This is a genomic window from Brevundimonas intermedia (assembly GCF_027922165.1).
Classification (GTDB): Bacteria; Pseudomonadota; Alphaproteobacteria; order Caulobacterales; family Caulobacteraceae; genus Brevundimonas; species Brevundimonas intermedia.
Genome location: NZ_BSFD01000001.1, coordinates 440780 through 495841 on the forward strand (window position 1 = coordinate 440780; position 55062 = coordinate 495841).

A 55062-nucleotide genomic window follows, 5' to 3' on the forward strand; every position below is an offset into this window, starting at 1 on the left:
GCCCTTGCCGTCCAGGGCGATGACGCCGCCGTTGACGCCTTGAGCGACCAGGGCGTCCGCGACGGTGCGCGAACGACGGTTCGACAGGCCGAGGTTATAGGCGGCCGAGCCGGAGGTGTCGGTGTAGCCGACGATCACGACGCGGGTCGGACGACCCGACTTGGCGTAGTTGGCGGCTTGCGTCACGACCGAGCGGGCTTCGGCCGTCAGGTCCGAACGATCCCAGTCGAAGTAAACCACGAACTGACGTGCGACCGGGGCCTGAGCGACCGGCGGGGGCGGCGGCGGGGGCGGAGGAGGCGGCGGGGGCGGAGGCGGGGGCGGCGGGGGAGGAGGCGGAGCCGCTTCGTCAGCGCCGAAGCTGTAGCGCAGACCCAGGGTCACGGTGTGCGACTGATCATAGTCGCCGTCCCATTCGCCGAAGGCGGTGCCGCCGACGGTGGCCGAATCGAACGAGACGTCGCCGGTCAGGTAGCGATAGGTCAGGTCGATGTTGGTGCGGTCGCCGATGGCCCAGGCCAGACCGGCGATCGCCTGAGCGGCGAACTCGGTCGAGTCTTCGTCAGTGGTGAACGTGGCGCCGCGGTTGTCGCGCAGATTCCCCGTGACCTTGGTGTCGACCCGGTTCACGCCGGCGCCGAGGCCGACGAAGGGACGCACGCCCCAGGCTTCATAGCCGAAGTCATAGATGACGTTCGCCATCAGGGTGGCGGAGTCCATGCTGCCTTCCGGAGAGAAGCAGCCGCCGGTCGCCGGGGTGACGTTGCAGACGCCGCCGGGGCCCGACACGGCGCGCACGGTGCCGATGTCGCCCGAGCGGTAGCCGCCTTCCAGTTCAACGCGCCAGTTGGGGTTGAAGCGATAGCCGAGACGGGCGAAAGCCGCCCAGCCGTCGTTCACTTCATAGTTCCAGTTCACGCCGGTCGTCGAAGACTCGGCGTTGACTTCGTCGATGATCTGATAACCGCCGTCGATCGCGCCGTACCAGCCGTTGGGTTCCGCCGAGGCCGCGCCGGCTGCGAACAGCCCTGCGACGGCGACGGAGGCGAGAAGTTTGAGCTTCATAGCTTCCTCAATCTGTAAAATGCCCGAAGCCGAGCTGTTGCCCGACGTTCCCGAGCCAAACGACATCACTTGGCCCTAGTTCCGCCCGGCTTCGACGAATGTGGCGACTGTGGCGCCATTTCAACACAATGAGCGAACGCGGATCCACAAGCTCGACCATTCCTTGTGACACGCGCCCTTGCGTTGCCCCCACGTGAGGCGCCTAACTTCGAGACCGAGGAAACGTCTCAAGCCACGCTTCAAGTGGCCCAACCAGTCAGAGGGAACGGGGCTCAAGCAGCCCCTAAAGGCGAAAGCCCCAGGAAAGAGAGTCTTATGCGTGAAGCCGTCATCGTCTCCACTGCCCGCACCCCCATCGGTCGGGCCTATCGCGGGGCTTTCAACGACACCCAGGCCCAGCAACTGGGCGCTCATGCGGTGAGACACGCGGTCCAGCGCGCCGGGGTCGATCCGGCCGAGATCGAGGACGTGATCATGGGGGCGGCCCTGCAGCAGGGCTCTACCGGCACGAATGTCGCCCGCCAGATCGCCCTGGCCGCCGGCCTGCCCTCGACGGTTCCGGGCATGAGCCTGGATCGTCAGTGCGCCTCTGGCCTGATGGGCATCGCCACAGCGGCCAAACAGGTCGTGTTCGACCAGCAGAAGATGGCGGTCGGCGGCGGGCTGGAGAGCATCTCCCTGGTCCAGAACCAGCACATGAACCTGTATCGGGGCAAGGACGAGGCCCTGCTGAAGCTGGCGCCCCACATCTATATGTCGATGCTGGAGACGGCCGAAGTCGTGGCCCGCCGCTATGGCATCAGCCGCGACCGCCAGGACGAATACGCGCTTCAGTCCCAGCAGCGTACGGCCCAGGCCCAGGCCGAGGGGCGGCTGGACGCCGAGATCGTGCCGATGACCACCACCATGCTGGTTACGGACAAGGCGACCGGCGAGACCGCCTCGAAGGCAGTGACCCTGTCGAAGGACGAGGGCAACCGGCCCGACACCACGCTTGAGGGCTTGAAGGCGTTGAAGCCGGTCTTCGGCAGCGGCGAAGAGATCCAGCAGGGCGAATATATCACCGCCGGCAATGCGTCCCAGCTGTCCGACGGCGCCTCGGCCTGCGTGATCATGGAGGCCGGCGAGGCGGTGAAGCGCAATCTCCAGCCGCTGGGCGCCTATCGCGGCATGGCGGTGGCGGGAGTGGAGCCGGACGAGATGGGCATCGGCCCGGTCTACGCCGTGCCCAAACTGCTGAAACGCCATGGCCTGACGATCGACGACATCGGCATCTGGGAGCTGAACGAGGCCTTCGCCGTCCAGGTCCTCCACTGCCGCGACACCCTGGGCATTCCGGACGAGCTGTTGAACGTTTCGGGCGGCGCCATCTCCATCGGCCATCCCTACGGCATGTCCGGCGCCCGCATGACCGGCCACGTCCTGATCGAGGGCAAGCGGCGCGGCGCCAAATACGGCGTCGTCACCATGTGCATCGGCGGCGGCATGGGCGCGGCGGGATTGTTCGAGATCTATTGAGGCTCTCGTCTCCTCCCCGTCGTGAAGCGATGGGGAGGTGGCGCGGCGCGCCTTCGCGCCGTGACGGAGGGGTTCTTCACCGCATCACAGGCGCCCGTGGGACTTCAAGAGCCCCTCCACCACGCTTCGCGCGGTCCCCCTCCCCGCTTCGCAGGGAGGAGACGGTCTAGACCTTCTCGCTGACCTTGATCGCCACCCGGCACCCGGCCTTGATCACCCCGCTCAGCAGCCGATAGGCCGGCGCCTCGCGGCTGCCGTGGTCGATGGCGTGGTCATGGTGGGCCAGTTCCTCGTCGCGGAACTGTTTCAGCTCGGCGGCCAGGGCCGGGTCGCGGTCGCCGATCTCGGCGATCTGGTCGGCATAGTGTTTCTCGATCACGCTCTCCACCGCCTCGGTGCAGGCGTGCGCCGCCTTTTCGCCCATCAGGGCGGTGCCGGCCCCCAGGGCCGAGGCCGCGATCCGCCACAGCGGCGTCATCGCCGTCGGCCGCACCCGGCGCTCGTTCAGCAGCCGTTCGAACCGCGCCAGATGCACCGCCTCCTGGTCCTGCATCTCGCCGAGGTCGCGCGCCATGTCTCCATGGGCCTTGCGCCCTTCGAACACCGCCTTCTGGGCGCGATAGATCAGCACCGCCGCATATTCGCCGGCGTGATCGACCCGCAGGATTTCGTCCATCCGCGCCTTGCTCGCGCCCATTCCGGGGCGCGGCAGAGGAATATGGGATGCGGCGTCGGTCATGGCGTCAGGCCTTTTCGAACCGGGGGGCGCGGGCGTCCTTGGGGCGTTTGGCCGCCAGCAGACTGAAGCCAGCCAACGCCAGGGATATCAGAGCGTTCCAGCCGGCCATCGACACGCCCAGCCAGCTCCAGGCCACGGAATCGCACATGGCCACCCGCTGGGACGGCCCCGTCCCCAGCGCCAGGGCGGTCAGGCTTTCCAGGTCGATAGCCCCCCCGCTGACGCAGGTCGCCGGCAGGCTCCACCACTTGTATTCGCCGCCCATGTGGAAGATCGCGGTCACCGCGCCGGTGGCGAAGACCGCCGCCAGCAGGAAGGAGGCGATCCGCGGCGTGCCGCGCCGGCTGCCGCTCAGTATGGTCCAGGACGTCGCCACCACCGCCACGGCCACCGCGCCCCAATAGACCTCGCGCTGCTTCAGACACAGGTTGCAGGGCGCCAGGCCCGCGAACCGCTCAAACGCATGGGCTGCACCCAGCATGGCCAAGGACGCGGCCAGGGCGAAGGCGGTCCACCAACGGGTGAGCAGGCGATAGAGTTTTCTCATCGTGAAACGGTCTTACTCCGGTCCAGTCCCGCCGTCGACTTACAGAAGCTTCAGCACGACGATCAGAGCAATCAGCAGCGCAAGCCCGATCCCGGACCACAAAGCCAGCCGCTTCTCGACCTCGGCCAGCATGACCGGCCCCCAGGTCTTCAGGATCCAGGCCTCCAGGAAGAACCGCCCGCCGCGCGTCGCCACCGACGCCGCCATGAAGATCGGGAAGCTGAAGGCCGCCAGGCCCGAGGCGATCGTCACCAGCTTATAGGGGATGGGGGTGAAGCCCTTGATCAATATGACCCACAGCCCCCACTGGGAGAACCATTCGCGAAAATGGTCCAGCCCGTCCGCATGGCCCAGCAGTCGCAGGATCGCCAGACCGACGTCGGTCAGGAAATAACCGATGGCGTACCCCAGCATCCCGCCCAGAACCGAGGCCAGGGTGCAGACCCCGGCGTAGAAATAGGCCTTCTCCGGCTTGGCCAGGATCATCGGCGCCAGCATCACGTCGGGCGGTATGGGGAAGAACGAACTCTCGGCGAAGGACACCACCGCCAGGGCGGGCGTGGCATGGCGATGGCGCGCCAGATTGAAGACGCCGTCATAAAGCTTGCGAAGCATGGATAGTCCCCCGGGAGACTTGAAGCCGTAGCAAGACCCGGCCGCCTCGTCACTCGCTGCGACACAGCAACGCTCGCGACCGCGGCCGCCGCCGTCTAAAAGGAGCGTCAAATGACCGCTCCCCGCCCGATCCGCCAGGCTGACGACGTCAGCCACAACATCACCCGCCTGCTGCGACGCCTGTCTGACGAGGGGGGCGAGGCGGGCCTGACCCTGGACGAAATCCGCGACCGCCTCGACGAGCGGGCCTACGGCCTGCTGATCCTGCTGTTGTCCATCCCCTGCCTGGTCCCCGGCCTGTACGGCGTGCCCCAGGTCGTGGGCTTCATCGTCATTCTATTGGCCGCACAGATGCTGGTCGGGCGCGAGGAGCCTTGGCTGCCCCGTTGGTTCCTGAACCTGCGCGCCAAGGGCGCGTGGCTGAAGGCCATGGCCGATTTCGCCGAGTCGAAACTGGGCTGGATCGACCGGCTGTCGCGCCCTCGCCTGCGTCGCTTCGCCGACGGACCGGGCGAGAAGCTGGCGGCGGTCTTCATGATCCTGGCCACCCTGACCATCGTCCTGCCGATGACCAACACCATCCCCTCCATCGCCCTGGCCCTGTTGTCGGTCGGCCTGATCCAGCGCGACGGCCTGTTCGTTCTCGCCGGAGCGGCGGTGACGACCGGCTGGCTGACCCTGCTGGGCGTGGTGGCGACCGGCCTGCTGCTGGGCGCCGAATGGGCGACGCGGCTGCTGCCGGGCTGACGGCTAGTCCGACCGATCCGACGCCAGTCCCCGCTCGATCCGGATCAGGTCCAGCACGCCGATGATCTGACGCGACCGCCACTGGCTCATCATATAGATAATCGGCCCGAAGCCCACGGCGACGAGGAGACTGATCACCTCCCACATATGGGCGCGCGTGAAGCTCAACAGACTGTCTCCCGCCAGCTCGGCCACCAGGGCCAGGATCGACAGGGGGACCGTCAGATAACCGACAATGACGAATCGTAAAATCTGATCCTGCCGACGCGCGTTCAGGTTCGCCAGGGCGTACAGGGCCTCGAAACTCGCCTCGTCTATCCCGTCCAACAGATCGAAGGTCTTCAGCGTCGAGGGATTCTGTCGGAACCCACTGACGAAATCCACCCCCGCATAGCCCCAGGCGCCGGGCGTATAAAAGCTCGACGGGATCAGGCTCCAGACCGGAAACAGCGCCTTCAACCGCCGCCACAGCGCCCACAGCCGGACGGGCCCATCCTCCACACCGTCACCGGCCTCCACCTTGGTCATCACGAATCCCCCGCCGCATCCACCGGTGCGTTGATCCACAAAACACGATTCCCGCAGCGGGCTGAACCACGCCCCGAATGTCCAAAGTTTAACGGGCATCGAACGTCGTTTCATCGGATGAAGCATCAAGCGTCGCCATGAAGGCGATGTCCTTCTTCCAGCCTAGAGGCGCCGCGATGATCCGTTCTTTCCGATTCCTGTCACCGGCCCTGTCGTCCGTGCTCCTGGCCCTGACCACAGGATCGCCGGCCCTGGCCCAGGAGGCCGCGCCGCCCGCCTATCGCGCCACCTTCCATCCCTCCGAACTGAAAGGCCCGCCTGCCGGAGCGCCGAACGAGGTGCTGGTTCTGGGGACATTGCACCTTTCGAATCTGGACGAAGGCTTCCAGCCGGCCCTGCTGTCCCCCCTGCTGGATCGACTGGCGGCTTGGCGACCGACCGCCATCGCGACAGAGGATCTGTCCGGCCTGCAGTGCGACAGCCTGCGCCGCTATCCGTCGCGCTACGCCGACACCATCAAGACCTACTGCTGGGACCCCGCGCCGGCGAACCAGGCGACGGGGTTGGACGTGCCCGCCGCGAACACGGAAGCCGAGCGGCTGCTGGCGGACTGGCCCGCCCAGCCGACGGCGGCGCAGCGCCGACATCTCGCGGCTGTCTTCATGGCGGCGGGCGAGCGGGGTTCCGCCCTGGTGCAGTGGCTGCGCCTGGCGACCGAGGACCGGGTGGCGGACGCGACCCTGAACACTGATCTCGTCGCCATGCTCGAGCGGATGAAGACCCGCCGCAACGAGACCTACCTCATCTCAGCGCCCCTGGCGGCCCGCCTCGGCCTCGAGCGCCTGTGGAGCGTGGACGACCATTCTGCCGACACCCCCGACCCGGTCGATCCGGCGGAAAAAAAGGCGTACGAAACCGCCATCATGACAGCCTGGGACAATCCCGCGAGCCACGCTCGCCGGGCCGACAGCGTCCGCCTGGGCGGCCTCCTGTCCCAACCGGACGGGATTCTCGACGTCTATCGCGCCTACAACTCCGCCGAGGCTCAACAGGCGGCCTACCGCTCCGACTTCGGCGCAGCCCTAATCGAACCCTCGTCCCAGGCGTTCGGTCGCAACTACGTCGGCTACTGGGAAACCCGCAACCTGCGCATGGTCGCCAATATGCGCGACGTCCTGGGTCGCTATCCGGGAGCCCGGATGCTGACCATCGTCGGCGCGTCGCACAAGGGCTACTACGAGGCCTATCTGGACCAGATGCATGACGTCCGGCTGGTCGACGTGGAGACGGTGCTGCGCTGAAGCGGCGGGGGCGGCGGCATCACGACCCCGTGGGACCGCCTTGGCTCTGTCGTCATCCGCGACTAGGTTCCGCGCCAATCGGCGGCGAGACCGCCACAGGACTATGCGGGAGACGCGCATGAACGACATGACCCAATCGGAGGTCCAGGCCCTGGACCTGGAAAATCCCCTCGGCGTCGATGGATTCGAATTCGTCGAATTCACCGGCCCGGAACCCAAGGCGATGATTGCGCGCCTTGAACTGATGGGTTTCACCCAGACCCACGTGAACCCCAAGACCGACGTTGTGCGCCTCAAACAGGGCGATATCTCCTTCCTGGTTCACCGCACGCCGAACGGTCAGGCCCAGGCCTTCGCCGCCGACCACGGCCCCTCGGCCAACGGCATGGCCTTCCGCACCACCGACGCCAAGGCCGCCTATGAAGGCGCGCTTGAACGCGGCGCTGTGGCCGCAACCGATGCGAACGGCGGGGCCCTGGGCGACTATCCCTATATCCTGCAAGGGATCGGCGGTTCGCTGCTGTACGTCATCGACCAGTACGGCGACGCCGGCTCGCTGTACGACGCCTGGGACGAGATCGAGGGCTGGGAAGAGGCCGAGCGCAAGAACTCCATGGGTCTCGAGATCCTCGACCACCTGACCCACAATGTCCGTCGCGGCCAGATGCGCACCTGGTCGGGCTTCTACGGCTCGGTGTTCAACTTCGAAGAGCAGAAATATTTCGACATCAAGGGCAAGGCGACCGGCCTGTTCTCGCAAGCCATGATCGCGCCCGACCGCGCCATCCGCATCCCGCTGAACGAAAGCCAGGACGACAATTCCCAGATCGAGGAATTCCTGCGCCGCTACAACGGCGAAGGCATCCAGCACATCGCCCTGACCACCGAGAACATCTTCGAGACGGTCGAGGCCATGCGCGCGCGCGGCGTCGAGTTCCAGGACACGATCGAGACCTATTTCGAACTGATCGACAAACGCCTGCCCAACCATGGCGAGGACGTGGAGCGGATGCGCAAGAACCGCATCCTGATCGACGGTTCGGACGAGGACGGCCTGCTATTGCAGATCTTCACCCAGGACACCTTCGGCCCGATCTTCTTCGAGATCATTCAGCGCAAGGGCAACGAAGGCTTCGGCAACGGCAATTTCCAGGCCCTGTTCGACTCCATCGAACTGGACCAGATCCGTCGCGGCGTCATCAAGGTCGACGCCTGAATGCGGATGCGGCCGCCGACCTGGCTGCCCTATCTGGGGCCGCCTCTGGCCGGGGTGGGCGCCGGGGTCGTCGGGGCGTGGCTGGGCGGCGGGTTCTGGGTCTCCCTGATCGCCGCCCTCGTCGTCGGTTTCGCCCCCATCGTCGCCTACCGCCTCTGGAAGCGGCTGCACCATCGGGGGTGATTCCCCCCCTTTGCCGTCACCCTCGGGCTTGTCCCGAGGGCCCACCTGTCCGCCGCACGGGAGAGGACCGGTAGCCCCCCTACCCCTCTCCCGTCATCCTCGGGCTTGACCCGAGGACCGGACGTTCCGCCGCATTGCGCCTGAGGCGACGCACAGTCCGCCCAACGCCTGATCCTCGGGTCAAGCCCGAGGATGACGAAGAAAAGGCGTGAACCTTCACAATCTCGTCCGCCTCGACACTGAAAACCCGCCGTTTTTCAGATTCTCACGCCGATCGACCTGACACGCCGCGACACGCGGTTAGAATGACGGTCTCAACGCGGGGAGCCGGCCATGCTGCGAACGACACGGACTGAACCACAGGCGCCCCGTCGCCCTGCGCCCGGGCGCAGCGCAGTCCAGGAATGGACGAAAATAGACTCAAAAAATTCGGAGTCGATTCGTCTATTTCCCCCGCGAGCCATCCTCGCCGCCCTCGCGGCCCTGACCGCCCTGGCGGCCGCCCCCGCAACCGCCCAAACCCCGACCGACGCCCCCCGCTGGTCCCTGGCCATCCACGGCGGCGCGGGCGTGATCGAGCGCGCCGGCCTGACGCCGGAGCAGGACGCGGCCTATCGCGCCGCCCTGCAACGGGCGCTGGACGCCGGATCGGCGGTCCTGGCGCGCGACGGCTCGGCCCTGGACGCGGTCCAGGCCGCCGTCCAGGTCATGGAGGACGACCCCCTGTTCAACGCCGGGCGCGGCGCCGTCTTCACCGCCGCCGGCCGCAACGAGCTGGACGCCGCCGTCATGAACGGCGTGGACCTGACCGCCGGCGCCGTCGCCGGCCTGACCACCACCCGCCACCCGGTCGCCGCCGCCCGCGCCGTGATGGAACAGTCGCCGCACGTCATGCTGATCGGTCCCGGCGCCGACGCCTTCGCCGCCCAGGCCGGTCTGGAACAGGTCGATCCGTCCTTCTTCTTCACCGAACGCCGCTGGCAGGGCCTGATCAAGGCCCTGACGGAGGCCGGCCTGCCCCTGCCCGCCCGCCCCGCCGGCGTCGCCGCGCCCGGAGCGCAAGCCGCCCCCCACGCCGCCGTCGCGCCACCCCTGAACGAGAAGAAGTTCGGCACCGTCGGCGCCGTGGCCCTGGACAGCCAGGGCCGCCTCGCCGCCGCCACCTCGACCGGCGGCATGACCGCCAAACGCTGGGGCCGGGTCGGCGACGTGCCGATCATCGGCGCCGGCACCTACGCCTCCAACGCCGACGGCTGCGCCGTCTCGGCCACCGGCTCGGGCGAGTATTTCATCCGCTCCACTGTCGCCCGCGACATCTGCCGCCGCACCGCCGACGGCGCGACCGTCCAGGCGGCGGCCGAGGCCGAGATCGCCGACGTCGGCTCCATCGGCGGCGACGGCGGCGTCATCGTCATGGGCCTGACCGGAACCCCGGCCTTCGCCATGAACACCTCGGGCATGTATCGGGGGGCGGCGTCCTCCCGAACGCCCTCCCGCATCGCCATCTACGCCGACGAGGACATCGCGCCCTGAGGCCCCGGCTCAGGCTCGACATCGGCTGGCGCGATCTCGCCAGCGCCCTGGCTCCGACTCGGGGCGACCCGCTGGAGAATATCCGTCGGTGCTCCCCCGGAGACGCTGTGGTCGTGGTCGGTCTGTCGGTCCGGACGCTGTTCGACGCCCTGCTTGAAGAGACCCGCCCCCGCGTCGTCGCCATGAGCGCCGTGACCATCGAGGACATGGCGTCCTTGGCGGGATCGCACGCAGCGGTCACGCCAATCGACCTGGACCTTGAGACCCTCGTTCCCTCCGAGACGCCTCCGCCTTCAGACATGCTGGTGGCCGCATGGCTGTTCGGCCGCAGGCCCACGGACGTCAGCCGACTGGCGAGTTCGACCCGGCTGCTGGTCGAGGACTGCGCCCAGGCGTTCGACGGGCGTTTGAGCCTTTCGCCCGGCGCAGACGTCGCCCTCTACAGTTTCGGTCCCATCAAGACGGCCACCGCCCTGGGCGGGGCCGTGGCCCTGTTCCGTGATCGCGATCTCGCGCGCCGCGTCCAGGCGAGGCTTCTGGCGCTGCGGCCGCTGTCCGACGGTTGGTTCATTAGGCGCGTGGCCAAATACGCCCTGCTCAAGCTGTTCAGCGGACGCACGCAGTACGGCGCGATGTTCGCCTTGATCATGGCGGCGGGCCGCGATCCAGACGCGCTGGTCGGGGGACTGGCGCGCGGATTCGCCGGGCGCGAGGACCTGCGGGCGCGGATACGGCGCGCGCCGCCGCCGCGCCTGCTCGCCCTGCTGGAGCGGCGCCTGCGGTGCTGGACGCCGTCGCCGACGGCCGAGGCAGCCGTCGCCTGGGCCGCGAGATGCTTGAACGCGCCCGGCGGAGACGCGCCCGGACGATGGTGGGTTCTTCCTGTCTTGCACGACGACCCGGACCAATTGATCGCCGGCCTGCGGCGCCGGGGCTATGACGCTACGCGGGGCGCCACCTCCCTGAGAGTGATCGGGGCGGCGGATACGAGCCAACTGGCCCACCGGCTTTTGTCTTCGATCGTCTACCTGCCCAAGCCGGGAAGCCCGGCCGATGCGCGCCAGCTTGTCAAAGTCGTCAGTAGGCTTATGTCGCACCGATGACCGACGACGAACTGACCAAGATGGCCGAGGAAGAACTGGACGCCGCCTGCGCCATGCCCTTCGTTGAGCTGAAGAAGATCACCCCCTGGGGCGACACCTTCGAGGGCTTCGCCCCCTCCGGCCGCACGGTCGAGGTCGAACGTCGCTATCTTTGGGCGGTCGAGCCCGAGGGCGGCGTCATCGTCGAGGTCGAGGTGCGCGACCCCGCCGCCCGCGCCGGCGCCGAGGCCAAGGCCCTACTCACGGAACATCGTTAACCTTTCACTTGGCCCAGCTTCGCCGCTGCGGCATCATGGGTCGGCGAACAACGGGTCAGGCAGGGTGCGGCATGTCGGTGAATGTCTCCAACTATCCGCAGGACTTCCAGGCGGCCGATCCGGCCGTCCTCGAGCCCGTTGATTCCACTCTGTTTCTGGGCGTTCACCCGCTGCTGCTCCTGCTGCTGGCCGCGCTCGTCCTCGGCCTGATGGTCCTGGCCTGGCGGGCCGGCAAGGGGGCTACGACCACCCAGCCCGACGCCGCCGAATCGATCTGGCGCGCCATCGACCGCGCCTGCCAGGCGGCCATGACCGCTAACAGCGACGCCCTGGTCGGCGCCGCCAAAGCCCTGCGCGTCACCTACGACGACTGCCTGGGCGCCGTCGTGATCCTGGCCGAAGGGCCGTCCAAGCCCCTGAAGGCTGTCGATCACGCCCTCAAGGGCCGGATCAAGGAGCCGGTCAAGGCCAAGGAAGAGACGCCGTCGCAAGACCCGACGGCCAAGCCCGACCGTCCAGGCCCTCATCACGCCGCCGTCCCGGCCAGTGTGACCGTGGTCTCCAACAGCCATGTGGTCATCAAGGGCGACCGGGTGGAGCACGCCCCCGATGGATCCGGCACCGCCCACGCCCCCGGCGCCGCCGTGCTGGACAAGCCCCCCTACGCCCCGCACCCGCCCAAGCCCGTCCCGCCGCCCGCTCCCGCCAACCCGGTCGAGAAGGAGGTCGAGCGCGAAATGACCAAGGCCGAGCAGCTGTCCGCCCTGCGCGAAGCCGTGGCCCAGTTCAACGACCACTGGTGCCGTCGCAAGGAGCGGATCGACGAACTGCGCGCCGCCCACCGCCAGCTGTCGACCCCGCGCGGCGGCCACGCGTCCGGACACAGTGTCGGGCCCCGTCACTGACCGCGCGTCTGTTCCCCCCGCCGCGAATTCGGGCTAGGCCTTGGGCATGAAACTCGCCTCGCTCAAGCACGGCCGCGACGGCCGCCTCGTGGTCGTCTCGCAGGACCTGCACTGGTTCACCGACGCCTTCCTGATCGCCCCGACCCTCCAGGCCGCCCTGGACGACTGGGACCGCTGCGGTCCCCGGCTTCTGGCCCTGGCCGAAAGCCTCGAGCACGAAGCCGTGCCGCGCGGCCGTTTCCACGAACGCGACGCCGCCTCCCCCCTGCCCCGCGCCTATCAGTGGGCCGACGGCTCGGCCTATGTGAACCATGTCGAGCTGGTGCGCCGCGCGCGCGGCGCCGAGATGCCCGCCAGCTTCTGGACCGATCCCCTGATGTACCAGGGCGGCTCCGACAGCTTCCTGGCGCCCCGCGATCCCATCCCCCTCGCCGACCCCGCCTGGGGCTGCGACCTTGAGGCCGAGATCGTCGTGGTCGTCGGCGACGTGCCCCAGGGCGCGACGCGTGACGAGGCCCTGGCCGCCGTCCGCCTGGTCGGCTTGGTCAACGACGTCTCTCTGCGCAACCTGATCCCGGCCGAACTGGCCAAGGGCTTCGGCTTCGTCCAGTCCAAGCCCGCCAGCGCCCTGTCCCCCGTCTTCGTCACGCCCGAGGCGCTGGGCGACCGCTGGAAGGACGGCAAGCTGCACGGCGAACTGACCGTCCAGTTGAACGGCGCCGACTTCGGCAAGGCCGACGCCGGCGTGGACATGACCTTCGACTTCGGAACCCTGATCGCCCACCTGGCCAAGACCCGGTCCCTGTCGGCCGGGACGATCATCGGTTCGGGCACCGTGTCGAACCGCGACGCCGACGGCGGCCCCGGCAAGCCGGTCTCCGAAGGCGGCCTGGGCTATTCCTGCATCGCCGAGGTCCGCACGGTCGAGACGATCCTGCGCGGCGCGCCCGAGACACCCTTCCTGGCCCATGGCGACACGGTCCGGATCGAGATGCTGGACGACCACCACCACTCGATCTTCGGCGCTATCGAACAGACGGTCGCCCCGCTTCCAAGCCGCACATAACGGCGCTAGGCTGACGGCGATCAGTCTCCGGGGGGAGGCGCCGGAGGATCGCCATGCCGCCCGAGAAGCTCATACCGCTGCTGGTTTTCCCAGCCGTGCTGATCCTGGTGCTGCTGAAGAACCGGCGCAAGCGGGTGCTGAAACCGCAGTTCCTATGGATCACGCCGGCCATCGTCGTGCCCCTGATCGGCCTTGGGATCTGGGGTTCGAGCTACAGTCCCCGCGCCGTCCATGCCCCCTTCGGCCCCGACGCCTGGGCCGTTCTGGCCCTGGGCGCCGTCCTGGGCGGTCTCGCGGGCTGGTATCGCGGCAAGACCGTCACCATCGAAAAGGAGCCGGACGGCTCCCTGATGGCCCAGGCCTCGCCGTTGGGCCTGATCCTGCTGGTCGTGCTGTTCGCGGGCCGCGCCGGCCTGCGGGACCTGATCGAAGCCCATGCCGCCGACTGGCATCTGAACGCCATGGCCGTCACCGACGCCTTCCTGGTCTTCGCCATGGGACTGATCGTCCTTCAGCGCGTGGAGATGTACATCCGCGCCAAGCGGGTACAGGCCGGCGGCGTTGATCCACATGTGGAGGTCGTGGCTTAAGGTTCACGCTTTACGCCGCCGTCGCCTCTGTGGCATGAGACCGGCTCCGCTGCGGGCGTGGTGGAATTGGTAGACGCGCTGGACTCAAAATCCAGTTCCGAAAGGAGTGCCGGTTCGACCCCGGCCGCCCGCACCACCTTCAAAATTTATGGAAATTCGCGCTCGCAGGCGGTCTTCATATGGAGACGGCCCGTCCCGGAGCCAGCAGGTTCGGCGCGCATGCGCGCACCGGAGCCAGATCAGGTTCGGAACGGGCCGTAAAAGATCGGTACGAATACTTAAATCCGACCCGCATCCACATTGGCATTAAGTCGCATTGTTGGAAAGGTGCTTCGCTAACGAAAATGCGCTTCACCCGCAAAAAGTCGGTCATTGACTCAGCGCCCTGTGGAAGAAGCCTGTCACATCCGCCAGCACGGTCGCCTTTTTGCGGAACAGGGGAGAGAAGGTGGCCACCAGGTCGGCATGATCCAGGCCGGGATAGAGTTTCGCCTCGGACCGCCCGCCCGCCGCCCTCATCCGCTGGTCGAGGATGGTCGTGTCTTCGGCATGGACCACGACATCCTCAGTGCCGTGGCCCAGCCAGATCGGCGGGGCGTCCGGCCGAACGAAGGTGACGGGCTGGGTCAGGGTGGGGTCGGGCGCGCGGCCGAAGGCGTTCTGCGCCGCACCCGCATCGAGCGGCAGAAAGTCGTAGGGCCCCGCCAGACCCGCCGCCGCCTTGATCAGACCCGGACGCCCTACGGCCTCCATATAGCGGCGGTCCAGCGCGATCATCATGGCGAGGTGCGCCCCCGCCGAATGGCCCAGGACACCCAGTCTCTCGGAATTTCCGCCATGAGCGGCGGCGATATCCGCCGCCCCGGCCGTGGCGGCGGCGGCGTCTTCGATGAAGGCGGGGAAGACGGCCTGGGGCGCTAGCCTGTAATCAGGGAGGGCCACGACGAACCCTTGCGCCGCCAGGGCCTGCGCCGCCCAGCCGTACAGGTCGCGCGACCCCGAATCCCAGCCCCCGCCATAGAAGAAGACCAGCGTCGGATAGGATCCCGGCGCGCTGGGGGCGTACAGATCCATCCGTTGCCGGGCGTCGTCGCCATAGGCGATGTCGCGCGCGACGCGGCGCGCGCCGGCGTCTCGAGGCCCCAGGCTGTTGAGCAGGCTCAAGGGCGAACAGGCGCCGGCGATAAGGCCCAGGACGGGTGCGAACAGCCCCCGGCGTGTCATGCAAAACGATCCATGGCTTCCAATACGTCGTCGCGCCGGGTTCGGCTCAGCCCCTTGAAGATTATCGCGCGCCGGCGATCAACCGGCCGCAGTTGGCGTCCTCGGCCAGGCCCGGATCGACGAAGGCGAACAGGGCGGTGACGGGCGCGACCACCGCGCCCAGCAGGCCGGCGAACCCGCCCTGCCCCGCAAGGGCGCGCACATCAACCCCGACCTGGGGCGCCGTCAGCGCACCCTTGACCGTAATGGGCGCCCAGACCCGCAACAGGCGCGGCTTCTTGGACTCGCCGTCCACGCGCAGGTTCAACGTCTCGGCCCCAAGATTGATCGTCCCCGTGCCCTGGGCGAGGACCACATCCGTGTCGATGACCAGGGTCTTGGCCGTCGCCGTGCCGCCCCGCACGTCGAAATCAGCGACCGCGCACCGGATCTGGGCCGTCGACTGATCGCCGCGCAACAGTTTCAGCAGACCGGCGCTGGCGTTGATGCCCAGCAGCTCGGCAAAGGCGGACCGCATCTGACCGTCGGGCACCACCAGGCTGAGCGAGCCCTTGGACGCCGCTGCGAAATCATGGATCGACGCCCCTGGTCCTTCCAGCCTGGCGCGCCCCAAGGCGCGTCCCGTCAGAGGGGCGGAACCTCCGCGCGCCGGGATGATGGATTCCAGGGGATAGCCGGCCAGGCGGAAGTCAACGACGCTGTAGGGCGTATCGCGCGTCGCGTTGATCCGCGCCGTGCCGTTCAGTTCGCCGCGATTGAAGTTGAAACTGACGGGGTCGAGATTGAGGATCCCGTCTTTCAACTCCGCCCCCAGATTCACCGCCCGCACGTCCAGGTCATTGGCCTTAACCGCGACAGCGCGGTAGGTCAGGGTGCCATCCATGGCGCGCAGGCGCTCAGTCTGCAGCGGGGCGTCGGGCAGAAGCTTGCCGCCCACGGCCACGGGCGCCTCGGTATTGGACCCCGCCTCGTTCGTTACGGTCCGCGCGCCCAAGACGGCGGCCAGATCGTCGATGTCGAGGCGTCGCGACATCAGTTTCGCATCGACCCGCAGCCGCTCTGCCGCATCCACCCTTACGTCGCCCGACAGGTCTGAGGCGCCGACCCGGCCGTCGAAACCATTGAAGGTCCAGACGTTCTCGTCCCGCTTCAACGCACCGGACAGGCGATAGGGCGGGGTGTTGGGCAAGGCGACCCCTGTCAGCAGATAGAGGTCCGACAGGTCTCGGCCTTGCAGGGTCAGGGTGGCGTCGAACCGGCCCAGGTCAAACGGCCGGGTGACGGCGCCCTTGGCGATCAGGCTGGAGCCCGCGCCGCTGACGGTGGCCTCGAACTGATAGGGTCGGTCGCGACGAATATCGATGAACGCCCCGCCTTGGATCCGTAGCTTCAAGGGCGAACCATTGACCGCGCCCGCGCCGTCCAGCACGAAGCCGGCGTCGCCGCCCTTGCCCTCGCGCGCATCGACAGCCGCCTCCAGTCTCAGGTCTCGACGCTGCTCATCAAACACCAAGCGGCCGTCGGTTATGACCAGCTGCTGAATGACCGGCAGTTTCATCCCTTCGCCCGTATCCGGCTTGTCAGGATTCAGGTCCCAGCTGTTCCGGCCGCTCTTGTCCGTGATCAGCACGACCTGGGGGCGCGTAAAACTAAGCAGCGGCATCTCGATCCGGCCCGCGAACAGTTTACGCAGCCGCACTGAGGCGCGAATCTCCTCGACATCGGCGGTGTTGCGATCCCTCGCCCAATCCGGGCCGCCGATCTTGAGGCCGCGCACCACCACCGACGGGGTCCAGCTGAACAGATTGACGTCGAGGTCGCCCTGAAGCGCGATGTCGCGATCATACTCGGCCGACGCCCAGCGCCCGATCGGCCCTCGCAGCATGTTCCAATCGAACAGGATCACCGCCAGCAGCACCAGTCCGATCAACGCCAGACCCAGCCCCCCCGCCCAGGCCTCGGCCCGGCCGGGCCGGCGAACCGCCGCATAGACCGGATCGTTCGCGCGAACCCAATCGCGCAATTCCCGCGCGCGGCCGACCGCCGGCGCCACGCCGTGAAGGCGCAGTTTCGACCAAAGTTCGTTCCATTTCAGCATTTTGGCCCAGACGTCGGCTTTAACAACCTGACTCAACGCACCAGTTGATGATTTGGCGCCGCCTGGCGGCTCTCACGTCGATCTGACGAAAATTATAGTCCGACTTCACCCTAGTTGTCGTGAAAGCTTTACAAGACGAAAAATCGGCGCATATTTCATCAGAGCCCTGATCTTAATTCAGGCCACAGGAGGATGCCCGATGACCCGTTTCGTATCACCCGCCCTGATCGCCGCCGCCCTGGCCGCGATCGCCACGCCCAGCCTGGCCCAGGCTTCGCGCGCCGAAACCGCCCGCGCCGCCACGCTTCAGTCCGTTATGGTCTGCGCCACCGACACGGCGACCCGCCGCGCCTATCAGCGCGAGTTCGGCGCCGCGCCGGTCTTCGTCACCGCCCAGGAGGCTGTCGCCGCCCGTCAGGCCGGTCAGCGCTGGGCCGTCCCGCGCTGCATGACGGCGCGGCAATACGACCGCCTGGTCTCCACGACCCAGACGCGCGCCTCGCTCTGACCTCTGAAGCGACGCAATGAAAAAAGGGGCGCAGCCTTGCGGCTGCGCCCCTCTTTCGTTTCGGCGGCGACCCGTCCCTATTGAGCCGGCGTCAGATATTTGTTGAGCCAGCCGAACACCTCGTCGTGCCATTGCAGGCTGTTGGCGGGCTTCAGCACCCAGTGGTTCTCGTTCGGGAAGACGATCAGGCGGCTGTCGATGCCCCGGCGTTGCAGCGCCGTATAGGTGGACAGGCCCTGGGCCGTGGGGATGCGGAAATCCAGGTCGCCCTGCACCACCAGCATCGGCGTCTTCCAGTTTTCGACATGGTTGGCCGGGTTGAACTTCTGATAGCCCTCCGGCTTGTCCCACGGCGTGCCGCCGTATTCCCACTCGGTGAACCACAGCTCCTCGGTCGAATAGCCCATGCCGAAGGTGTCGAAGACGCCGTCGTGGTTGACCAGGCATTTGAACGCGTCGGACCAGTTGCCGGCGATCCAGTTGATCATATAGCCGCCGTAAGACGCACCCAGCGCGCAGGCGTTGGAGCCGTCCAGGAAGTCATACTTCTGCTGGGCGGCGGCCCAGCCCTTCTGCAGATCCTCCAACGGCCTATCGCCCCAGTGCTGGCTGATGGCGTCGGTGAAGGCCTGGCCATAGCCGGTCGAGCCGTGGAAATCGATCATCACCACCGCATAGCCGGCGCCGGCGTAGGTCTCGGGGTTCCAACGATAGGACCAGCCGTCGCCGAACGACCCTTGCGGCCCGCCGTGGATCAGGAAGGCGACCGGGTATTTCTTCCCTTCCTCATAGCCGACCGGCTTGATCACATAGCCGTGCACCGTCTCGTTGTTCCAACCGGGGAAGTTGAACTGTTCGTATTCGCCAAAGGTCTTGGTCTCCAGGGCCGGGTTGGCCACGGTGAGCCGACGGGGCATTTCACGGCCCAGATAGGTCTTGAAATACAGATCGCTGGGCGACTTCAGACTGTCCTGGGCGAAGACGAAGCCTGCCGGCGTCTGCTGGAAAGCCGAGACATGGCCGGGACCAGTGACCGGAGTCACCACGCCGTTGCGCGTATCCACCGCGAACAGTTTGGTCGAGCCGACGTCGCCGGCGGTCGTATACAGGGTCTGTCCGTCGCGCGACCATTGCAGGGTGTCGGCCGAACGGTCCCAGTTCGACGCGATCTCGCGCTTCTGGCCCGACTGCACATCCATCAGCACGATCTGATAGCGGTCGGCCTCGAAGCCCGGACGCGCCATGGCGCGATAGGCCAAGGTCCGACCATCCGGCGAAAACACCGGACCCGCATCCCACGCCGGATTGTCCGGCGTCAGGTTCGAGAAGGTTCCGTCGCCGGTCAGGCCGTTGGTCTTCCACAGGTCGAAATTGGTGCTCCACGGCTCGGTCTTGCCGGCCAGTCGCGCCGAGAAGACGATGGAATCCCCCGCCGGAGTGAAGACGAAGTCGCTTTCGTCGCCGAACGGTTTGGACGGGGTGTCGCCATCGAAGCCTTTGGTCACCCAAACCGGGTTCCCGGTCGTCTGGCCGTTGCGGCCGATGGACTGGACGAACAGGTGGTTCTGGGTGTGGTCGTTCCACGTATCCCAGTGGCGCACGAACATGCGGTCATACACCTGGCCGGTCGTTTTCCGCTCGGCCACGGCCTTGCCCATCTCAACCGAGGCGTTCAGGTCGGCCGCGTCCGGATAGACGGCCAGCGACACAGCCACCTTGTCGCCGCTCGGGCTGATCCGATAGGCGTTCACGTCCAGCGGCAGATTGGTCACCTGCACCGGCGTCGCCGTGGGAGACGCCACCCGCCAGACCTGGCTGGCGCCCGACTTGCCCGACAGGAAATACAGATTTCCGTCCCCGCCCCAGCGGGCGGTGTTGGCGCCCTGATCCGAAATGGTCAAGCGGCGCGGCGCCACGTCCGGCGTCTCCAGATCCAGCATCCAAAGGCTGCCGGCGCGGCGATTCGCCTCCACATCCGTCGTCGTCACCGAATAGACCACATAACGGCCGTCCGGCGACACCTGCGGATCGCCCAGGCGGTTGGCGGTGATCATGTCGCGATAGGTGAAGGCGTCGGGCGTGGCGGGCGCAGCCGGAATCGGCGCGGGCGGAATCTGGGCCAGGGCCGGAGCGGCGCTCATCAGGGCGACCGCTGCACAAGCGGCGGACAGGAGGGAACGGTGGCGCATGGAGCATTCCTCGCAAAACTTGCAGCGGCGAGGCGTAGCACCACCGTTCGCCCTGTGGAAGTTGGCCTATCCCCATCACCGCCTCTGGTAGGCTTGCTCCCTCTCCCCGAACCGGCGACAAGCGGACGTCCATGAATTCCGCCGCCCTTCCCGTTCGCCGTTCGCCCCATATCGTCGATGTCCTCATCGCCGAGCGCGCGCCGCGTCTGACCGCCTCGCCGCTGTGGCCGGTGGCGCGGCCGGCCCTGTATTCTGTGCTGAACTACAAGGCCGCAGTGCGGATGGCCGACGCCATCCGGGACCGGTCGGGCGCTGAAACGCTCGACTATGTCTCTGACCTGCTGCGGCTCAAGGTCTCCACCACCCATCTGGACCGCCTGCCCGCGACCGGCCGCTGCGTCGTGGTCGCCAATCATCCCACCGGCATCGCCGATGGGGTCGCGGTCTATGACGCCGTCCGCCAGCGTCGCCCCGACGCCATCTTCTTCGCCAACGCCGACGCCCTGCGCGTCTCGCCGCGACTGGCCGAGACGATCATCCCGGTCGAATGGGTCCACGACAAGCGCACCCGCGAAAAGACCCGCGCCACCCTGAACGCCGCGAAAGACGCCTTCGAGGCCGAACGCTGCGTCGTCATGTTCCCCGCCGGCCGTCTGGCCCGCGAGAAGAACGGCGTCCTGACCGATCCCGAATGGGCGTCCACCGCCGCCTCCCTGGCGCGCAAATACGGCGCTCCAGTCATTCCCATGCACGTGACCGGCCCCTACAGCCGGCTGTTCCACCTGTTCGACAAGGTCTCGCAGGAGCTGCGCGATGTGACCCTGTTCCACGAACTGCTGAACAAGACGGGCAAGCCCTTCGACGTCGTGGTCGGCCGGCCCATCCCGCCCGACCGACTGGACGTTGACGCCGTCAAGGCCACAGTGGCCCTGAAACATTTCACCGAACGCACCCTGGCCGCCGATCCCGACGCGGTGTTCCCATGAAGATCGACCTTCCCGACGCCGAGGCCACCACCCGTCTGGGCCAGGTTATCGCCCCTCTGCTTGAGCCCGGCGACAGCCTGCTGCTGTACGGGCCGCTGGGCATGGGCAAATCCACCCTGGCGCGCGGCCTGATCCGCGCCCTGACCACGCCAGACGAGGACGTGCCCAGCCCGACCTTCACCCTGGTTCAGTTCTATGAGTCCGACCCGCCCGTCGCCCATTTCGACCTCTATCGCCTGACCCGGCCGGAAGAGGCCTTCGAGATCGGCCTGGACGAGGCGCTGGACGAGGGCTGCGCCGTCATCGAATGGCCCGAGCGGTTAGGCGAGGAGCCGGGCCGGTTCCTGGGGCCCGACCGCCTGGTCATCGAAATCTCCGAACACGGCGACGGCCGTGTTGCGACCGTTTCCGGCGTAGGCCGGTGGGAAGACCTGATCGACCATGTCCGTCTCTGATCGCGAACAGCTTCGCCTCGACTTCCTGAAGGGCGCCGGCCTGGCCCAGGCCGCGCGCGCGCCCCTGCCCGGCGACGCCTCGACGCGGCGCTACGAGCGGCTGATCCCGGCCGACGGCCCCACCCTGATGCTGATGGACCAAGCCCCAGCCGCCGAAAGCCCCCCCGCCGACCCGGCCTGGACCCCGCAGCAGCGTCTGGCCGCCGGCTGGAACGCCGTCGCCCGCCTGTCCGCCGGCCGGATCGAAGCCTTCGCCGCCGTCGCCGCCCATCTGAAGTCGCTGGGCCTGTCCGCCCCCGAAATCCCGGCCCTGGACGCCCCGAACGGCCTGGCGGTGCTGGAGGATTTCGGCGACGCCCTGTTCGCCCGGGTGATCGAAGACGGCGCCGACGAGACGCCCCTGTATCTGACCGCCATCGAGGCCCTGGCCGCCCTGCACGAGGCCGGGAACCCGCCGCAAACCCTGCACGGCCCCGGCGGCGACTGGCCCCTGCTGACCTATGACGAGACGGCGCTTCAGGGCGGGGCCGACCTGTTCGTCGACTGGCTGCCCCGTCTGGACGACCGCGTCGCCTTCGACGCCGCCGCCGTCGCGGAGTGGCGCGAGGCCTGGGCGCCCCTGGTCGCCTCGGGCGCAGCCGGCGCCTCGGTCATGGCCCACCGCGACTATCACGCCGAGAACCTGATCTGGCTGCCCGAGCGCCACGGCCCCGCCCGCGTCGGCATGATCGACTTCCAGGACGCGGTTCGCGCCCACCCCTCCTGGGACCTGCACTCCCTGCTTCAGGACGCCCGCCGCGACGTCTCGCCGGCGCTGGAGGCCGAGGCCCTGGACCGCTACTTCACCCTGCGGCCCCAGGTCGACCGCGCCGCCTTCATGGCCGACTACGCCGGGCTGGCCGCCCTGAACGAGGCGCGGATCATCGGCATTTTCGCCCGGCTGATCGCCCGCGACGGCAAGCCTCGCTATCGTCAGTTCCTGCCGCGCATGTGGCGGCATCTGAACGCCAATCTGGAACAGCCGGCCCTGGCGCTCGTCGCCCGCTGGTTCGACCGCCATGTCCCCGCCGAGGTGCGCGCATGACCGCTCCCAAAAATGCGCTCAAGACGGCCCGCAAGACGGCCATGGTGCTCGCCGCCGGCCTGGGCACCCGGATGCGCCCCCTGACCGACGACCGGCCCAAGGCCCTGGTCGAGGTCGGCGGCCGCGCCCTGATCGACCATGTACTGGACCGGCTGGCGGACGCGGGAGTCGAGCAAGCGGTCGTCAATGTCCACTGGTTCGCCGACCGGCTGGAGGCTCATCTGGCCGCGCGTGGACGCGGCCCACGGATCATCATCTCCGACGAACGCGCAGAGCTGCTGGAGACCGGCGGCGGCTTGAAGAAGGCCCATCCCCTGCTGGGCGAGGATCCCGTCTTCGTCGCCAATATCGACAGCGTCTGGATCGACCGGGGCGAAGCGTTGGCGGACCTCGTCCGCCTGTGGAACCCGGACACGATGGACGCCGCCCTGCTGCTGGCCCGCCGCGAGGGCTCCATCGGCTTCGAGGGCGACGGCGACTTCTTCCTGGCAGAGGATGGGAAGCTGACCTTCCGCGGCGACGCCCCATCCGCCCCCTTCGCCTATATGGGCGTCCACATCACCCACCCCGGCTATGCCGATCACGGCCCCGACGGCCCCTTCTCCCTCAGCCCCCTGTGGCGCAAATCCGCCGCCGAGGGTCGCCTCTACGGCTGCGTCCTGAACGGCGACTGGATGCACGTCGGCGATCCCCAGGCGCGGGATCAGGCCGAGGCGAAGCTGGCGGGAGACGCGTGAGCGGCTTCGACCCCTTCGCGGCGTCCAGCCCCCGTTGGTACGCCATCCCCGCCCACCGGCCCTTCCTTGAAGATCTGGCCGCCGGCGTCCTCGCCTGGCTTGGCGATCTGCCGCCCGAAACCCTGTCCGACGCCACCATCCTTCTACCCAACCGCCGCGCCGCCCGCGCCTTCACCGGCGCCCTGTCGAAACTCTCTCAGGGCCGCCCCATCCTGTTGCCCCAGGTCCGGCCTCTGGGCGATCTGGAAGAGGACGAGCCGCCCTTCACCCCCGGCGCCCTCGGCCTCGACCTGCCGCCCGCCATCCCCGCTCTGACCCGCCGGTTCGAAATGGCGCGGATGATCGTCGAACAGTTCGACAGCGGCCTGACGCCGATGCGGGCCCTGGACCTGGCCGATGCGCTCGGCGGCTTCCTCGATTCCTGCCAGCTGGAAGAAATCCAGAACCCCGAGCGGATCGCCACACTGGTGGACGGCGAAATGGCCGAACACTGGGAACGATCAGCCGAGTTCCTGGGACTCGCCGTCACCGCCTGGCCCAAACGCCTGGCCGAACTGGGCCTGGTTGATCCCGCCTGGCGCCGCGCGACCCTGCTGCGCCGCCTTGCCGAACTCTGGGACCACACGCCCCCGACCCAAGCCGTCATCGCCGCCGGTTCGACCGGCACCGTCCCCGCCGCCGGCGACGTGCTGAAGGCCGTGGCCAGGGCGCCGCTGGGCTGCGTCGTCCTGCCCGGACTGGACCTCGATCTGGATGAGGCGGTCTGGGACCGGCTGGACGAACAGCATCCGCAGAGCGCGATGAAACGGCTGCTGGACCGCTGCGAAATCCCCCGCGAAGCCGTCCGCCCCTGGTTCCGCCCTCCGGTCGCCCCCGCCGCCTCGGCGCAAGGCCTGGCGCGCCAGCGGCTGGTCAACGAAGCCCTGCGCCCCGCCGAGGCCACCGACGACTGGCGCCGCGCCATCCGCGACATCCGTTCGGCCGCCGCCGCGCGGGGCGAGGCCCGCGACCCCATCGCCGAAGGTCTGCAAGGCCTGTCCCTGCTCACCGTCCGCGCCGAGGAAGAGGCCGCCGCCGCCATCGCCCTGATGATGCGCGAGACGCTGGAGACGCCCAATCCTGATGGAACAGGAAGGACCTGCGCGCTCGTCACGCCCGACCAGGCCCTGGGCCGCCGCGTCGCCGCCCGGCTGGAACGCTGGGGCGTCATCCCGGATTCGTCGGCCGGCGCGCCCCTGTCGCGTCTGCCCGCCGGCGCCCTGGTCGATCTGTGCGCCCGCTGGATCGCCGATCCGGTACAGCCCCATCTGCTGCTGGCCGTCGTCAAACACCCGTTGGCCCGGTTCGACCTGGGCGACTCCTCTCAGGCCGCCGCCGTCGCCGCGCTGGAGGAGCACGCCCTGCGCGGCCCCCGCCCGCGCGACTTCGCCGCCATCCGCCATCGCCTGCTGGAGGCGGTCCAGCCCGACCGGCGCGGCAAGGCGCCCCCCGAATGGAAACAGGCCCGACTGTCGGCCGCGACCCGACTGGTCGATCATCTGCAAACCGCCGTCGAAGCCGCGACCGCTGTCTTCATGCCCGAGGCGGATCTAAACACGGCCGCCTCGGCTTTGACCCGGCTGATCGAAACGCTTGCCGGTCAGGACGCCTGGGCCGGCCCCGACGGCGAGGCCGCCGCCGCCCTTCTGTCCGGCCTGATCGAGGGCGGGGCCTCCCTGGGTCGCATCCGCCGCGCAGAACTGGCGGAACTGGTCGCGTCCCTGGTGCAGGAGACCGTGGTCCGCACCGGCGGCGCCACCCATCCGTCGCTACGGATCCTGGGGGCCATAGAGGCGCGGCTGGTGCGCGCCGACCGGATGATCCTGGCGGGCCTGGAGGAAGGCGTCTGGCCCCAGGCCGCCCCGACCGATCCCTTCCTGTCGCGCCCGATGCGCAAGGCCCTGGGCCTGCCCCCGCCCGAACGCCGCCTGGGTCAGACGGCCCAGGACTTCGTCCAGGCCGCCTGCGCCGACGAGGTGATCCTGGTCCATAGCGAACGGCGCGGCGGCCAGCCGGCCGTGCGTTCGCGCTGGCTGTGGCGGCTGGAGATGCTGACGCGCGGCGCCGATGCGGCGGAGACGCCCGTCTCCATCGCCCGCCCAACCACCGTCCTCGACTGGGCCCGCGCCCTGGACGCACCCCCGCCCGGACCGCCGCGCTTCGCCAAACGGCCCGAGCCGCGCCCACCGGTGCATCGCCGCCCCCGCAGCCTCTATGTCACCCGCATCGAGCGCTGGGTGCGCGATCCCTACGCCATCTACGCCCTGTGGGTGCTGGGGCTGGAGGCGATGGAGCGTCCCGGCGCCTCGGCCGAGGCCCTGGCGCGCGGCAACGCCGTCCATGCGGCCATCGAACGGCTGACCCTGGACTGGCCCTACGACCTGCCCGACGACTGCGAAACCATCCTACACGACCATCTGCTGCGCGAACTGGGCGCGCGCGGCTTCGAGGATGCGGCCATGGCCCGCGAGGCGCCCCTGGCCCGCAACTGCGCCCGATGGCTGACCGATTTCGAGCGTCGCCGCCGCGCGCGCGGCGTCGACATCCTGGTCGAGCAACAGGGGACCATGACCTTCGACGCCCCCGCCGGCCCCTTCACCGTCAAGGCCTTCGCCGACCGGATCGAGCTGGCCTCCGACGGCGCGGCGGTGATGGACTTCAAGACCGGCGCGGCCCCCAGCGCCAAACAGGTCAAGTCCGGCTTCGCCCCCCAACTGACCCTCACCGCCGCCATTCTGGCCGACGGCGGGTTCGAACGCACCAACGGCCCGGTCACGCCCGACGAACTGACCTATGTCCGCGTGGTCGGGCGCAAGACGGCGGGCGAGGTCATCACCCGCGCCTCAGGCGCAGAGGCCGCCGACTTGGCCCAGGCGGCGCTGGAGGGGCTGAAGCGCCGCGTCGCTCGTTTTGACGACCCGAATACCCCTTATGTCTCATGGGCCGCGCCCCAGTTCATGGGCAATCAGGGCGGCAACTACGACCATCTGGCCCGCGTCTGGGAATGGTCGGTGATCGGCGACGGGGACGACAGCGAATGAGCCTCTCTCCTCAGATCGTCGCCGCCGATCCCCGCCTGACCGTCTTCGTCACCGCCAACGCCGGCTCGGGCAAGACCACCACCCTGGTCAACCGAGTGGCGCGGCTGCTGCTGGACCAGGTCGATCCCGGCGCCATCCTGTGCGTCACCTACACCAAGGCCGCCGCCGCCGAGATGCAGGCCCGGCTGTTCGACCAGCTGGGCGGCTGGGCCGTGCTGGACGACGCCGCCCTGTCGCGCGAACTGGCCCGGCTGGACGACGGCGATCCGCAGGCGATGGATCACGCGGCCCTGTCGCGCGCCCGCAAACTGTTCGCCCGCGCGCTGGAGACGCCGGGCGGGTTGAAGATCCAGACCATCCACGCCTTCTGCGAAAAACTGCTGCGTCGCTTCCCGCTCGAGGCCGGGGTCTCGCCCCGCTTCACCGTGCTGGAAGACCAGGCCGCCACCGCCCTCAGCCATTCCGCGCGCGAGGATCTGGCCCGCGCCGCCGTCGCCGATCCGGACGGTCCCATCGGCCAGGCCTACAGCCATTTCGCCGTCGAACTGGACTGGCAGAGGTTCCAGGCCCTGCTGTCGATGATCGAGGCCAAGCGCGCGGACCTGCTTGACTATATCGACCGCGCCGAGGCCGGAACCGCGCCCGATCCCTACGCCCTCACCGGCGCCGAGGCGGGTCGCAGTCCAGAGGATCTGGAACAGGACTTCGTCGCCTGGATCGACCCCGCCGAATGGAACCGCATGGCCGAGGCCATGGAGACCGGCTCGACCAACGACCGCAAGATCGCCGACGCCATGAGCGTGGCCGCGCCCCCCTACGCCGGGTTCGCGGCCCTGGCCGGAGTCTTCTGCACCCAGGCGGGCGAGCCGCGAAAGAGCATGGGCACCAAGTCGGCGCCGCAAGGGGCGGTCGGCTGGCTGGTCGATCTGCAAACTCAGTTCCTCGCCACCCGCGAGGCCCTGCGCAAGGCGCGGATCGCCGACGACACGATCAAGGTCCTGACCCTGGCCCGCGCCCACGCCGCCTTCTACGAGGCCGCAAAGGCCCAGCGCGGGGCCCTCGACTTCCCCGACCTGGTCGCCCGCGCCGCCGCCCTGCTGACCCGCAGCGGGGCCGCCGCCTGGGTGCTGTACAAGCTGGACGGCGGGGTCGATCACGTCCTGATCGACGAGGCCCAGGACACCGCCCCCGAACAATGGGCCATCGTCCGCGCCCTGACCGGAGAATTCTATTCCGGCCAAGGTTCACCCAATCGGGCCTCGGGCCGCACCGTCTTCGCCGTCGGCGACGAGAAACAGTCGATCTACTCCTTCCAGGGCGCCCGGCCGGAGCGTCTGCGCCAGGAACGGGCCGACTTCCTGGCCTTGGCCGAGGGCGCCGGCGAGCCCTTCGCCGGGCCCGAGCTCAACACCTCCTACCGTTCGACCGAGGAGGTGCTCGCCTTCGTCGACGCCGTCTTCGCCGACCCCGACCGCACCCGCGCCCTGACCGGCCCCCAGGGCGACATCGCCCGTCACATCCCCGCCCGTATCGGCCAGCACGGCGCCATCGACCTGTGGCCCTTGTTCGTGGACGAGCCCGCGCCCGAGACCGACGCCTGGGATGATCCGGTCGATCAGGAGAGCGTCGGTAGCGCCCGCAAACGCCTGGCCCGCGACCTGGCCCGCGAGATCCGCCGCCAGGTCGAAAGCGGCCTGGCTGTCTTCGACAGCCGCACCCGCGCGCTCCGCCCCGCCGGCTACGGCGACTACATCGTCCTGGTCCGCCGCCGCGACGCCACCTTCGAAGAGATCATTCGCGCGCTGAAGACCGAGGGCGTCCCCGTCGCCGGCGCCGACCGGCTGAAACTGTCCAGCCATATCGTCTTCGACGACCTGATCGCCCTGGCTCGGTTCGCCCTCTTCCCCGACGACGACCTGTCCCTGGCCGAGGTGCTGCGCAGCCCCCTGTGCGACGTGGACGAGGACGGCCTCTACGCCCTGGCCGGGCGCGAGAACCGCAAGTCCGGCCAGCTGTGGCGCGACCTGCGCGACCGGGCGCACGAACGCCCCGAATGGACCCGCGCCCGCGACGCGCTTCAGGCCGCCGTCGATGCACGCGGCGGCGATCCCTTCGCCTTCTTCTCCCAGGCCCTGAACCGAGTGGACGACACGGGCCGTTCGGGCCGAGCCCGCATCCTGGCCCGGCTGGGCCGCGAGGCGGAAGAAGCCGTCGACGAAACCCTGAACCAGGTCCTGGCGGCCGAGAACCGCGGCGCGATCGACCTTGAATCCTGCCTGGCCCAGCTCGAGGCCGCCGATGTCGAGGTGAAGCGCGAACTGGAAGGCGCGCGCGGCGAGGTCCGCGTCATGACCGTCCACGGCGCCAAGGGGCTGGAGGCGCCCATCGTCATCCTGCCCGACACCACCATGAAGGCGAAGGCCCAGGGCCCGTCCCTGATGCCCGCCGTCACGGCGGAAGACGAAGGCGAAGCCTGGCTGATGGCGCCCGGCTCGGCCAAGGACGACTGCCCTGCCTCGGCCGACGCTCGCGCGGCGCGCCAGGCCCGCACCGACGACGAGACCCTGCGTCTGCTCTATGTCGCCCTGACCCGCGCGCGGGACCGCGTCATCGTCATGGGCCGCGCCTCCAGCCGGGGCGCCGAACCCGGCAGCTGGTGGTCGGTGATCGAAGAGACCTTCGACCGCCTGGGCGATCAGGTGCGCGAGGTCGAGAACGGCGTCCGCCGCTTCGGCGTCGACCCCGAACGCCGCCCGACGCAGGCCGCCCAAGACCGCACGACCTCAGCCCTGCCCACCTGGGCCGCCACGCCGCCCCCCGCCGACGCCGCCGCCCGCTTCGCCGCGCCGTCACGGATGGAGGGCTCGATCCGCATCCCCGCCCCCTCGCCCCTGGCCCGCAGCGCGGCCGGCGGCGCGGCCCTGGGCCGGTTCCGGCGCGGCGACCTGATCCACCGTCTGCTGGAGCGCCTGCCCGAGATCGGACCCGCCGACCGTCCCAACGCCGCACGGCGCCTGCTGGCGCGCGAGACCGATCTGGACGAGGCCCAGCGCGCCGAAATGATCGCCGCCGCCTTCTCGGTGCTGGACGACGCCCGCTTCGCCCCGGTCTTCGGTCCTGGATCCCGCGCCGAAGTGGCCCTGACCGGCGCCCTGCCTGGCCCGTCCAGCGTGGCGATCAACGGCCGCATCGACCGGCTGGTGGTCACGCCCGACCGGGTGCTGGTGATCGACTACAAGACCAACCGCCCCGCCCCCGACGCCCTCGACCGGGTCGATCCCGCCTATGTGCTTCAGGCCGCCGTCTATGTCGCCGTGCTGAAACGCCTCTATCCCGACCGCCCGGTCGAGGCCGCCCTGGTCTGGACCGACGGCCCCAAACTGATGCCGATCCCGCAGGCGATGCTGGACGCGGCGCTCACGCCTTAGCCCCCGTCATTCTCGGGCTTGACCCGAGGACCGGGCGTAGAGCGGGCTGTGCGTCACCGTCTTTGCAGGAGCGGCGGAACATCCGATCCTCGGGTCAAGCCCGAGGATGACGGAGAAGGAGCGCCACCCCCGCGATGGCAGGAGTTGAATTGCCCGCGATTCGCTCCCACATCTCCGACCGAACCCGGACGCTCCGGCCAACATCAACACGCGCTCAAGCAGCGAGGCCCAGCGGGCCGAGCGCCGGCGCCCCAAGGAGCCATTCATGGCGACTGTAAAAGTCACGGACGAAAGCTTCGACGCCGACGTTCTGAAATCCTCCACCCCCGTGCTGGTGGACTTCTGGGCCGAATGGTGCGGCCCCTGCAAACAGATCGGCCCGGCGCTGGAACAGATCGCCGACGAACTGGGCGGTCAGGTCACCGTGGCCAAGATCAATATCGATGACAGCCCCATGACCCCGTCCAAGCTGGGCGTGAAGGGCATCCCGACCCTGATGCTGTTCAAGGACGGCCAGATGACCTCGATGAAGGTCGGCGCCATGCCCAAGGGCAAGATCGTCGAATGGCTCGCCGAGGCGGGCGTCAAGGCCGACGCCTGATCCTTTCGCCCTGCTGAAGATCAAACGCCCGCCGGTTCCGACCGGCGGGCGTTTTCGTTTTACGGCCGGGCCGGGTCGATCTCCACCAGCACCACGTCATAGGTCTTCATCGGCACGCTCAGCCGCCCCCTCCCATCGGCGCCCACGGTGACGGACTGCACCTCGGGCGTATCGCGCGTCAGGTCGTTCAGCCGCTGCAACTGGGCGGCGTCCAGTGCGGCCGGCGCGCCCATTTCCAGATAGGCCGTATAGGCGTCATTGGACTGGAACCCGACCCGCCGCACCGTCGCGCGGTGGACGCCGGGCGTGAGATTCTGAACGACGATATCCAGCGGCGCCGCCGCCGAGGGCTCGCGCACCTGGCGGAAGAAGGGCCGGTTGCTGATCGGCTGGTCCGGCAGTTCATAGCGCCAGGCCAGCACCTGCACCGTCTCGCCCTTCAGCGCCGCGAGGCTCTGGGCGTCGCCGGTGGCCAGTTCGCGGTCGCCCAGGCTGTTCAGATATTTGTAGGCGAAGAAGGTCGGCTTGCGCACGCCCTGCGGGTTCATCAGGCCGAACCCCCCGTCGAACGGCTTGGTCTGCGGCCCCGGCTCCTCGAACAGGTCGCTGAAGGCCCAGTAGCTCATCCCCTGCACCAGGCCCTCGCTCTCGTGCAGCTTGGTCAGGACGTATGAGGCGCCGAAATAGTCGTCGTGGATCGGATCGCGCGGATTATAGCTGGTGCTCCATTCGGTGAAGAACAGCGGCAGACCGGGCCGGGTCGAGGCCTCGATCTCGCCCCTCACCTTGCGCACGTCCGAGACCACGGCGTCGGGCGCGCGCGACAGCTTGTTGTCGCCCTCGCCCTTCTCGTCCAGGAAGCCGCCCTCGACCCCATAGGTATGGGTGGTCACGAAATCGACCGGCAGCTGATGCTGGTCGGCATAGGCCAGGAATTCGGGCACCCAGGCCGCGCCGGCGGTCGAAGGCCCGCCCACCCGCAGCGCCGGATCCACCGCCTTGATGGCCCGAACCGTACGCCCGTAATAGTCGAAATAGGCCGCCTGATCGGCCCGCTCCCAGAAGCCGTCCAGGTTCGGCTCGTTCCAGAACTCGAAATACCAGGACCGCACCTCTTCGGCGCCGTAGCGGTCGATCAGATGGCGCACGAAGGCGTCGATCAGCCCGCTCCACTTCTCCGGCTGCGGGTGGGAGGTGTTGCCCTTCCAGTAGAAGATGGTCTGGTCCGAGGTCTTCATCGCATCCGGCGTAAAGCCCAGTTCGATGAAGGGCTTGATCCCCATGCCCAGCATACGATCGTAAAGCTGATCGACGCGGGTCCAGTCATAAACCGGCTGGCCGTCCACCTCGCGATACACGCCCATGTCGTCGTGGAAGATGTCGTGGAAGCGGATGTAGCGAAAGCCCAGCTCGTCACACACCGTCTTCAACTGGCCCAGGGCGTCCTCGCGGATCGTCGTCCCCGGATAGTCGGCGCCGACCGAAAACTCCGCCATCCGGTCGCGCGCGCTCGTCGCCCCCCGAGCGTCCACCACGATGGGGCGAGCGCCCGATGCGCTCTGAGCGGCCGCCGGTCCCGCCAGCACCGCCAAGGCCCCGATCAGGGCCAACCCCGCTCGGCCTGACATCTTCATCCGATCCATGGTTTCCATCCGTCGTTGTTTTCATTTTGGTAGCGCTAACAAACACGCGAGGCAACTCGTCGTTTGGCCGCAGCTTCACGTCTTCGGGACGAAGCCCCTCACGGTGTGATAGGTCAGTCGCATGAGCCAAGACGATCAAACCCCGGACGCCGACGCTCCCGCAGACGAAACCCCCGTCCAGCGCGCCCTGCGTCTGAAGAAGGCGGCGCTCGACGCACGTCCCCAGGCCCCGCGCGGCGGCCGTTTCCAACGCGAACAGAACGCCCGCATCGCCGCCGGCAAGTCCCGCCCCTGGATGAGCAAGTAAGACAGCACACCGGACTCTCCCTCCCCCTGCGGGGGAGGGGGCGGAGGCGTAGCCGGAGCCGGGTGGGAACGGCAGGGCGACACATCTCAAGTCAGATCAGTGCGCTTTTGCCTTGCCGCCCCCACCCCGTCGCTGCGCGACGCCCCTCCCCCGTAGGGGGAGTGAGACGACGTCACTCCGGCCAGGTCTCTCGGCTCGCCCCCAGCACCTCGCCCGCCAGATACAGCGACCCGCAGATCGCCACCCGCCCCGCGCCGAGCCGCAGCGCCAGATCCACCGCCTCGCCAACCGATCCCGCCGGCGTCGCCGCCAGCCCGTGCCCGCGCGCCACGGCCGCCAGGGCCGCCGGCTCGGCCGCCGCCCCGTCGAAGCCGACGGTGAAGACCGTCGCCTGGCTGTCCTTCAGCGCCGCAAAGAACCCGCCCGCATCCTTGTTCGACAATATCCCGCAGATCAGGGCCAGCGGACGCGGCGCCCGCGCCTGTCGCTCGGCCAGAAACGCCGCCAGCGCCCTCGCCGCATGGGGATTGTGCCCCCCGTCCAGCCACAGTTCGGCGTCCGCCGCCTTCGCGGCCTCGCCATACGGACCCGCCGAAATCCGTTGCAGCCGCGCGGGCCAGCGCACGGCCTTCAGCCCCTGCGCGATCGCCGCCTCGGGCAGGTCCAGTTCGACCGCCGCCGCCACGGCCAAGGCCGCATTGTCGATCTGATGCGCTCCCGCCAGAGCCGGCGCCGGCAGGTCCATGAACAGTTCGGCCGTCTGGAACGCCAGCCCGCCCCGCTCGGGCCAGGCGTCGAAATCCACCCCCAACACGGTCAGCCGCGCATGCACATCGACGGCCCGCCGCTCGATGGCCTTCATCGCCTCTTCCTGCTGACGCGCGATCACCGCCGGCGCGCCCGCCTTCAACACACCCGCCTTCTCCGAGGCGATGACAGCCAGGTCCGTGCCCAGGAACTCCGCATGATCGTAATCGACCGGAGCGATCACGCTCAGCAGCGGCCGCTCGATCACATTGGTGGCGTCCAGCACCCCGCCCAGCCCGACCTCGATAATGGCCAGGTCGGCCGGCGTCTCGGCCATGGCCAGGAAGGCGGCGGCGGTGGTGCTCTCGAACACCGTCGCCTCGCTGCCGGTTTCGGCCATGGCGGCTTCGATCCGGTCAAGGATGACGTTCAGATGATCATCCTCGATCAGCCGACCTGCCAGCCGGATCCGCTCGTTGAACCGCACCAGATGGGGCGAGGTATAGGCATGAACCTTCAGCCCCGCCGCCTCGGCGATGGCCCGGATCATGGCCACGGTGGACCCCTTGCCGTTCGTGCCCGCCACATGCACCACCGGCGGCAGCCTATGCTGCGGATCGCCCAGGGCGGCGCACAGGGCCTTCATTCGATCCAGCGACAAGTCGATCCGCTGCGGATGTCGGGCGCGCAGCCGCTCGGAGATCGGGTCCACAGCCGTCAGGCCGCCTGACGGTTTCCGCCCATCAGCATGGACAGGATCTGGCCCAGAACGCGCGGCAGGTCGGCGCGGACAACCACCCGGTCGACCATGCCCTTTTCCTGCAGATATTCGGCGCGCTGGAAGCCCGGCGGCAGTTTCTCGCGGATGGTGGCCTCGATCACGCGCGGACCGGCGAAGCCGATCAGGGCGCCCGGCTCGGCCAGATGCACGTCGCCCAGCATGGCGTAGGAGGCGGTTACGCCACCCGTCGTCGGGTCGGTCAGAACCACGGCATAAGGGAGTTTCGCGGTCTTCAGCTCTTCGATGGCCAGGGTGGTCCGCGCCATCTGCATCAGCGACAGGGCCCCTTCCTGCATCCGCGCGCCGCCGGCGGCGGTGAAGCAAATCATCGGGACCTTGCGGGCCACAGCCTCGCGCGCGGCCTTGATGAAGGCCTCGCCGGCCGCCATGCCCAGCGACCCGCCCATGAAGGTGAAGTCCTGGACGATCACCACGGCCTCCTGGCCGCCGACGACGCCATAGCCGATGGCCATGGTGTCCTTGCGACCCGCCGCCTTGCGCGCTGCGCTCAGGCGATCCTTGTAGGACTTGCCGTCCGAGAATTTCAGCGGGTCTTCCGGCACGTCCGGCGTATCGATAGACTCATACTGGCCGCCGTCGAAGGTGGCCTTCAGCCGCGTCGGCGCGTCGATCCGCATATGGCGGCCCGACGGCGTGACCCACAGCGAGGCCTCCAGATCCGAGCGATACAGCATCTCGCCCGTGTCGGGGTCCTTGACCCACAGATTGTCGGGCGTGTCGCGGCGCGACACGATCTTGCGGACGCCGGGCGCGAAACGGCTCAGCCAGCCGCCGCGCTTTTCCTGGGGTTTGTTCTTGTCGACCATGGGCGGGCTCTTAGACGGTTTCCGCCAGGGATGCACCAGTGCGCACGGACCGAACCGCGTCGCCCAGCGCCTTGACCCGGGCCAGCACGCGCGGCGCAACGGCTTCCCCGGCCTCCAGCGCGGCCGCGACCTCGTCCACCAGGGCCGAACCGACCACCACGGCGTCGGCCACCCGCGCGATCTCGGCCGCCCGTTCCGGCGTCTTGACCCCGAAGCCAACCGCGACCGGCAGACCCGACGCCTTGCGCACCCGCTCCACCGCCGGGGCCACGACCTCCGCGTTCGCCTCCTTGACGCCCGTCACGCCCGCAACGGCGACATAATAGACGAAGCCCGACGTCCCCTGGACCACGATCTTCAGCCGTTCGTCATCCGAGGTCGGCGTCGCCAGACGGATCAGCGAGATCGACACCTTGTCCAGCGCCGCGATCAGAGGCCCGGCCTCTTCCGGCGGGCAGTCCACCACGATCAGCCCATCGATGCCGCAGTCGGCGGCATAGGCGGCGAAGGCGTCATAGCCCAGGCTCTCGATCGGGTTCAGATAGCCCATCAGGATGATCGGCGTGACCTCGTCACCCTTACGGAACTCACGCGCCAGATCCATGGTCGAGCGCAGGCCGAAACCCGCCTTCATCCCGCGGATGGCGGCCCGCTGGATCGGCGGCCCCTCGGCCATAGGATCGCTGAACGGAAAGCCGAGCTCGATGATGTCGGCCCCGGCGGCGGGCAGGCCGGTCAGGATCGCCAGCGCCTCCTCGCGCGACGGATCCCCCCCCATCACATAGGGAATAAAGGCCGCGCGGCCCTCGGCCTTCAGCGCGGCGAAACAGGCGTCGATACGGGCGGTAGTCATTGCGGCGTGGTTTCCGAAGCAGGCTTCTCAGCCGCGGCCTGGGCGCACACGTCGCCAGGCACGACGGCGAACCCCAGATAGCCGGGCAGTTCGGCCACAGCGGTCTTGGTCGTGTCGTAGAAGGCGACCATCTGCATGCCCTCGCAACCGCCGCCCTCGCGACGCTTGATCAGGACGACGCGGTTCTCGTCGCCGCCCGCCGCCAGCCAGCCCTTGGTCGCCAGGTCGGCGATATAGGCGTCGGCGAGGGCGCCGATCTGGCCCAGGGGCGCGGTGACGCACCAGGCCCGGCTGGCCAGATTGTTCAGCCCGCCGCAATCCGGCGAAAGCTGCGCGGGCAGCAGCAGGGCGACATCGGCCGGCTGAACCTGTGTAGGCGCGACAGGCGTCTGGACAGGCGCCTGGGCCTGAACGGCGGTCGAAAGGCTCAGCACGGCGGTCGCCGCCAGCAGGCTACGGATCACAGTTCCACTCCCAGATGTTTGGCGACCTGGAAGATGTCCTTGTCGCCCCGGCCCGACATCAGCAGGACGACATCGCCGCCCTTGCCGACTTCGCGCGCCACTTCGCCCGTCCGCGCCAGGGCGTGGGCCGGTTCCAGCGCCGGAATGATGCCTTCCAGTTTCGAGCAAAGCTGGAAGGCCTCCAGCGCCTCATTGTCCGTCGCCGACCGATACTCGGCCCGGCCGATGTCGTGCAGCCAGGCGTGCTCCGGCCCAATGCCGGGATAGTCCAGCCCGGCCGAAATCGAATGCCCCTCGACGATATTGCCGTCGTCGTCTTGCAGCAGATAGGTCCGGTTGCCGTGCAGCACGCCCGACCGCCCGCCCTTCAGCGACGCCGCGTGGTCCGGCGTATCCAGCCCATGGCCCGCCGCCTCCACGCCGATCAGGCGCACGGCCTCATCCTCGATGAAGGGGTGGAAGGCGCCGATGGCGTTCGATCCGCCGCCGATACAGGCCACGACGGCCTCGGGCAGCTTGCCCATCCGGGCCATCGACTGGGTCTTGATCTCCTTGCCGATCACCGACTGGAAGTCGCGAACCATGGCCGGATAGGGGTGCGGACCCGCCGCCGTGCCGATGATGTAATAGGTGTCCGAGACGTTGGTCACCCAGTCGCGCATCGCCTCGTTCATCGCGTCCTTCAGGGTCGCAGCGCCGGCCGTGACCGAGAAGACTTCCGAGCCCAGCAGACGCATGCGGAACACGTTCGGCTGCTGCCGCTCCACGTCCACCGCGCCCATATAGACGGTGCAGGGCAGGCCAAAGCGCGCCGACACCGTCGCGGACGCCACGCCGTGCTGACCGGCGCCCGTCTCGGCGATGATCCGCGTCTTGCCCATGCGCCGCGCCAGCAGGATCTGGCCCATGCAATTATTGATCTTGTGCGCGCCCGTGTGGTTCAGGTCCTCGCGCTTCAGCCAGATCCGCGCCCCGCCGAAATGTTCGGTCAGCCGCTCGGCGAAATACAGCGGGCTCTCGCGCCCGACATAATGGGTCAGGAACCCGTCCAACTCGGCCTGGAAGCTCGGGTCCGCCTTGGCCGCTCTATAGGCCGCGTCCAGCTCGTGGATCAGCGGCATCAAGGTCTCGGCCACGAACTGCCCGCCATAGGGACCGAACCGCCCCTGCGCGTCCGGCCAGGCATAGGCGTTGGACAGCGGCTGAGCAGGATCAGGGGTATGGATGGGGGTTTGAGCGTTCACGGTTTCGACTTTCACGCGGAGAGGCGTCGTAATTACGTCCGGCGCGCGTTTTGGATGAAGGCCGCGATCCGGTCGGCGTCCTTAACACCCGGCGCGCTTTCGACGCCAGAGGAGACGTCCAGCATCGGCGCCCCGGTGATCCTCAAGGCCTCGGCCACATTGTCGGGATTCAGGCCGCCCGCCAGGAACCAGGGATGGCGAAACGCCCGGTCCGCCAGCAGGTTCCAGTCGAAACTATGCCCCACCCCGCCGGGCAGGACCGACCCTTCCGGCGGCTTGGCGTCAAACATCAGATGATCGGCGTGATAATCCCACTCGTCGGCGGCGGCGAAGTCGTCGCCATGCCGGATCGGCAGGGCCTTGATCACCCCGGCCCCGGTCAAGGCCCGCACCTGCTCCGCGCGCGCCGGGGTCTCGGATCCGTGCAGTTGCACGAAATCCGGCTTCAGCGCCCTTGCGATCTCTTCCAGCAGGCCGTCGTCCGGATCGACCGTCACCGCCACGATCTTCGCCCGCCCCCGCGCCCGCTCGAACAGACGCGCCGCCGCCTCCGGCGCCAGATGACGCGGGCTCTTGGGAAACACCACCGCCCCCACGAAGTCCGCCCCGCCGTCCAGCGCGGCATCCAGGGTGTCGGGCGTCGTCAGGCCGCAAATCTTGATCTTGATCGTCATGGCGTGATCACCGTCAATCCGATGTCTGTGGCGACCGTGGCCATGTCCTCGTCAAGGGTCGCCAGGCTGCAGCCATGCCTCGCCGCCAGCGCGAGATGAAGCGCATCGGGAGCGCGCAATCTCACGTCGTTTTTCACCAGGCGCCGCGCTTCCACCATGTCACCGTCAACCACAGAAAGGACGACCCTGCCTCTCAACCATTGGTCCAGTAGCAGTTCGAACTCGCGCCGATCCCTGTCGCGCAGATTGCGCATACGCGTCTTCACCGCCAAGGCGGAGGAAAACTCTGTGAGGGTCCAACTGCTTATGACGAAGGCATCGACACCCGCGATCCAGACCGACGCCCGCTCGGTGTGTTTGTCGTTCTGAAATAGGGACATCAGGACGCTAGTGTCCAGATAGACGGTCAAATCTCTTCGTCCCGCATCCGGCGCAAGAGGGTCACAGAATCCATCTCCGCTTCAGACTTGATCCGCACACGTTTCAGCCAGTCCATGTCCATCGGCCCTGACGTGGGCTCGACCTCCTGCGCCGGCTCCAGTCGCGCCACAGGCACGCCGCGCCGCGTGATGGTCACGGCCTCACCCGCCAACATGCGATCCAGCAGCTTGGGCAGGTTGTTCTTGGCTTCGGCGACGGAGTAGCTGGACATGGCCATCAAGATAGCCATCTGATCATCCAATGTCCAATCAGACGAAGATCGACGCGATCTCCTCCGGCGTCAGCAGCCGCCACTGGCCCGGCGCCAGATCGGCCGGCAGCGTCAGGCCGCCCAGCCGTTCGCGGTGCAGGGTCTCGACGTGGTTGCCGGCGGCGGCGAACATGCGCCGCACCTGGTGATAGCGGCCCTCCGTCACCGTCAGCAGGGCCTCGGTCGGGGACACCACCTCCAGCACCGCCGGCGCCAGCGGCTTGTCCTCGCCCTCCAGCACCAGTTCGCCCGAGGCGAACAGCGCCCCTTCCGTCCCGACCAGCGGCCGCGCCAGCCCGGCGCGATAGACCTTGGCCACATGGCGTTTGGGACTGATCACCCGGTGCAGCAAATCCCCGTCATCGGTCAGCAGCAGCAGGCCCGTGGTCTGCTTGTCCAGCCGCCCGATGGTCGAGATGGCCGGATCGCGCGCCCGCCAACGTCCCGGCAGGATGTCATAGACCAGCGCGCCCTCTTCCTTGTGCGAACAGGTCATGCCCAGCGGCTTGTTCAACAGGATCACCATCCCCTGAACCGGGTCCAGCGGCTCGCCGTCGATCTCCATCCGGCTGGGCAGATCCGCCGTCACGGCGATCCGCTTCGACACGTCCGTCAGGTCCGCGCCGTCCAGAACGATCCCGCCCGCCTTGGCCATCCGCGCCATCTCGGCCCGCGAGCCATAGCCCATCGATCCCAGCAGGCGGTCGACGCGAGAGGTGGGTGTCTTGGTCACGCCGCACCCCCAAAACCCGTCATCCTAGGGCTTGTCCCTAGGATCCATACCCCCGGTGCGTCCGCAGACAGCACGACCGTCGAACACCGGGCGTATGGATCCTCGCCACAAGGGCGAGGATGACGGTTTAAAGCAGGGCGGCTCACTTCACCGCCTCGAACAGCTTGTACCCGCCCGAATCCGCGACCAGCCGCACCCGGTTGAACGCCGTATTCAGCTCAGCCTCGTACGGCAGGTGCCGGTTCGCCACGATCCAGGCGGCCCCGCCCTTCTTCAGCAGTTCGGCGGCCTTGCGGATAAAGGCCTGGCCCAGCCGGCGATCCTCCGCCCCGCCGTCATGGAAGGGCGGATTGCTGATGATGAAGTTCAGCTCGCCCTCCGCCACCATCGTCCGCACATCCGCCCATTCGATGGTCGCGCGCGGGTCTTCGACGTTCTTCCGCGCCGCCTCAACCGCCCGGCGGTCCAGGTCGATCAGCCTCAGCGACGTCACCGCCGACGACCGCAGAGCCACCGTCGCCAGCGCTCCATAGCCGCAGCCCAGATCGACGCCCGCCCCCTTCAGCGCCGGCATATGCTGCGCCAGCAGGGCCGAACCCACGTCGATCCGGTCCCAGGCGAACACGCCCGGCTGCGACCAGGCCTCCAGCCCCGGCACGATCCGCGCCGCGCCCTCGGCTATGGCCTCGTCGATCCCGGCCATCGTCTCGGGCTTGATCACGATACAGCGGCGGTGGTGCGCCTTGGCCGTCTCGCCGACCTCGACGCCGAAGCCGGTCAGCTCCTTCTTCAGCCGCGACCCGCCCTTGTCCTTCAGCGCCATGACGTCCAGCCGCCCGCCGACCTTCAGCGCTCTCAGCGCCAGGGCCAGGGTGTAGCGCCGCTCCAGCACGCCGGGCGGGGCGTAGATCATGATGTCGTCGACCGAAGCCTCGGGCACGGTCTCAAGCGCGGTGGAGCCGGGGATCAGAGGCGAGGTCTGGATCGCGGCGCCCGCTCCAGTGCTGGGTGGATCGAAGACGACCGGCGGTCGGCCGTAAAGAAGCGTGGTCATGCCCGCCCCTTAGAGGTTGGGGACGAAAATCGCCAGCCGCTGGAGGATGACCACCAGGAACATCGGCACGATCAACGCAATCGCTTCAGGGCCAACGCAAGCCAGGATCCGATGAATGGAGAAATGACCGCAGATATCATCACAAAAATATTTACCCGGCCATTTTCCAGTAGAGACGCCAAGTATGTTCCCGCGAACATCACAGATACGAAAAGGCCGCAAAACCACGCCGACCTCGTAGTGTACATCTCAAATCGCACTGACAAAATCACCGCACCGATCAAGGCGAACAGTGGAAACCACACCCATTTGCTCAGCGGCAGCAACGTCCAGTCCATCTGACAATCCCCATCGCGCCGCTAAATGCTCCAGGTCGTCAGCCGACGAGCCAGAATTTCACCCACAGCTAGCGTCCAGCTCAGAACCCGGCCTGCAACAGCGCCAGCCCGACCACCCCGACCACGATCCGCCACCAGGCAAAGGGCGCAAACCCGTGCTTGGACACGAAATCCAGCAAGAACCGCACCACCACCAGGGCCGTCAGGAAGGCCACCAGGAAGCCCACCGCGATCAAGCCGACGTCGCTGAAATCCAGCGTCTTGTGGTTCTTCAGCAGGTCATAGGCCACCGCCGCCCCCATGGTGGGCAGGGCCAGGAAGAAGCTGAACTCGGCCGCCGACCGCTTGTCGGTCTTCAGCATCAGGCCGCCGGCGATGGTGGCGCCCGAGCGCGACACGCCGGGGATCATGGCCAGGCACTGGAACAGGCCGATCAGGAAATAGATTCGCATCGGATACTGGTTGGCGTCCAGCCACTGGGGCCGCTTGTCCATCCGGTCCAGCGCCAGCAGGATCACCCCGCCGACGATCAGGGCGACGCACACCACCTGCGGCGTCTCGAACAGCACGGTCTTGATGAAGTCATAGGCCAGGAAGCCGATCACCACCGCCGGCGCGAACGCAACCAGCAGGCCGATCAGGAATCGCCGCGCCTCAACATCAAAGGGCCAGCGCGTCGCCAGGGTCCACAGCCGCTTGAAATAGACGCTGACGATGGCCAGCAGGGCGCCCAGTTGGATAACGATCTCGAACGTCTTGCCCGAGCTCTCGAACCCCATGAAATGGCCGAGCAGAAGCATGTGCCCCGTCGAGGACACCGGAATGAACTCGGTCAGTCCTTCGACCAGACCAAGAATGATCGCCGCAAGCCAGTCAGACATGTGATCCCCTGAGAGCCGGGGTGTTCAGTGGGAGCCCGGCTCAGGCCCCACATAGCGCAATCTGGCCCGGATAGGCGAGCCGTCCGTGGCCTGATCCACCGCATGGGCCAGCAGACCGATCAGACGCCCCAGCACCAGCAGGTCGCCCGCCCCCGTCGGCCCCAGGTCCAGTCGCCGCGCGGTCAGGGCCAGGGCCAGGGCGAAACTCGCCGCCTGTCCCCCTGCCGCCTCGCCCTCGCTCAACACCGCCCTCAGGTCGGCGGGCAGGTCCGCAGGCTCCAGCAGGGCCGGAACGCGCGGATCGACCCGACCGAACTCGGCCGCCGCCCCGAAACCGGGCACGCCGCCCCTCAGCCCGATCCAGCGCCGGGCCGCCCCGTCCGGATCGCGCCGCGCCTCGCCGACATAGGCGGTCACCTCGTCCATCTCCGTCAGCGCCCGGCCCGACAGGGTCGTCACGCCCGCCATCACCGCCCCGGCCAGGGGCGCCCCGCCGCCGGCCGCCGCCCGCGCCGCCAGCACGGCTTCATCCAGACCGCACTCGGCCCCCAGGACCAGGGCCCGGCGGATCAGATGGCTGTCGCGCTCCGCGGTCTTGAACCCGCGCGCCAGCCGCTGGTGCAGATAAAGGCGCGGGCCCGGGCCGGACACGCTGTCCACCACCTCGCTCAGCAGCGAGGCCGCCTCGCGCTTCAGGCTGGCCGCGTCATGCGCCCGCAGCGACCGGTCCTCGATGGCGCGCCGACCCAGCACGGCCAGCACCCGCCTCTGGGTCGCGCCGCCGACGATGGGATCGATCCGGGGCTTCAACTCGGCGAAGGGATCGGCCTCGCGTGCGTCCCACAGGGTGCGCGCCGCCGCCTCCGCCGTGACGGCCTCGGACATCTGGACCGTGTCCAGACCGCGATAGAACAGCCGTCCGTCGACGATCAGGGACACCGACGACTGGATGTCCGCCTCGCCGCGCGCCGCCGCCCCCACGACCGGCCGGCGCACTTCAGACGCCTCCGCCTCCTCGCCCTCGCCGCACATCCGCGCGACGTCGGACACGGCGTACAGGCTGCGTCGGGGATCCGTAGGGTCCGGCCGGGCCGCGATCCGACCCCGGCTGACATAGGCGTACAGGGTCTGGGCCTTTACCCCCAATCGGGTCAGGGCCTCGCTTCTCGCGATCCAACGTTCGTCAGCGCTCATGTCGTCTCCACGACCGATGCCACAAGTAGAGAACGGAAACCGACATAGCGCCGTTTCATGTCCTTAACGCTAACGCTCCGCTTGATCCAGTTGGGGCGTTCGATTTGCTCCTGCTCGACGTCCCCCGGTTGGCTTTCCGCCACGATTGCGCGACAAGGGAGCCTGATGACGACGCCGCCCGCCTCTCCGCCTGCGCCCACGCCGATCGAGGACGCCCATCTGGCGACCCGGCGCATCACGCGTCTTTCGGTCGGCGTCGCCCTGGTCCTGATCGCGCTCAAGGCCTTCGCCCTGGGCGCCTCGGGCTCGGTCTCCATCCTGGCCAGCCTGGCGGACTCGACCCTGGACCTGATCGCCTCCCTCGCGACCTTCTACGCCGTCCGCTGGGCCGCCGCCCCGCCGGACGAGCACCACCGCTACGGCCGGGGCAAGGGTGAGGCCCTCGCCGCCCTGGTCCAGGCTGGCCTGGTCTTCGCCTCGGCCGTCTTCATCGGCTGGGAGGGGCTTCAGCGCATCTTCGACCCGCGCCCCGTCGCGTCCGGCGGCTGGGCGAGCGGGGTGGTGATCGTGTCCATCGCCATCACCGCCTGGCTGGTCTGGATGCAGACCAGGGCGCTGAAGAAGACCGGCTCAATGGCCGTCGCGGGCGACCGCGCCCACTACGCCGCCGACCTGGCCGCCAATCTGGTGGTGCTGATCGGGGTGATCTCGGGCGCCTTCCTGAACGCGCCCGGCCTGGACGCCGCCGCCGGCCTGGTGGTCGCCGTCTGGCTGTTCTGGGGCGCGACCGGCATGCTGAAGGCCGCCGCCGACCATCTGCTGGACCGCGCTGCGCCTGAGTCCGACCGCGTCGCCGTCACCCACGCGGTCCTGGCCGATCCGCGCATCTCGGGCGTCCACCAGCTGCGCACTCGCATGGCGGGTCAGGTGATGATGGTACAGATGCACGTCGATCTGGATCCCGAACTGACGCTGGACGCCGCCCACGCCATCGTCGTCGAGGCCGAAAACCGCATCCTCAGCCACTATCCGACCGCCGACATTCTGATCCACGCCGACCCGCGCGGCCGCCCCCGCCCCCAGCCGGCCGAGACAGCGGGCGCCTCGCCCCCGTCAGACGCCGCACCCGAGGTCAAAACCGACACCCAGGCTCCGCTCCAGCCCCGTCCCAAAGGCCCCTGGTCCTGATCCGGTAAACGGACATTAACGGATGCCGGCGCAGTAAGCGGTGATGTCCGAGTCCAGCGTCCTGTTCCATTTCGCCTTCCAGCCCGCCTCGCGCGCCGCGCGTCTGGCCCTGGGCGAAGCGCGCATCGAATGGACCGACACCCCGGTTCGTCCGTGGGAGGACGACTGCCCCGTCAATGACCTGAACCCCTCGGGCCTGCCGCCCGTGGTCCAGACCACCGACCGCGGCCGCCCCCTGACCCTGTGCGAACTGCCCGCCGTCCTGGGCTGGATCGAGGATCAACAGAAATCACCCCTGCTCCTGCCCGCCGACCCCGCCGAACGGGCCGAGGCGCGCCGCCTGACCGGCTGGTTCGAGCGCCGCTTCACCGACGAGGTCGACGCCGTCCTGCTGCACGAGCGGATGGAGAAACCCCTGCTCAAACTGGGTCCGCCCGAGGCCCGCGCCCTGCGCCACGGCCGCGACGCCCTCAAGTCCCATCTCGCCATGCTGGAAGAGCTGGTCGCCGCCCGCGACTGGCTGGCCGGCCGTAGGCTGAGCCAGGCCGACCTGATCGCCGCCGCCCACCTGTCGGTTCTCGACTATTTCGGCGAGGTCCAGTGGGCCAACTGGCCGTCGCTGAAGACCTGGTACTCCAAACTCAAATCCCGCCCCTGCTTCCGCCCCCTGCTGGCGGACCGCTTCGTCGGCGTCCCCCCGTCGGCCTGGTACGCCGACCTGGATTTCTGACCCGGATCAGGCCCCATCTAGACGGCGGGCAACGGCTCCGGCTCGGTTCCCGCTTCGAGGTGCTTGACCGAAACCTTCGTGCCGGGCGCAAGGTCCTCGACGGTGATCGACGCCGCCAGTTGACTGGCCAGAGCCGTTACGATGGCCGTTCCCAAACCCGACTCCGCCACGCCCCGTGTCTTCGGCATGCCGACCCCGTCATCCGAAACCGCCAGTTCCCAGCCCTCGGACCGCGACCGGTAATCGACGCTCACGACGCCTTTACGGCCTTTCGGAAACGCGTGCTTCAAGGCATTGATCACCAGTTCGGTGACGATCAGTCCGACGCTGACCGAGACCTCGGAATCCACCGTGCTTCCGTCGCCGTCCACCTCGATCCGCAACTGCTCATGGTCGGCGACCATTGACGCGGCGATGCTGTTGCACAGCTGCGTCAGATACGGCTTGAGCGCCACATCCCCCACCTGGGTCAGGGAAAGCTGCCGCTGGACCTCGGCCACCGACAGGACGCGATTGTGCGCCTCCGTCAGGTGCGCACGGCTCTCGACCGACGCCACCTTTCGAGCGGACTGAAGCAGCACGCTGGCGATGATCTGCAGGCTGTTGGCGACGCGATGCTGGACTTCCTGCAAAAGGACCTCCTTCTGCCGGACCAGATCGTCCATCTTCCTTTGGGTGGCGTTTAACGCGGTCACATCCACGATGGTCAGCAACAGCCGCACCGGCATGGCGTCGGAAAACGCCAGCCGCTCGGCATTGAGGCGCAGGCTGCGCGGTGCGGCGCCCTTGACAGACATCTCCAACTGATAGTCCGCCACCTCGGCGTCGCCCGAGCCGACCGCCTCCAACAGCGAATGCAGCCGGGGCAGATTCCATTCGCCGTCGCCGAGGGCGAAGATCGAGCGCCCTCGCACGGCGTCGCTGTTCAGTGCGAACGCCTGGAGAAAGGTCTCGCTGGCTGCGACGACCGTGAACTGCTCGTCCATCAGAAGCAGCGGCGCGCGCGACACGGCAATGACCGCCAAGGCCAAGGCGCCGCCGACTTCCGTCGTGTGAGATGTGGGAGCCATGGCCTCCCTTTCCGATCCCGTCGCGACATCCAGATTGGACATCAAGCCTCGGGTTCAGACGCGCCGAGGCGTCCTTGGCTCACCCTAGCATGAGCAGGGCGCAACCACGGCATCGAATGATCGCCGCGTCAGACGCGAAGATCGGCGCCCCCTAAAGCGCCTCCGCACCCAAGCGCGCGATCCACAGCTTCGCCCGGCTGACCAGTTCGTCCTTGCGCCTCAGATCCGAAATATCCTCCGGCAGGCGGTCCAACTGCTCGAACCGGAAATCCTCGGGCGCATGCGCCTTCCACGCCGCCTGTAGTGACCGATAGGGGCTGCCGCCATGGCGCAGCGCGAACCACAGGCCGTTCTGTTCGGTGTCGATGTGGCGGCTCTTGCCGACCCAGACCTGGCCCGTCGCGCTGCAGATCACGGCATAGACCCCGGCGATGATCGGCCGCTCCTTGTATGCGGCGATCAGGGTCTTGCGATTTGGCAGGGTCATGGCGCTCTCTCATTTATCCGGGTATAAATGTGACAGCTAATTTCATCCGGGTAAATACATGAGCGACGAAGATCGCGATCTGGTTCTGTTCGACGGCCCCCGCCGCATCGCCAGAGGCTCGGACGCCGCTGTGGCGGCCGGCTTCCGCAAGGCCCTGGCGGCGTCGCCTCAAGCCGCGCTGCGCGTGTTCGATCTGGCGACCGGTCGGCCGGTCGACCTGCACCTCAGCGAGACAGAACCTGCTCCGGCTCCCAAGCGCGGCCGTCCCCGCCTGGGCGTCGCCGCGCGCGAGGTCACGCTCCTGCCCCGTCAGTGGGACTGGCTGGCGACCCAGCCGGGCGGCGCCTCGGCCGCCCTGCGACGTCTGGTGGACCAGGCCCGCAAGACCGGCGCGGACGACGACGCGCGACGCCTCCGCACCGACGCCGCCTATGGGTTCATGGTCGAGATGGCCGGCGACGCCCCCGATTTCGAAGAGGCCAGCCGCGCCCTGTTCGCCGCAGACCGCGACCGTCTCGCCGCACTGATCGCGCCGTGGCCCGCGGACATCCGCGCCCAAATCCTGGAATTGTTCGACGGCGAGGCCGCATAGACTCGCCTCTCCCTCCCCCTGCGGGGGAGGGGGGTCGCGCAGCGACCGGGTGGGGTCGGCCAGGCGCCAGCGCACCGCTCCCCCTAAAACCCGTCACCCTGGGGATTGCGCCCAGAATGACGACGAGAGAGAGACAACGAGAGAGACGGCGCCTTGCCCTTCCCACCCGGCTTCGCTCCGCTTCGCCCCCCTCCCCGAACGGGGAGGGAGAAAACTATGCTATCCCCCGCCCGTGTCCGACCGCCTGAAAACCTTCATCCGCCAGCGCGCAACCGAGCTCGGCTTCGACGTCTGCCGCTTCGCTTCGGCCGCCGACGCCTGGCCGGCGGGCGAGCGGCTGCGGTATTTCGTGGACGAGGGCCGGCATGGCGACATGGAATGGATGGAAACGACGCTGGACCGCCGCCAGCATCCCACCGCCATGTGGGACGAGGCGAAAACCGCCATCGTCCTGGGCATGAACTACGGCCCCGACGACAACCCGCTGGACCAACTGGCCGACCGTTCGGCCGCCTATATCTCGGTCTACGCGCGCGGCGACGACTATCATGAGGTGATCAAGGGCCGGCTGAAACAGCTGGCGGGTCAGATCGCGGCCCGCAACGGCGCCGATATCAAGGTCTTCGTCGACACCGCCCCGTTAATGGAAAAGCCGTTGGCCCAGCGCGCCGGACTGGGTTGGCAGGGCAAACACACCAATCTGCTCAGCCGCACCCACGGCAACTGGCTGTTCCTGGGCACGATCCTGACCGCCGCCGAGATCGAACCGGACGCGGCCGAGACCGAACACTGCGGCCGCTGCACCGCCTGTCTCGACGCCTGCCCCACCAACGCCTTCCCCGCCCCGTTCCAGCTCGACGCCCGGCGCTGCCTCTCCTACCTGACCATCGAATTCGCCGGTCCCTGGCCGGTCGAGTTCCGCCCCCTGACCGGCTCGCGCATCTATGGCTGCGACGACTGCTTAGCCGTCTGTCCGTGGAACAAGTTCGCCCAAGAGGCGCGCGAGATCCGGCTGCAGCCGCGCCCCGCGTTCGACAGCCCGCGCCTGTCAGACCTGCTGACTCTCGACGACGCCGCCTTCCGCACCCTGTTCACCAAGAGCCCGGTCAAGCGGATCGGCCGCGACCGGTTCCTGAGGAACGTCCTCTATGCGGTCGGCAATTCCTACGACCCGACCCTGATCGCCCCGACGCAAGCCCTGCTGGCCGACCCCGCCCCCCTGGTGCGCGGCGCCGCCGTCTGGGCCCTGTCGCGCCTGATGGCCCCGGCCGATTTCGCCGCTCTGGCCCAGGCGACCGCTGAAACCGACCCCGAGGTTCTGCGCGAATGGCAGGGCTTGCGCGCCTAATTTCTGAACGAAAGAATCGCCTTTTCAACGACTTGGAATTCGGTTCGCGCCTTTACCGCGCCCAGGTCCAGGCCGGGATATAATCCGCCCCGGTCTTTGACATCGTTCTCAGCGTTTCAGCCTGCGCCTGGCACAAATGGCGCCTTTGGCGCCCTTGGCACGCAATTTTGCAGTGCCAACCTCGTCTCCGTGTGTGTGGCGACGGTCTGCCCTGCTTTCCTCTTTCGTCATTCCGGGCGCAGCGTAGCGGAGACCCGGAACCCAGCGGCGCCGAAGGCGAAATCTATCCGACGCACGATGCTGGACCAGCGAGTCCGCGACAGGTTCGCGCTCTCGCGCGCCGCTGGGTTCCGGGTCTGCGGGCCAAGCGGCCCTCCGCCCGGAATGACGAAAGAGGGAGGCCCGTTGAGAGCGGGCATGGCGCCTCCCCATAAAGCAGGAATGAGACGCCCTTCACTCACCCCATACCGGTCCCGACGCCCGATCCGCCGCCCGGCACGGGCGCCACATCCAGCAGCTTCAGCCGGAAGATCAGCACGGCGTTGGGCGGAATATCGCTACCCCCGCCCACTTCGCCGTAACCCAGGGCCGGCGGCACGAACAGGATCCACTCGTCGCCCACGTGCATCTTCTGCAGGGCCTCGGTCCAGCCGGGCACGACGGTCTCGGGCGTGAACACCGCCGGCGCCCCGCGCGCGAACGAGCTGTCAAACACGGTGTCGTCGACCAGCTTGCCCTCGTAATCCACCTTGACCAGGTCGTTGCGATCCGGGCTGACGCCGCCGGCAGCGCCCGACTGAACCACCCGGTACTGCAGCCCGCTCGGCAGGGTCACGACGTCCTCTGCCTTGGCGTTCTTCTCCATGAAGGCGGCCGCCTCGGCCTTGCCCGCGTTCGGATCGACCGGTTCCGACCGGCCGCAGCCGACCAGCATCAGACCGGCGACGACGGCCGCCTTACCCCATCCGAAGTTCATAGCCGCGTTCCTTCAAGGCCTCGCCGATCTCGTCGGCGTGGGCGCTATCGCGCGTTTCGACCATGATGTCGAACTCGGCGCCCTTGGCCGGCACGTCCAGGGCCAGACGGTTGTGGACCACGTCGATGATATTTCCGCCCAGGCCCCCGATCACCGCCGCCATGGCCGACAACATGCCCGGCCGGTCGTCGCCCAGGATGCGGTAGACGATCAATCTCCGTTCACGGACCATCTCGCGATTGAGCACCACGGCCAGCATCCGCGCATCGATATTGCCGCCACACAGCTCCAGCCCGACCTTCATTCCCTTGAACCGCTCGGGATAGGCCAGCAGGGCCGCCAGACCGCCCGCGCCCGCCCCCTCCGACACCGTCTTCTCATAGGTGACATAGTGGGCCACCGCCCGTTCGAAGTCCGCCTCCTCGCAGACGAAGACCTCGTCCACCAGCGGATCGGCCAGGGCGAAGGGGATCTCGCCGACCGCCTTGATGGCGATGCCCTCGGCGATGGTCTGGCCGGTGCAGACCGGCGGCTTGCCCGCCCGCCGCGCCGTAAAGGACGGGTATCGCGCCGCCTCGACCCCGAACACCTTGATGTCCGGCTTCATCGCCTTGGCCGCGATGGCGCAGCCGGCGATCAACCCGCCCCCGCCGATGGGGATCAGCAGGGCTTCCAGGTCCGGCGCGTCCTCCAGGAACTCGATGGCGCAGACCCCCTGGCCCGCCACGATCCCTTCGTCATCGAAAGCCGAGACGAAGACGAAGCCCTTCTCCGCCTCCAGCCGCTTGGCCTCCTCGGTCGATCCGGTGAAGTCCAGCCCCTCGATCACCACGGTCGCCCCATGGGACCGGGTGCCGTTGATCTTGGCGAAGGGGGTTCCCTCCGGCATCACGATGGTGACCGGCACCCCCAGCCGCCCCCCGTGATAGGCCAGGGCCTGGGCATGGTTCCCGGCGCTGGCCGCCACCACCCCGCGCTTGCGCTCCTCCGGCGTCAGCATCAGCAGCCGGTTCAGCGCCCCGCGCTCCTTGAAGCTGCCGGTGAAGTGCAGATTGTCGAACTTGACCCAGACTTCTGCCCCGGTCAGCTGAGACAGCTTGCGCGAGTAGCGGGTCGGGGTGCGATCGACCTGACCGGCGATTCGGCCCCTGGCCGCCTCGATATCGGCGAAGGTGACGGTCATGGGCGCACTCCAGTACAGCGGGCCGGGCGGCGCGCCCGACGAATTCTCCCGCCTGTTTCGCGCTTTGTCGGTTCCGGGTCCAGAGGGTGCAACCTTGACCGTGGAACAGGCGTTGTCGCTCGTGCGATAGAGGGCCGTCGCACCCCCGCGACCGGTCCACGATCATTCCGGCCCCCGCCTCCCCCAAGGGCGGACCGGATTTCCGGAGGAAGCCCATGTCGATTCGTCCCCTCGCCCCCCGCGCCGTTCTCGCCGCCGTCCTGGCCGCCGCCGCCGTATCGGCCTGCGCCCCCACGACCTATCCCGGCGGCGCACCCGTCAGCGGCCCCGCCGCCTTCAACCCGGCCGACTTCGCCTGGTCGGAACGCTCGGGCCAGGCCGCCATCGAGGGCCGCGTCGCCTATGTCCAGGACGGCAAGACCTATGCCTGCGTCGCCTCCGCCGGCCTGACGCCCGACACCCCCTACACCCGCGCCCGCTTCCGCACCCTGTACGGCTCGACCGAGCGGGCCGCCGTCCCCGCCGCCGTCGTCCGCGCCCGCACTGTGCCGGACGCCAACGCCAACTACACCGGCTTCGTCCGCTCCGAGCCCTGCGCCAACGGCCGCTTCCGCTTCAGCGGCCTGCCCGACGGCGGCTGGTTCCTGATCGTTCCGGTCCGCACGGGCGACGAAGCCCCCCTGGTGCTGATGCGCCGCGTTGACACCCGGGGCGGCCGCGTCGTCAATGTGACGCTCTAGTTCGGTAAGCCTGTCCCGTAAGGGTTTTCAGTAAGCGTCTTCAGTAAGCGTTCCCATCCGCCCCGGCCTTCGGCCGCTCTGGGGATCCACCATGAGACTCGCCCTGATCGCCGCCGTCGCCACGGCCCTGTCCTCCGTCCCGGCTGCGGCCCAGACCTGGTACGAGCCGCCGACCCGCTACGACCACGGGGCCTATCAGGGGCGGGACAACTATCGCTCCCCGAATTACGGCGCCAGGGACTACGGCGCCCGCTACGACTTCAACGGTCAGGCCGACCGCCCTGGCGACTATCGCTGCGACGCCTATTGGGACGCCGGCCGCACCGACTGCGGCGCCGCCTGGCGCGATCAAAGGCCGGTCCATCCGCGCCGCTACCGCGCCTCAGCCTATGATTACGGCCCGGGCGTCTATCCCGGCGCCTACGGTCGCCCGGATCTTGTCTATCCCGGCGGCGGCTCGACCTATGGCCATGGCGAGCGCGACGCGCGACGCATCGACTGGTGCCGCAGCGCCTACCGCTCCTACGACCCCGCCAGCGGCTATTACCGGACGTATGACGGGCGGCTGGTCTTCTGCGGCTGACCTCGCTCACGAAGATGCGACCCCGGTAACGCGGATCGCCATCTTCTGACCACTCCGACCCCGGACAGATCCCCGCTCACGAGACAGTCGGGGAGCGCCTTCTTGTCCCAGCACAACATCATCGGGTCCGAGGCCTTTACCCGAGGCCCCATGATCCTGATCCGCAAATACCGCGCAGGCGGCGCGCGGCGCCGTCGCGCCCGCACCGCCACGGCCTTCGTCGCCGGGGCCGCAGCCATGCTGATCGCCGGCGTCCTGGGCGCCGCCGCCGTCTTCGGCCCCGGCCTCGCCGCCGGCTAGATCAGGCCAGCCACACCATCATCCGCGTATCGGCCTCGGCCCGCCGCGCCCGGCTCCAGGCCCGACGTGTCTCGCCGGTGTAGAGGAAGCCCGCCTTCTCCAGCACCCGCCCTGACGCCGGATTGTCGGCGAAATGCCCCGCCACCAGCGCCCGCCGCTTCCACTTGCGGCTGGCCCAGACCAGGGCGGCGTCCAGGGCCTCGGTGGCGAAGCCCCGCCCCCAATACTCCCGCCCGATCCAGTAACCGGCCTCGGGCACCCGATCCTCGCCTTCAAACAGGCCGATGACCCCGACCGGTCCCGCCGCCTCGTGCTCGATGACAAAGGTGTTGGCCCGCGCCGGATCCTGCGACGCGACCTGCAACACGAAGTCGTCGGCGTCCTGGACGCGGAACGGATGCGGCATCCGCTTGGTCATCCGCGCAATGTCCAGATCATTGGCCAGCGCCGCGATTCGGGGCGCGTCCTGCGGCGCAGGCGCGCGCAGCACCAGACGCCGCGTCTCGACGACGGGGGAGGTTTCTATGACGCACATGGGCGATCGCCTCTCTCAGTGACCGCCTCCTTGGAGGGCTCGGACGGTCTTCGAGGCGGGGAAACGCAAACGGGGAGCCTGGTGATCCAGACTCCCCGCGGAATATCTTCCCTGGTCCGGATCGGCTGCTTGAAGGAGCAACGCGATCCGGAGATTTCCAGACTGCGTTACTCGGCGGCGAGCGCCTGAGCGGCGTCGTCATTCGCCGCCAGGATCGACACGTAACAACGGCCGCCGGCTTTCTTGGTGAATTTCACCGCGCCGTGCGTCAGGGCGAACAGGGTGTGGTCACGGCCCATGCCGATGTTCTCACCCGGGTGGAAGGTGGTGCCGCGTTGGCGCACGATGATGTTGCCGGCCAGCACGCGCTCGCCGCCATACTTCTTCACGCCCAGGCGCTTCGACTCGGAGTCGCGACCGTTACGCGACGAACCACCGGATTTCTTGTGAGCCATCTTGCCGCTCCGTCTTTCCTGAGTGTCCTACCGGCCTTTCGGCCTGCTTGAGGACGTCTCTCTTAACTGGTCTGGCGCTGTGAGGCGCCGGTGAATGTCTTAGGCTTCGTCGCCGGCGGCTTCAGCCTTGGGCGCGGCCTTCTTCTTGGCCGGGGCCTTCTTGGCGGGAGCCGAGCTCTCGACCACGACGCCCTTGACCTCGGCGCCGTCCACGTCGGTCACGACCGTCTCTGTCGAACCCAGCGAAGAGGTCGCGCCCCGGGTGGCCAGGTTGCGAGCCCGCAGGTTGATCTCGGCCTTGGTCGTCAGATCGACCGTGCCGTCCCACTTGGCGGTCTCGCCGGCGCCTTCGATGCCGGTGATGCGCAGGACCGATTCCATCTGGCGGTGGCCGTTGGTGCGGCGATAGCCCTGACGACGGGTCTTCTTGAAGATCTTGATCTTCTCACCCTTGCGGGTCTCGACCAGGGTTGCGCCGACGAAGGCGCCGTCGATCAGCGGAGCGCCCAGGGTCACGCCCTTTTCGCCGCCCAGCATCAGGACGCTGTCGAACTTCAGCTCCGAGCCGGCGTCGCCATCGAGCTTTTCGACGACAATCGTATCGCCCGGTTGGACCCGGTACTGCTTGCCGCCGGTCTTGATCACCGCGTACATGTTGAAGCCTCAGCGCAAACGCAAAAATGAAGACGCCCTCCGGAGAGACCCCCGGGGGCGAAGAGCGGCGACATATACGGAAGGGCGTCTCGGAGTCAACGCCGCACACGGCGGAAATTCAGGCGTCGCAGCATTTCGCCCCATGATCTAGCGCCCCTCGACCAATCCGGTAAGGTCGCAGCCTGCATGAAATTCGGGGACAAGATCACATGACCACCGTCGCTAAGGGCGGCCAGGATTCGCGCACGGCCGCCGCGCGTCGGATCGTTTCGCATGTTGCGGAACATCTGCAGGCCGATCTGTCGTTGCAGCTCTGGAACGGCGAAGTCCTTCCTCTGGGCCCCGACGCCCGCGACGACATCCGCATCGTGCTGTCCTCCCCCTCCGCCGTACGCCGGCTGGTGCTGAAGCCCAGCCTGATGACCCTGTTCGAACTCTACGCGACGGGCGACGTGCGCATCGAGGGCGGCTCGCCCCTGGAAGCCGCCGATCGCTGGAACCATGGCCGCGCAGTCCACCTGCCGCGCCGGGTCAACAAGGGGCTGATCGCGCGCGCCTTGCTTCCCTTCCTTTGGGCCGGCCGGACCCGCACCGTCGGCGACGCCGCCTATGATCCCACCGGCGAGGCCGGCCAGCGCAAGGACAAGTCCGCTCGCACGGACAAGGACTTCATCGCCTTCCACTATGATGTCGGCAACGACTTCTACGGCCTCTTCCTGGACCCGGAGATGGTCTACTCCAGCGCCTGTTACGCCGACGCGGACCAGTCGCTGGAGGACGCCCAGACCCGCAAGCTGGACCTCATCTGCAGGAAACTCCGCCTCAAACCCGGTCAGACCCTGCTCGACATCGGCTGCGGCTGGGGCGGTCTGTCCTGCTGGGCGGCCCGGCACTATGGCGTCAAGGTCCACGGCGTGACCCTGTCGGAGGAACAGCTCGCCTTCGCCAACGCCAAGATCGCCCGCCTCGGCCTGCAAGACCGGATCACCCTGGAGCTCAAGGACTATCGCGACCTGGAGATGACCGGACAGTTCGACGCCATCAGCCAGGTCGAGATGTTCGAACACGTCGGCTTCGCCAACCACGACCGCCATTTCCTGGAGATGCATCGTCTGCTGAAGCCCGGAGGCCTGTATTTCCACCAGGCCTCGGTCCGGCGCGGCGGCCGCGATATCGGCAACATCACCCCCCAAACGACGGCAACGCGCACAATCGGCCGCTTCATCTTCCCGGGCGGAGAACTGGACACCATCGGCATGACCGTAACCAACCTCGGCCGCCTGGGTTTCGAGGTGCTGGACGTCGAGAACCTGCGCGAACATTTCCAGGCCACCACGGCCGAGTGGTCCCGCCGCCTGATGGCCCGCAGGGACGAGGCCATCGCCATGGTCGGAGAGGAGCGCACCCGCCTGTGGCTGATCTTCTTCGCCATGTGCGCCAAGGGCTTCGAACGCGGCTCCATCCTCGTCTACCAGACCGTGGCCCAG

At 68.3% G+C, this 55062-nt stretch carries 57 protein-coding genes and 1 tRNA gene (1 of these 58 running past the window's edge); 30 read left to right on the forward strand and 28 right to left on the reverse strand.

Annotated elements, in window-relative coordinates; all coding sequences use genetic code 11:
• Positions 1 to 1065 (reverse strand): outer membrane beta-barrel protein (locus tag PKE72_RS02095; RefSeq protein WP_271163812.1); only part of this gene is annotated, 1065 nt, incomplete at its 3' end.
• Between the two features lie 315 nt (positions 1066 to 1380).
• On the opposite strand from PKE72_RS02095, the gene PKE72_RS02100 reads away from it, so the two are divergent.
• Positions 1381 to 2583, forward strand: a complete 1203-nt coding sequence (locus PKE72_RS02100) for an acetyl-CoA C-acyltransferase (protein WP_271163813.1) — start codon at positions 1381 to 1383, stop codon at positions 2581 to 2583.
• A gap of 166 nt (positions 2584 to 2749) precedes the next feature.
• Here the strand turns inward: PKE72_RS02100 and PKE72_RS02105 are convergent, their stop codons facing one another.
• From PKE72_RS02105 to PKE72_RS02115, 3 genes are read right to left on the reverse strand one after another with little or no spacing between them, the layout of a single operon-like run.
• Entirely contained in the window at positions 2750 to 3322 is a 573-nt protein-coding gene (locus tag PKE72_RS02105) for a demethoxyubiquinone hydroxylase family protein (RefSeq protein WP_271163814.1), read from the reverse strand.
• A gap of 4 nt (positions 3323 to 3326) precedes the next feature.
• Positions 3327 to 3869 carry a disulfide bond formation protein B gene (locus tag PKE72_RS02110; RefSeq protein ID WP_271163815.1) on the reverse strand — a complete coding sequence of 181 codons (543 nt, stop codon included), beginning with the start codon at positions 3867 to 3869 and terminating at the stop codon, positions 3327 to 3329.
• Between the two features lie 39 nt (positions 3870 to 3908).
• Positions 3909 to 4484 (reverse strand): YqaA family protein, encoded by a 576-nt coding sequence (locus PKE72_RS02115; RefSeq protein WP_271163816.1) that lies wholly within the window; start codon positions 4482 to 4484, stop codon positions 3909 to 3911.
• Between the two features lie 111 nt (positions 4485 to 4595).
• On the opposite strand from PKE72_RS02115, the gene PKE72_RS02120 reads away from it, so the two are divergent.
• Positions 4596 to 5231, forward strand: coding sequence for an exopolysaccharide biosynthesis protein (locus PKE72_RS02120; RefSeq protein WP_271163817.1), 636 nt, complete (start codon positions 4596 to 4598; stop codon positions 5229 to 5231).
• 3 nt (positions 5232 to 5234) lie between these two features.
• Here PKE72_RS02120 and PKE72_RS02125 read toward each other — a convergent pair whose 3' ends face one another.
• Positions 5235 to 5759 (reverse strand): hypothetical protein, encoded by a 525-nt coding sequence (locus PKE72_RS02125; RefSeq protein ID WP_271163818.1) that lies wholly within the window; start codon positions 5757 to 5759, stop codon positions 5235 to 5237.
• Between the two features lie 176 nt (positions 5760 to 5935).
• On the opposite strand from PKE72_RS02125, the gene PKE72_RS02130 reads away from it, so the two are divergent.
• The 10 genes from PKE72_RS02130 to PKE72_RS02175 all read left to right on the forward strand — a co-directional run bounded on the left by PKE72_RS02130 (position 5936) and on the right by PKE72_RS02175 (position 14049).
• On the forward strand, positions 5936 to 7060 hold the full coding sequence (locus PKE72_RS02130) for a DUF5694 domain-containing protein (protein WP_271163819.1): 1125 nt from the start codon (positions 5936 to 5938) through the stop codon (positions 7058 to 7060).
• Between the two features lie 118 nt (positions 7061 to 7178).
• Positions 7179 to 8276, forward strand: coding sequence for a 4-hydroxyphenylpyruvate dioxygenase (gene hppD, locus PKE72_RS02135; protein ID WP_271163820.1), 1098 nt, complete (start codon positions 7179 to 7181; stop codon positions 8274 to 8276).
• Between the two features lie 6 nt (positions 8277 to 8282).
• Positions 8283 to 8459 (forward strand): hypothetical protein, encoded by a 177-nt coding sequence (locus tag PKE72_RS02140; protein ID WP_271163821.1) that lies wholly within the window; start codon positions 8283 to 8285, stop codon positions 8457 to 8459.
• Positions 8460 to 8792: 333 nt separating this feature from the next.
• Positions 8793 to 9992, forward strand: a complete 1200-nt coding sequence (locus PKE72_RS02145; RefSeq protein WP_271163822.1) for an isoaspartyl peptidase/L-asparaginase family protein — start codon at positions 8793 to 8795, stop codon at positions 9990 to 9992.
• Positions 9993 to 10099: 107 nt separating this feature from the next.
• Complete coding sequence (locus PKE72_RS02150; protein WP_271163823.1) at positions 10100 to 11095, forward strand: PLP-dependent aminotransferase family protein; 996 nt, start codon at positions 10100 to 10102, stop codon at positions 11093 to 11095.
• On the forward strand, positions 11092 to 11352 hold the full coding sequence (locus PKE72_RS02155; protein WP_271163824.1) for a hypothetical protein: 261 nt from the start codon (positions 11092 to 11094) through the stop codon (positions 11350 to 11352). Before PKE72_RS02150 ends, PKE72_RS02155 begins: the two co-directional genes overlap by 4 nt.
• A 71-nt stretch (positions 11353 to 11423) precedes the next feature.
• A complete protein-coding gene (locus PKE72_RS02160; RefSeq protein WP_271163825.1) occupies positions 11424 to 12257 on the forward strand; it encodes a hypothetical protein in 834 nt (277 codons plus the stop codon).
• A gap of 46 nt (positions 12258 to 12303) precedes the next feature.
• Entirely contained in the window at positions 12304 to 13323 is a 1020-nt protein-coding gene (locus PKE72_RS02165; protein WP_271163826.1) for a fumarylacetoacetate hydrolase family protein, read from the forward strand.
• Positions 13324 to 13376: 53 nt separating this feature from the next.
• Positions 13377 to 13913 carry a CcdC protein domain-containing protein gene (locus PKE72_RS02170; RefSeq protein WP_271163827.1) on the forward strand — a complete coding sequence of 179 codons (537 nt, stop codon included), beginning with the start codon at positions 13377 to 13379 and terminating at the stop codon, positions 13911 to 13913.
• A gap of 51 nt (positions 13914 to 13964) precedes the next feature.
• A tRNA-Leu gene (locus PKE72_RS02175) sits at positions 13965 to 14049 on the forward strand.
• A gap of 233 nt (positions 14050 to 14282) precedes the next feature.
• Here the strand turns inward: PKE72_RS02175 and PKE72_RS02180 are convergent.
• Together PKE72_RS02180 and PKE72_RS02185 are read right to left on the reverse strand one after the other, a co-directional pair.
• Positions 14283 to 15137, reverse strand: coding sequence for an alpha/beta hydrolase (locus PKE72_RS02180; RefSeq protein ID WP_271163828.1), 855 nt, complete (start codon positions 15135 to 15137; stop codon positions 14283 to 14285).
• Positions 15138 to 15198: 61 nt separating this feature from the next.
• Complete coding sequence (locus tag PKE72_RS02185; RefSeq protein WP_271163829.1) at positions 15199 to 17235, reverse strand: AsmA family protein; 2037 nt, start codon at positions 17233 to 17235, stop codon at positions 15199 to 15201.
• A gap of 199 nt (positions 17236 to 17434) precedes the next feature.
• Between PKE72_RS02185 and PKE72_RS02190 the strand changes: the two genes are divergently transcribed.
• Entirely contained in the window at positions 17435 to 17743 is a 309-nt protein-coding gene (locus PKE72_RS02190; RefSeq protein WP_271163830.1) for a hypothetical protein, read from the forward strand.
• Positions 17744 to 17820: 77 nt separating this feature from the next.
• Here PKE72_RS02190 and PKE72_RS02195 read toward each other — a convergent pair whose 3' ends face one another.
• Complete coding sequence (locus tag PKE72_RS02195) at positions 17821 to 19932, reverse strand: S9 family peptidase (protein WP_271163831.1); 2112 nt, start codon at positions 19930 to 19932, stop codon at positions 17821 to 17823.
• Between the two features lie 131 nt (positions 19933 to 20063).
• Here PKE72_RS02195 and PKE72_RS02200 point away from each other — a divergent pair, with 131 nt between their 5' ends.
• From PKE72_RS02200 to trxA, 7 genes are all read left to right on the forward strand, one after another.
• Positions 20064 to 20918, forward strand: coding sequence for a GNAT family N-acetyltransferase (locus PKE72_RS02200; protein ID WP_271163832.1), 855 nt, complete (start codon positions 20064 to 20066; stop codon positions 20916 to 20918).
• Positions 20915 to 21373, forward strand: coding sequence for a tRNA (adenosine(37)-N6)-threonylcarbamoyltransferase complex ATPase subunit type 1 TsaE (tsaE, locus tag PKE72_RS02205; protein WP_271163833.1), 459 nt, complete (start codon positions 20915 to 20917; stop codon positions 21371 to 21373). Before PKE72_RS02200 ends, tsaE begins: the two co-directional genes overlap by 4 nt.
• On the forward strand, positions 21360 to 22457 hold the full coding sequence (gene amgK, locus PKE72_RS02210; RefSeq protein ID WP_271163834.1) for an N-acetylmuramate/N-acetylglucosamine kinase AmgK: 1098 nt from the start codon (positions 21360 to 21362) through the stop codon (positions 22455 to 22457). The genes tsaE and amgK overlap by 14 nt, the downstream gene beginning before the upstream one ends.
• A 41-nt stretch (positions 22458 to 22498) precedes the next feature.
• Complete coding sequence (murU, locus tag PKE72_RS02215) at positions 22499 to 23194, forward strand: N-acetylmuramate alpha-1-phosphate uridylyltransferase MurU (RefSeq protein WP_271163906.1); 696 nt, start codon at positions 22499 to 22501, stop codon at positions 23192 to 23194.
• Complete coding sequence (addB, locus tag PKE72_RS02220) at positions 23191 to 26274, forward strand: double-strand break repair protein AddB (protein WP_271163835.1); 3084 nt, start codon at positions 23191 to 23193, stop codon at positions 26272 to 26274. The genes murU and addB overlap by 4 nt, the downstream gene beginning before the upstream one ends.
• Entirely contained in the window at positions 26271 to 29702 is a 3432-nt protein-coding gene (gene addA / locus PKE72_RS02225) for a double-strand break repair helicase AddA (protein ID WP_271163836.1), read from the forward strand. The genes addB and addA overlap by 4 nt, the downstream gene beginning before the upstream one ends.
• A 265-nt stretch (positions 29703 to 29967) precedes the next feature.
• Positions 29968 to 30303 carry a thioredoxin gene (gene trxA / locus PKE72_RS02230; protein WP_008259544.1) on the forward strand — a complete coding sequence of 112 codons (336 nt, stop codon included), beginning with the start codon at positions 29968 to 29970 and terminating at the stop codon, positions 30301 to 30303.
• A 59-nt stretch (positions 30304 to 30362) separates the two neighbouring features.
• On the opposite strand, the gene PKE72_RS02235 is transcribed toward trxA, so the two are convergent.
• The gene (locus PKE72_RS02235) at positions 30363 to 31946 is read right to left on the reverse strand and encodes a GH39 family glycosyl hydrolase (RefSeq protein WP_271163837.1); all 1584 of its coding nucleotides are present in this window, start codon (positions 31944 to 31946) and stop codon (positions 30363 to 30365) included.
• Positions 31947 to 32067: 121 nt separating this feature from the next.
• Between PKE72_RS02235 and PKE72_RS02240 the strand changes: the two genes are divergently transcribed.
• Entirely contained in the window at positions 32068 to 32253 is a 186-nt protein-coding gene (locus PKE72_RS02240; protein ID WP_271163838.1) for a hypothetical protein, read from the forward strand.
• A gap of 172 nt (positions 32254 to 32425) precedes the next feature.
• On the opposite strand, the gene PKE72_RS02245 is transcribed toward PKE72_RS02240, so the two are convergent.
• The 10 genes from PKE72_RS02245 to PKE72_RS02290 all read right to left on the reverse strand — a co-directional run bounded on the left by PKE72_RS02245 (position 32426) and on the right by PKE72_RS02290 (position 40321).
• Positions 32426 to 33712 (reverse strand): bifunctional folylpolyglutamate synthase/dihydrofolate synthase, encoded by a 1287-nt coding sequence (locus tag PKE72_RS02245; RefSeq protein ID WP_271163839.1) that lies wholly within the window; start codon positions 33710 to 33712, stop codon positions 32426 to 32428.
• 5 nt (positions 33713 to 33717) lie between these two features.
• Positions 33718 to 34608 (reverse strand): acetyl-CoA carboxylase carboxyltransferase subunit beta, encoded by an 891-nt coding sequence (locus PKE72_RS02250; protein WP_271163840.1) that lies wholly within the window; start codon positions 34606 to 34608, stop codon positions 33718 to 33720.
• 10 nt (positions 34609 to 34618) lie between these two features.
• Positions 34619 to 35461: a tryptophan synthase subunit alpha gene (gene trpA, locus PKE72_RS02255; protein ID WP_271163841.1), complete on the reverse strand. Its 843-nt coding sequence runs from the start codon at positions 35459 to 35461 to the stop codon at positions 34619 to 34621.
• Positions 35458 to 35925, reverse strand: coding sequence for a hypothetical protein (locus PKE72_RS02260; protein ID WP_271163842.1), 468 nt, complete (start codon positions 35923 to 35925; stop codon positions 35458 to 35460). The genes trpA and PKE72_RS02260 overlap by 4 nt, the downstream gene beginning before the upstream one ends.
• On the reverse strand, positions 35922 to 37124 hold the full coding sequence (trpB, locus tag PKE72_RS02265) for a tryptophan synthase subunit beta (protein WP_373878064.1): 1203 nt from the start codon (positions 37122 to 37124) through the stop codon (positions 35922 to 35924). The genes PKE72_RS02260 and trpB overlap by 4 nt, the downstream gene beginning before the upstream one ends.
• A gap of 77 nt (positions 37125 to 37201) precedes the next feature.
• Complete coding sequence (locus PKE72_RS02270; RefSeq protein WP_271163843.1) at positions 37202 to 37843, reverse strand: phosphoribosylanthranilate isomerase; 642 nt, start codon at positions 37841 to 37843, stop codon at positions 37202 to 37204.
• Complete coding sequence (locus PKE72_RS02275) at positions 37840 to 38253, reverse strand: type II toxin-antitoxin system VapC family toxin (RefSeq protein WP_271163844.1); 414 nt, start codon at positions 38251 to 38253, stop codon at positions 37840 to 37842. Before PKE72_RS02275 ends, PKE72_RS02270 begins: the two co-directional genes overlap by 4 nt.
• Positions 38250 to 38513: a type II toxin-antitoxin system Phd/YefM family antitoxin gene (locus PKE72_RS02280; RefSeq protein ID WP_228185843.1), complete on the reverse strand. Its 264-nt coding sequence runs from the start codon at positions 38511 to 38513 to the stop codon at positions 38250 to 38252. Before PKE72_RS02280 ends, PKE72_RS02275 begins: the two co-directional genes overlap by 4 nt.
• A gap of 19 nt (positions 38514 to 38532) precedes the next feature.
• Positions 38533 to 39267 carry a pseudouridine synthase gene (locus PKE72_RS02285; protein ID WP_271163845.1) on the reverse strand — a complete coding sequence of 245 codons (735 nt, stop codon included), beginning with the start codon at positions 39265 to 39267 and terminating at the stop codon, positions 38533 to 38535.
• Between the two features lie 142 nt (positions 39268 to 39409).
• A complete protein-coding gene (locus tag PKE72_RS02290) occupies positions 39410 to 40321 on the reverse strand; it encodes a class I SAM-dependent methyltransferase (protein WP_271163846.1) in 912 nt (303 codons plus the stop codon).
• Positions 40322 to 40444: 123 nt separating this feature from the next.
• On the opposite strand from PKE72_RS02290, the gene PKE72_RS02295 reads away from it, so the two are divergent.
• On the forward strand, positions 40445 to 40663 hold the full coding sequence (locus PKE72_RS02295) for a hypothetical protein (protein ID WP_271163847.1): 219 nt from the start codon (positions 40445 to 40447) through the stop codon (positions 40661 to 40663).
• A gap of 76 nt (positions 40664 to 40739) precedes the next feature.
• Here PKE72_RS02295 and PKE72_RS02300 read toward each other — a convergent pair whose 3' ends face one another.
• Together PKE72_RS02300 and PKE72_RS02305 are read right to left on the reverse strand one after the other, a co-directional pair.
• The gene (locus PKE72_RS02300) at positions 40740 to 41540 is read right to left on the reverse strand and encodes an undecaprenyl-diphosphate phosphatase (protein WP_271163848.1); all 801 of its coding nucleotides are present in this window, start codon (positions 41538 to 41540) and stop codon (positions 40740 to 40742) included.
• 24 nt (positions 41541 to 41564) lie between these two features.
• Positions 41565 to 42734: a citrate/2-methylcitrate synthase gene (locus tag PKE72_RS02305; RefSeq protein WP_271163849.1), complete on the reverse strand. Its 1170-nt coding sequence runs from the start codon at positions 42732 to 42734 to the stop codon at positions 41565 to 41567.
• Positions 42735 to 42899: 165 nt separating this feature from the next.
• On the opposite strand from PKE72_RS02305, the gene PKE72_RS02310 reads away from it, so the two are divergent.
• Entirely contained in the window at positions 42900 to 43922 is a 1023-nt protein-coding gene (locus PKE72_RS02310; protein ID WP_271163850.1) for a cation diffusion facilitator family transporter, read from the forward strand.
• A gap of 43 nt (positions 43923 to 43965) precedes the next feature.
• Positions 43966 to 44652 (forward strand): FtsZ-binding protein FzlA, encoded by a 687-nt coding sequence (gene fzlA / locus PKE72_RS02315; protein ID WP_271163851.1) that lies wholly within the window; start codon positions 43966 to 43968, stop codon positions 44650 to 44652.
• A gap of 17 nt (positions 44653 to 44669) precedes the next feature.
• Here the strand turns inward: fzlA and PKE72_RS02320 are convergent, their stop codons facing one another.
• The gene (locus tag PKE72_RS02320; protein ID WP_271163852.1) at positions 44670 to 45683 is read right to left on the reverse strand and encodes a sensor histidine kinase; all 1014 of its coding nucleotides are present in this window, start codon (positions 45681 to 45683) and stop codon (positions 44670 to 44672) included.
• Between the two features lie 190 nt (positions 45684 to 45873).
• A complete protein-coding gene (locus PKE72_RS02325) occupies positions 45874 to 46209 on the reverse strand; it encodes a GIY-YIG nuclease family protein (protein ID WP_271163853.1) in 336 nt (111 codons plus the stop codon).
• Positions 46210 to 46267: 58 nt separating this feature from the next.
• Here PKE72_RS02325 and PKE72_RS02330 point away from each other — a divergent pair, with 58 nt between their 5' ends.
• Positions 46268 to 46801 carry a DUF2239 family protein gene (locus PKE72_RS02330; RefSeq protein ID WP_271163854.1) on the forward strand — a complete coding sequence of 178 codons (534 nt, stop codon included), beginning with the start codon at positions 46268 to 46270 and terminating at the stop codon, positions 46799 to 46801.
• Positions 46802 to 47033: 232 nt separating this feature from the next.
• Positions 47034 to 48149 carry a tRNA epoxyqueuosine(34) reductase QueG gene (gene queG, locus PKE72_RS02335; protein ID WP_271163855.1) on the forward strand — a complete coding sequence of 372 codons (1116 nt, stop codon included), beginning with the start codon at positions 47034 to 47036 and terminating at the stop codon, positions 48147 to 48149.
• Between the two features lie 457 nt (positions 48150 to 48606).
• On the opposite strand, the gene PKE72_RS02340 is transcribed toward queG, so the two are convergent.
• Together PKE72_RS02340 and PKE72_RS02345 are read right to left on the reverse strand one after the other, a co-directional pair.
• On the reverse strand, positions 48607 to 49125 hold the full coding sequence (locus PKE72_RS02340) for an FKBP-type peptidyl-prolyl cis-trans isomerase (protein WP_271163856.1): 519 nt from the start codon (positions 49123 to 49125) through the stop codon (positions 48607 to 48609).
• Positions 49106 to 50308: a threonine ammonia-lyase gene (locus PKE72_RS02345; RefSeq protein ID WP_271163857.1), complete on the reverse strand. Its 1203-nt coding sequence runs from the start codon at positions 50306 to 50308 to the stop codon at positions 49106 to 49108. The genes PKE72_RS02340 and PKE72_RS02345 overlap by 20 nt, the downstream gene beginning before the upstream one ends.
• Before the next feature lie 215 nt (positions 50309 to 50523).
• On the opposite strand from PKE72_RS02345, the gene PKE72_RS02350 reads away from it, so the two are divergent.
• The 3 genes from PKE72_RS02350 to PKE72_RS02360 all read left to right on the forward strand — a co-directional run bounded on the left by PKE72_RS02350 (position 50524) and on the right by PKE72_RS02360 (position 51931).
• The gene (locus PKE72_RS02350; protein WP_271163858.1) at positions 50524 to 51048 is read left to right on the forward strand and encodes a hypothetical protein; all 525 of its coding nucleotides are present in this window, start codon (positions 50524 to 50526) and stop codon (positions 51046 to 51048) included.
• Between the two features lie 91 nt (positions 51049 to 51139).
• A complete protein-coding gene (locus PKE72_RS02355) occupies positions 51140 to 51631 on the forward strand; it encodes a BA14K family protein (RefSeq protein WP_271163859.1) in 492 nt (163 codons plus the stop codon).
• 102 nt (positions 51632 to 51733) lie between these two features.
• Entirely contained in the window at positions 51734 to 51931 is a 198-nt protein-coding gene (locus PKE72_RS02360; RefSeq protein ID WP_271163860.1) for a hypothetical protein, read from the forward strand.
• Position 51932: 1 nt separating this feature from the next.
• On the opposite strand, the gene PKE72_RS02365 is transcribed toward PKE72_RS02360, so the two are convergent.
• The 3 genes from PKE72_RS02365 to rplU all read right to left on the reverse strand — a co-directional run bounded on the left by PKE72_RS02365 (position 51933) and on the right by rplU (position 53575).
• Entirely contained in the window at positions 51933 to 52466 is a 534-nt protein-coding gene (locus PKE72_RS02365) for a GNAT family N-acetyltransferase (RefSeq protein WP_271163861.1), read from the reverse strand.
• 167 nt (positions 52467 to 52633) lie between these two features.
• Positions 52634 to 52921 carry a 50S ribosomal protein L27 gene (rpmA, locus tag PKE72_RS02370; RefSeq protein WP_267515499.1) on the reverse strand — a complete coding sequence of 96 codons (288 nt, stop codon included), beginning with the start codon at positions 52919 to 52921 and terminating at the stop codon, positions 52634 to 52636.
• A gap of 99 nt (positions 52922 to 53020) precedes the next feature.
• The gene (gene rplU, locus PKE72_RS02375) at positions 53021 to 53575 is read right to left on the reverse strand and encodes a 50S ribosomal protein L21 (protein WP_271163862.1); all 555 of its coding nucleotides are present in this window, start codon (positions 53573 to 53575) and stop codon (positions 53021 to 53023) included.
• A gap of 209 nt (positions 53576 to 53784) precedes the next feature.
• On the opposite strand from rplU, the gene PKE72_RS02380 reads away from it, so the two are divergent.
• Positions 53785 to 55062: the 5' portion of an SAM-dependent methyltransferase gene (locus tag PKE72_RS02380; protein WP_271163863.1), read on the forward strand. Its footprint extends 57 nt past the window's final position; 1278 of the gene's 1335 nt are visible here — the first part of the coding sequence; the start codon lies at positions 53785 to 53787; its stop codon lies off the right edge, out of view.

Bases quoted from the DNA above. Each gene is read 5' to 3' on its own strand.
- PKE72_RS02100 (WP_271163813.1), top strand. From the start codon at position 1,381: ATGCGTGAAGCCGTCATCGTCTCCACTGCCCGCACCCCCATCGGTCGG.
- PKE72_RS02105 (WP_271163814.1), bottom strand. From the start codon at position 3,322: ATGACCGACGCCGCATCCCATATTCCTCTGCCGCGCCCCGGAATGGGC.
- PKE72_RS02110 (WP_271163815.1), bottom strand. From the start codon at position 3,869: ATGAGAAAACTCTATCGCCTGCTCACCCGTTGGTGGACCGCCTTCGCC.
- PKE72_RS02115 (WP_271163816.1), bottom strand. From the start codon at position 4,484: ATGCTTCGCAAGCTTTATGACGGCGTCTTCAATCTGGCGCGCCATCGC.
- PKE72_RS02120 (WP_271163817.1), top strand. From the start codon at position 4,596: ATGACCGCTCCCCGCCCGATCCGCCAGGCTGACGACGTCAGCCACAAC.
- PKE72_RS02125 (WP_271163818.1), bottom strand. From the start codon at position 5,759: ATGACCAAGGTGGAGGCCGGTGACGGTGTGGAGGATGGGCCCGTCCGG.
- PKE72_RS02130 (WP_271163819.1), top strand. From the start codon at position 5,936: ATGATCCGTTCTTTCCGATTCCTGTCACCGGCCCTGTCGTCCGTGCTC.
- hppD (WP_271163820.1), top strand. From the start codon at position 7,179: ATGAACGACATGACCCAATCGGAGGTCCAGGCCCTGGACCTGGAAAAT.
- PKE72_RS02140 (WP_271163821.1), top strand. From the start codon at position 8,283: ATGCGGCCGCCGACCTGGCTGCCCTATCTGGGGCCGCCTCTGGCCGGG.
- PKE72_RS02145 (WP_271163822.1), top strand. From the start codon at position 8,793: ATGCTGCGAACGACACGGACTGAACCACAGGCGCCCCGTCGCCCTGCG.
- PKE72_RS02155 (WP_271163824.1), top strand. From the start codon at position 11,092: ATGACCGACGACGAACTGACCAAGATGGCCGAGGAAGAACTGGACGCC.
- PKE72_RS02160 (WP_271163825.1), top strand. From the start codon at position 11,424: ATGTCGGTGAATGTCTCCAACTATCCGCAGGACTTCCAGGCGGCCGAT.
- PKE72_RS02165 (WP_271163826.1), top strand. From the start codon at position 12,304: ATGAAACTCGCCTCGCTCAAGCACGGCCGCGACGGCCGCCTCGTGGTC.
- PKE72_RS02170 (WP_271163827.1), top strand. From the start codon at position 13,377: ATGCCGCCCGAGAAGCTCATACCGCTGCTGGTTTTCCCAGCCGTGCTG.
- PKE72_RS02180 (WP_271163828.1), bottom strand. From the start codon at position 15,137: ATGACACGCCGGGGGCTGTTCGCACCCGTCCTGGGCCTTATCGCCGGC.
- PKE72_RS02185 (WP_271163829.1), bottom strand. From the start codon at position 17,235: ATGCTGAAATGGAACGAACTTTGGTCGAAACTGCGCCTTCACGGCGTG.
- PKE72_RS02190 (WP_271163830.1), top strand. From the start codon at position 17,435: ATGACCCGTTTCGTATCACCCGCCCTGATCGCCGCCGCCCTGGCCGCG.
- PKE72_RS02195 (WP_271163831.1), bottom strand. From the start codon at position 19,932: ATGCGCCACCGTTCCCTCCTGTCCGCCGCTTGTGCAGCGGTCGCCCTG.
- PKE72_RS02200 (WP_271163832.1), top strand. From the start codon at position 20,064: ATGAATTCCGCCGCCCTTCCCGTTCGCCGTTCGCCCCATATCGTCGAT.
- tsaE (WP_271163833.1), top strand. From the start codon at position 20,915: ATGAAGATCGACCTTCCCGACGCCGAGGCCACCACCCGTCTGGGCCAG.
- amgK (WP_271163834.1), top strand. From the start codon at position 21,360: ATGTCCGTCTCTGATCGCGAACAGCTTCGCCTCGACTTCCTGAAGGGC.
- murU (WP_271163906.1), top strand. From the start codon at position 22,499: ATGGTGCTCGCCGCCGGCCTGGGCACCCGGATGCGCCCCCTGACCGAC.
- addA (WP_271163836.1), top strand. From the start codon at position 26,271: ATGAGCCTCTCTCCTCAGATCGTCGCCGCCGATCCCCGCCTGACCGTC.
- trxA (WP_008259544.1), top strand. From the start codon at position 29,968: ATGGCGACTGTAAAAGTCACGGACGAAAGCTTCGACGCCGACGTTCTG.
- PKE72_RS02235 (WP_271163837.1), bottom strand. From the start codon at position 31,946: ATGGATCGGATGAAGATGTCAGGCCGAGCGGGGTTGGCCCTGATCGGG.
- PKE72_RS02240 (WP_271163838.1), top strand. From the start codon at position 32,068: ATGAGCCAAGACGATCAAACCCCGGACGCCGACGCTCCCGCAGACGAA.
- PKE72_RS02250 (WP_271163840.1), bottom strand. From the start codon at position 34,608: ATGGTCGACAAGAACAAACCCCAGGAAAAGCGCGGCGGCTGGCTGAGC.
- trpA (WP_271163841.1), bottom strand. From the start codon at position 35,461: ATGACTACCGCCCGTATCGACGCCTGTTTCGCCGCGCTGAAGGCCGAG.
- PKE72_RS02270 (WP_271163843.1), bottom strand. From the start codon at position 37,843: ATGACGATCAAGATCAAGATTTGCGGCCTGACGACGCCCGACACCCTG.
- PKE72_RS02280 (WP_228185843.1), bottom strand. From the start codon at position 38,513: ATGGCTATCTTGATGGCCATGTCCAGCTACTCCGTCGCCGAAGCCAAG.
- PKE72_RS02290 (WP_271163846.1), bottom strand. From the start codon at position 40,321: ATGACCACGCTTCTTTACGGCCGACCGCCGGTCGTCTTCGATCCACCC.
- PKE72_RS02295 (WP_271163847.1), top strand. From the start codon at position 40,445: ATGACCGCAGATATCATCACAAAAATATTTACCCGGCCATTTTCCAGT.
- PKE72_RS02300 (WP_271163848.1), bottom strand. From the start codon at position 41,540: ATGTCTGACTGGCTTGCGGCGATCATTCTTGGTCTGGTCGAAGGACTG.
- PKE72_RS02305 (WP_271163849.1), bottom strand. From the start codon at position 42,734: ATGAGCGCTGACGAACGTTGGATCGCGAGAAGCGAGGCCCTGACCCGA.
- PKE72_RS02310 (WP_271163850.1), top strand. From the start codon at position 42,900: ATGACGACGCCGCCCGCCTCTCCGCCTGCGCCCACGCCGATCGAGGAC.
- fzlA (WP_271163851.1), top strand. From the start codon at position 43,966: ATGTCCGAGTCCAGCGTCCTGTTCCATTTCGCCTTCCAGCCCGCCTCG.
- PKE72_RS02325 (WP_271163853.1), bottom strand. From the start codon at position 46,209: ATGACCCTGCCAAATCGCAAGACCCTGATCGCCGCATACAAGGAGCGG.
- PKE72_RS02330 (WP_271163854.1), top strand. From the start codon at position 46,268: ATGAGCGACGAAGATCGCGATCTGGTTCTGTTCGACGGCCCCCGCCGC.
- PKE72_RS02340 (WP_271163856.1), bottom strand. From the start codon at position 49,125: ATGAACTTCGGATGGGGTAAGGCGGCCGTCGTCGCCGGTCTGATGCTG.
- PKE72_RS02345 (WP_271163857.1), bottom strand. From the start codon at position 50,308: ATGACCGTCACCTTCGCCGATATCGAGGCGGCCAGGGGCCGAATCGCC.
- PKE72_RS02350 (WP_271163858.1), top strand. From the start codon at position 50,524: ATGTCGATTCGTCCCCTCGCCCCCCGCGCCGTTCTCGCCGCCGTCCTG.
- PKE72_RS02355 (WP_271163859.1), top strand. From the start codon at position 51,140: ATGAGACTCGCCCTGATCGCCGCCGTCGCCACGGCCCTGTCCTCCGTC.
- PKE72_RS02365 (WP_271163861.1), bottom strand. From the start codon at position 52,466: ATGTGCGTCATAGAAACCTCCCCCGTCGTCGAGACGCGGCGTCTGGTG.
- rpmA (WP_267515499.1), bottom strand. From the start codon at position 52,921: ATGGCTCACAAGAAATCCGGTGGTTCGTCGCGTAACGGTCGCGACTCC.
- rplU (WP_271163862.1), bottom strand. From the start codon at position 53,575: ATGTACGCGGTGATCAAGACCGGCGGCAAGCAGTACCGGGTCCAACCG.